The following is a 56,158-nucleotide window of genomic DNA, read 5'->3' as shown; positions in this document are numbered from 1 at the left end:
GCTGTGCAACGACCTCGACGTGGTCGGCGTGCAGTTCTACCTGATGGATTTCCTGGAGGGTGTCGTGCATCGCTCGGTCGGGCTGCCCGATGTGCCGCGTGACAAGCGCGGCGCCGTGTATGCGGCGGCCATCGACAGCCTCGTGGCGATCCATCGCACCGACCTCGACGCGCTCGGCCTGCGCGACTTCGGGCGGCCTGGCAACTATTTCGAGCGGCAATTGCATCGCTGGTCGCAGCAGTACCGAACGGCGATGCCCGAAGGCAGCAGCCCGATGGATGCGCTGACCGCCCGCCTGGAAGCCATGCTGCCGCACGGCGAGCATCCGGTGACGCTGTTGCATGGCGACTCGCGCATCGACAACCTCATGTTCGATGCGCACGGCGAGCGTGTGATCGCGGTGCTGGACTGGGAACTGTCGACGCTGGGCCATCCGTTGGCGGACCTGGGGCAGTTCTTGGCGGTACAAGAGTTGCCGGCGGACTACCTGCTGCCCGGACTGCGCGGAGTCGATCGCGTGGCCGAAGGTTTGCCGACCAAGTCACAGCTTGCGCGTCGTTACTTCGACGCGATGTGCATGGACCCGGCAACCGACCTGCGTTTCTTCATGGCCTTTGCGATGTTCCGCCAAGCGGCCATGTCGGCGGGCCTGCGGCGCCGAGCGGCACAAGGCACGGCGGTCGCGGAGAGTGCCCTGTACTTCGGCAACACCATGGATGTCTTCGCGCAAACCGGCCTCGACATCCTCGCATCGCCAGAACCACTCGCATGAACCCTCATCCCTTCAGTCTCGCCGGCAAGGTCGCGCTCGTCACGGGCTCCTCGCAGGGCATCGGCGCCGCCACGGCCCGCGTGCTGGCGCAGGCCGGCGCACATGTCATCGTCAGCAGCCGCAAGCTCGACGACTGCGAGCGCGTGGCCGAATCGCTGCGCAAAGAAGGCCTGTCCGCAGAGGCGCGCACCTGCCACATCGGCAAGCTGGACGACATCACTGCAATGGCCGAGTACCTGCAAGCGACGCACGGCGGGCTCGACATCCTCGTCAACAACGCGGTGCTGAGCCCGTGGCGGCGCATCGAGGACATCGACGCGGGGCTGTTCGCCAAGACGGTGGACGTCAACTTGCGCGGCTACTGGTTCCTCTCGGTCGAAGCGGTCAAGCTCATGAAGCCGCGTGGCGGCGGCAGCATCGTCAACATCTCGTCGCTGTCGGCCTGGCATCCGGAGAAGATGCTGGGTCTTTATGCGACGCTGAAGACCGCGCTGATCGGCATGAGCCGCGCCTTTGCGCTGGAGTATGGCGAGTTCGGCATTCGTGCCAACACCGTGCTGCCGGGCGTGATCGAGACCAAGCTGGCCGAGGCCTTCGATGCCGCCGCGACCGGGCGCATCCTCGACAAGACGCCGCTGCACCGCGTCGGCCAGCCCGAGGAGGTCGGCTATGCGGTGCTGTACCTGAGTTCGCCGGCCGGCGCTTTCGTGTCGGGCGCGAGCCTGGCCGTCGACGGCGGCATGTCCATTTCGATGATCTGAGGATTGAAACGCATGAAAGCCGCACGCATCCACCGCCACGGGCCGCCCGAGAGCCTGGTCTTCGAAGAGGTGCCTTCGCAGGTGCCGGGCAAGGGCGAGGTGCTGGTGTCGGTGCATGCCAGCGCCGTCAACTTCCCCGACACGCTGATCATCGAGAACAAGTACCAGTTCAAGCCCGAGTTGCCGTTCTCGCCGGGCGGCGAGGTCGCCGGCACGATCAAGGCGGTGGGCGAGGGCGTGACAGGCTTTGCGGCGGGCGATCGCGTGATCGCCGTGTGTGGCTGGGGCGGCTATGCGGAGGAGGTGTTGACCACGGTCGACAAGCTCGTGCGCCTGCCCGAGGGCATCGACATGGAAGCTGCCGCGGCGCTCGTCATCACCTACGGCACCTCGCACTACGCGCTGAAGGACCGCGCCGCCATCCAGCCCGGCGAGACGCTGCTGGTGCTGGGTGCGGCCGGCGGCACCGGCATCTCCGCGATCGAACTCGGCAAGCTCATGGGCGCACGCGTGATCGCCGCCGCCTCCACCGACGAGAAGCTCGCGCTGTGCCGTGCCAGCGGCGCCGACGAGACCATCAACTACGCGACGGAGGACCTGCGCGAGCGCGTCAAGGCGCTGACGGGCGGGCGCGGCGTGGACGTGGTGTATGACCCGGTCGGCGGGCACTATGCCGAGCCGGCGCTGCGCAGCATGGCCTGGCGCGGGCGCTACCTGGTCATCGGCTTCACCGCGGGCGAGATCCCGAAGCTGCCGCTCAACCTGGTGCTGCTCAAGGGTTGCAGCATCGTCGGCGTGTTCTATGGCGGCTTCTCGAAGGCCGAGCCGGCGCGCTATGACGCCTTCATGCAGGAGTTGGTCGGCTGGCTTGCGGACGGCAGCCTGCGCCCGACCATCACCGCGCGCTATCCGCTGGAGCGCGCGGCCGAGGCGCTGCGCGTGGTGGCCGACCGGCGCGCGACGGGCAAGATCATGTTGACCACGTCGCTCGGTCGGGGCGACTGATCAGGGATTTCCCGCCGCGCGCGCAGCGTCTCGGCGCAAGACGGCTGTCGCGTCCGCTCGCCACACTCCGATGCATCGCTGGCCGATCCCGGCCGGCAGCCGACCCAAGGAGTGAAGCAAGATGACGAAGAAGCATGCCACCAGCCCGTCGATGCGCTGGTGGATCGCCAGCGCATGCGCCGCGCTGCCCCTGCTGGCCCACGCGACGCAGGGCGTGACGAAGACCGAGGTGCTGGTCGGCACGATCCAGGACCTCTCCGGCCCGATCGCCAACTTCGGCAAGGAAACGCTCAACGGCATGAACATGCGCATCGAGGAGGCCAATGCCGCGGGCGGGGCCGGCGGGCGCAAGATCAAGCTGATCGTCGAGGACTCCAGTTACGACACCAAGAAGGCCGTGCTCGCCGCGCAGAAGCTGGTGCAGAACGACAAGATCTTCATCACCGTCGGGAACATCGGCACCTCGCTGGCGTTGACGACGATGCCGATCTTCACCAATGCCGGCGTGATCCATGCGTTCCCGCTGGCATCGGCACGCGGCCTGTACGACCCGCCGACGCCGCTGGCCTTCAGCTTCACTGTGCCCTACTACCAGCAGGGCAAGGTGATCGTGAAGGCGCTGACCCAGATGAAGGCCGACCGCAAGTGGTGCTCGCTGACGCAGGACGACGACCTGGGCTCGGAGCTGATGAAGGGCGTGGAGGCGCAGGCCGCGGAGATGAAGCTGAAGGTCATCGAGAAAACCAGCTACAAGCGCGGCGCGACCGACTTCTCCTCTCAGGTGGCGCGGCTCAAGAGCGCGGGTTGCGACACCGTCGTGCTGGGCACCACGCTGCGCGAGACCATCGGCACCATCAGCGAGGCGAAGAAGAGTGGCTTTGCGCCGGAGTTCATCGGCACCTCCGCCTCCTACTCGCACCTGGTGCCCAAACTGGGCGGCCCGACGATGGACGGCTTCCTGTCCTCCCACGCCAGCTCGCAGCCCTATGCCGACGATGCCTCCAAGGCCCTGCGCGACTGGTTCGCGGCCTACAAGACCAAGTACAACGAAGACCCGGGCCAGTACGCGGTGATGGGCTATGCCTCGATGGACTGGGTCATCAAGACGCTGGACAAGGTCGGCCCCGACCTGACCACCGATCGCTTCGTGCAGACGATGGAGACGTCGACCTTTCCACGTGACAAGCTGGGCTTCGACACGATGAGCTTCGCGAAGACCAAGCGGCTGGGCTCGGAGGCGGTGCGGATCTCGAAGATCGTGAATGGCAAGTGGGTGCCGGTGACCGACTACATGCAGCCGTGAGGGATGGAGATGCAGCGGCGGGCCGGCGCTCAGTGCGCCGGCTTGCCTTGCGCGCGGCCGCGTTCCGCGATCTCCCGACGCCTCGCCTCGATGTCGGCGCCGTGCAATTCGGCGGCCCATGCGCGCGAGCGTTCGCGCTCCAGCGCCAGTCCGTCGGCCAGCGTGCCGTCCAGGCCATCGTCGATCATCCGCTTGTACGCGACCAGCATCTCCGGCAGCACCGACAGCATGTCGCTCGCCAGCTTCAGCGCCGCGGGCAGCAGGTCTTCGGGTTCGACGACGCGGTTGACCAGCCCCCATGTCGCGGCTTGATGCGCGTCGAGGAAGTTGCCGGTCAGCGACAACTCCTTCGCGCGGCCTGGGCCGATCAGGCGCGACAAGCGTTGCGACAGTCCCCAGCCCGGCATCACGCCCACCCGAGCATGCGTGTCGGCGAAGCTGGCGCGTGTCGAGGCGATCATCAGGTCGCAGGCGAGCGCAAGTTCAAAGCCACCGGTGATGGCCGGGCCGTTGATCGCGCCGATCACCGGAGCTTGCAGGCGCAGCATGGCCTGCATGGGGTCTTCGTCGGCGGTGGGCGCCACGGCCGCACCGGGCTGCGCGGCGGCGCCGAGTTCCTTGAGGTCGAGCCCCGCGCAGAACGCGTTGCCGGCGCCGGTCAGCACGATGACTCTTGCGTCGCCGTCGGAGCGCAGGGCTTCGAAGGTCGATGTCAGTTCGCGGCGCAGTTCGCGCGACAGGGCGTTCATCGCGCGCGGACGATTGAGCGTGACCACGGCGCAGCCAGCCATGGGCCGGTCGACCGTGACGAGTGCGGGCGTGTCGTTCGTCATGGGGTTTGGTACCTCGGTGCGCGCTTTTCCAGGAAGGCGGCAACGCCTTCGCCGAAGTCCTCGCCTTGTGTGCAGAGCACCTGGTTGCGGTCTTCCAGCGCGATGACCGCTTCGAGCGAGTTGGCATCGATCGCGATGCCGAGTGCGTCCTTGGTCAGTTGCAGGCCCAGCGGCGTGGCGCGCAGCATCTCGCCGGCGAGCGCGGCGGCTTCGGCCTCCAGTTCCTCGGGTGTCCCGATGCGGCTGAGCAATCCCAGTGCCAGCGCGCGTTGCGCATCGAGGAAGCGCCCGGTCAGCATCAACTCCGCCGCCACCGATGCACCGACCATGCGGGGCAGGAAGTAGCTCACGCCGACGTCGCAACCGCTGAGCCCAAGCCGGATGAACGATGCGTTCATGCGCGCGTCGGCGGTGGCCAGGCGGATGTCGGAGGCCAGTGCCAGCGCAAAGCCGCCACCACTGGCCGAACCGTTGACGATGCTGATCACCGGCTGCGGGCAACGGCGCATCGCGATCATGATGTCGCGCACCTTGCGCTGGAACTCCAGCATCTCGCCCACGCTTTTCTTGCTCGCGCCTTCGGACTGGAATTCCTTGAGGTCGAGCCCGGCGCAGAAGGCTCGGCCCGCGCCGCGCAGGATCACCACGCGCACCGGCGAACTTGCCCGGAGCCCACCGAAGAAAGCGCCAAGCTCGGCAATCATCCGCGGGTTGAGCGCGTTGAGCCTCTCAGGCCGGTTCAGCGTGACCCACGCGATCGCGCCATCGGCATTGACTTCGAGGTGTTCGTATTGCATTCCTGGTCAGGCCTCACATTTGCGGGATGAGTTACGTCATGCGCATGGTGGCATGCAAGCGGCATGCAGGGATCGTCGAATCAGACGAATCCCGCGGTCCTTCGACGCCGTGATTCAATGCGGGTCCCTCCAAACCGAACAGGAGCGATGCATGGATGCGAAAAGGAAGCGTGTGTTGGTCATCGGCCTGGAACCCAGCCTGGTCAATTTCACCGCAATGCCGGACATGAATGCCGACAAGGTGCGCACCGGGCTGGCCGCCGACCAGGCCACGCTGAACGGCCTCGGCTACGACGCCCACCTGTGCCTCACGGACCTGGGCGAGACGGCGGGGCAGGTGGTGACCGATGCGCTGTCGGGCGAGCCCTTCGACTGCGTCGTGATCGGCGCGGGGGTGCGCACGCTGCCGGTGCACTTCCTTCTGTTCGAGCGGCTGGTCAACATCGTGCATGCGCATGCGCCCGCGGCGAAGATCTGCTTCAACACCAAGCCGAGCGATACGGCGGAGGCGGTGCGGCGCTGGGTGTAGGGCGTGGCGGAGAATCGAGGATCGCGTTGGCGAATGCCGGCGTTCCTCATTTCTCCCCGATTTGCCACGATGCCTGACACCCCTGATCTCGCCCGCCTGCGTGCCCTTCCCAAGGCCGAGGTCCATGCCCATCTCGAAGGCTGCTTCGAACCCGCCGTGCTCGAAGCCTGGGCCGCGCAGGCCGGTGTCGCGATGCCGCGTCCGGTCGAGCGCCTGTTCCAGTTCGAAGGCCTCGCCGACTTCCTGCATTTCCTCGACTGGGCCTGCGGCCTGGCTTCCACGCGCGACCGGCTGGCCGAACTGAGCTATGGCTATGCGAAGCGCCTGGCCGACAACGGCGCCGGCTATGCGGACGTGATCTTCAACCCGACGCACTGGAAGGCCTGGCACGGCCGACTGCCCGCGATGCTCGATGCGATGGATGCCGGCTTCGCAGCGGCGGAGCAGGATGGACTGCCGCCGGTGGGCCTGTGCGTGAGCCTGCTGCGCACGCAGACGGCGGATGAGGCGACGGAACTGGCCGATGCGCTGATCGCACTGAGGCATCCGCGCGTGGTGGCGTTGTCCATCGACGGCAACGAGGCGGCAGCCGGCCGCACCGGGCCGCGCTTTGCCGATGCCTTCCGCCGTGCGGGCGCAGCGGGACTGCGGCGCACCGTGCATGCCGGCGAATCGAGCGGCCCCGAAGGCGTTCGCGATGCCATCGAATTGCTCGGCGCGGATCGCATCGACCATGGCGTGCGCGCCATCGACGACCCGGCGCTGGTGGAACTGCTGGCCGAGCGGCGCATTCCGCTGGGCGTGTGCCCGACTTCGAACCTCGTGCTCGGCGTGTATCCGTCGATCGAGGCACATCCGGTGGATCGGTTGCGGCGGGCCGGTGTCGTGGTATCGCTCAACACGGACGATCCGGTGCTGCTCGGCGCGAGCCTGGTGGGGGAGTACGCGTTGTGCGGCGAGACCTTCGGTTGGTCGGAGGATGTGCTGCGCGATCTGGCGCGCGATTCGATCGCGGCGAGCTTTGCGAATGCGGATGTGAAAGCGCGCTTGCTGGCGGACCTGGCGCGCTGGTAGCGGTTCCTGTGCGGCGCGGGCCTTGCCATCAAGGGCGATACGTTCGCTCACGTCCAACCCCTCGCGCTGCTTCGATCAAGCCTGCGCGTGCAATCGCCGCATGCCCCGAATCCATCGCTCCCGGTCCATCGCCTTGCGCTCGATCTGCGCCTGCAGGAAGCCATGCGTGAGGATCAGGAAGCGCTCCTCCGCCAACGCCTGAACCACGATGCCGGCCACCGCATCGGCGTCGATCGCGCCTTGTGACATCAGCGCACGGCGCGTCTCGCTCTCGGCTTGCAGTAGCGGCGTGTCGACCGCGCCGGGGCAGAGACAGCTCACGCGGATGCCTCGGTCGCCGTATGTGATCGACAGCCATTCGGCGAAGGCCACCGCCGCATGCTTGCTGACCGCATAGGGCGCGTCGAACTGCGACAGCAGGCCGGCGGCCGACGCGGTCTGCAGCAGGTAGCCGCCGCCACGCGCCAGCATGCGCGGCAACAGGGCACGGGCGGCGTGGACGTGGGCCATGAGGTTGATGTCGAGCACATGTCGCCAGTCGGCGTCGGGCAACTCGGGGCCGCCGGGGATGGTGGTGCCGGCATTGCTGCAGAAGAGGTCGATCGGGCCGTGCGCGGCTTCGACTTCATCGACCAGTGCGGTGATCGCCGCCTCGCTCGACACGTCGACCATGGCGGCGACCGCGATGCTCGCGCCTTCACTACGAAGTCGGTTCACGAACTCGCGAGCCCGCGCGCCATCCCGGTCCGCCACAACCACGGTCCTGGCCCCTTCCGCGACGAAGCGCCGCGCCATCGCAGCGCCGATGCCGCTCGCGCCGCCGGTGATGACGACGACCTTGTCCTGCAGGTTCATGCCATCGATCGTAGGGCGGCGGTGCGGCCCGATCTTGCGCGCACTGGCTGATTGCACGTGACCGCAACGCAGCGCCTGCACGCAAGCCAGCCAAGGCCCGCGCCTCTAGCCTTGCGAGCCATGAAGGCTGCTGTTTTCCGCGGCGTCGACCGCTTGCTGTCGATCGAGGACATCCCCCTGCCGCAGGCCGGCGAAGGCGAGCTGGTGCTGCGCGTGTTCTGCTGCGGCGTCTGCGGCTCCGACCTGCATTCCACGCACCCTGGCCTGTTCACCGTCAAGGCGGGTACCGTGCTCGGCCACGAGTTCTCCGGCGAGATCGTCGAAAGCGGCGCCAGTGGCTGGAAGGTGGGCCAGCGCGTGACCGCCTTGCCCAACAACGCCTGCAGCACCTGCACGTCAGAGGGCCACAAGGAATGCAAGGAGGGCCTGGGCATGATCTGCCCGAACAACCGCCTGACCGGGTTCAGCCCGAACCGGCCCGGCGCGCTCGCCGAATACGTCAAGGTGCCCGCCGGCCAGGCGCTGCACCTGCCCGATGCGGTGGGCGAGCGCGAGGGCGCGATGATCGAGCCGCTGGCCGTGGGGCTGCATGCGGTGGAGGCGGGCAGGGTCGGCCTCGGCGATCGTGTGCTGGTGATCGGCGCCGGGCCGATCGGGCTCGCCGTCACGGCGTTCTCGCGCCAGGCCGGCGCCACGCACGTCGTGGTGAGCGAATACGCCCAGGGCCGGCGCGAGACGGCGGCACGCTTCGGTGCCACCGCGGCCATCGATCCTCGCTCGGAACCGATCGCCGAAGCCTTCTTCCGCAGCACCGGCACCCCGCCCGACGTGATCTTCGAATGCGTCGGCGCGCCGGGCCTGATCCAGCAGTGCGTCGACCTGTCCAAGCCGCGCGGCCGTGTCGTCGTGGTGGGCGTCTGCCCGACCGAGGACCGCGTGCTCCCGCAGCGCGCGATGGCCAAGGAACTGAGCCTGCAGTTCGTGATGGGCTACGGCAAGCCCGACTGGCGGCGCGTGCTGGACCTGCTCGATGCGGGCCGGGTCGATCCGGCGCCGATGGTCACCGACACCGTTACTTTGGACGAGTTGCCTGCCGCCTTCGAGGCGCTGCGCAAGCCCACCACGCAGATCAAGCTGCTGGTCCTGCCGGCGGGTCGGGTCTGACCCCAACGTGGACAGCGTGTGGACGCAAGAGACATGAACCCCCCTTTGCTAGCCTGCCTCAATGACTGATCCCGTGAATCTGGAGCGCCATGGCGACATCGCCGTCCTGCGCATCGCCAACCCGCCCGTCAACGCGATCTCGCCCGGCGTGGTGGCCGGCATGGTCGCGGCGCTCGATGCCTTCGAGGCCGACCGCAGCTACGCGGCCCTGCTGGTCCATTGCGAGGGCCGCACATTTGTCGCGGGTGGCGACATCTCCTCCTTCGACGCGGCCGACTTCACAGCCACCGTCTACAACGGCACCTTGATGCGGCTGGAGTCGCAAGACCGGCCGGTGGTCGCTGCCCTGCACGGCACGGTGCTTGGCGGCGGCCTGGAATTGGCCCTGGCCTGCCATTACCGCGTGGCCCTGCCAAGTACGCAGGTGGGCCTGCCGGAGGTCAAGCTCGGTCTGCTGCCCGGCTCGCTCGGCACACAACGCCTGCCTCGCGTGGCGGGCATCGAGCTCGCGCTGGACATGATCTCCACCGGCCGCAGCATCAAGGCGGCGGCCGCGCAGAGGGCCGGCATCGTCGACGAGGTGAAGGAGGGCGCGCCGCTCGATATCGGCTTGGCCTTTGCGCAGGCGCTGGTCGCACGCGGCGCCGGCGCCCGCCGCATCAGCGAGATCAAGGTGTCGCAGGTCGGCCTGCCAGCCGATTACTTCGAGCGCGCCCTCGACGAGGCGAAGCGCAAGAAGGCGTTCTACCCCTCCGCCCGCAACATCGTGCTGGCGGTGCAGGCGTCGACGCTGCCCTTCGTCGAGGGCGAGGCGGTGGAGGCGCGCCTGTTCGAGGAACTGCGCACCTCGCCAGAATCGAAGGCGCAGCGCCACCTGTTCTTCGCCGAGCGCCAGGCCGGCAAGATCCCCGGCCTGCCGAAGGACGTGCAACTGCGCTCGGTCGCATCGGTCGGCATCGTCGGCGCAGGCACGATGGGCGGCGGCATCGCGATGAACTTCGCCAATGCCGGCATTCCCACGGTGCTGGTCGAGACCACGCAGGCCGCGCTGGACCGGGGCCTGGGCATCGTGCGCGCCAACTACGAGGCCAGCGCGGCCAAGGGCCGCCTCACCAGCGAACAGGTCGCGCAGCGCATGGCCCTGCTGCGCGGCACGCTTGACTACGAAGCGTTGACAAGCTGCGACCTCGTCATCGAAGCCGTGTTCGAGAACATGGACCTGAAGAAGCAGGTCTGCGCCAGGCTCGGCGCCGTCTGCAAGCCCGGCGCCATCATCGCCACCAACACCTCCACGCTCGATGTCGACGTGCTCGCCGACGCCACCGGCCGCCCGGCCGACGTGGTCGGCATGCACTTCTTCAGCCCGGCCAACGTGATGCGCCTGCTGGAAGTGGTGCGCGGCGCAAAGACCGCGCCCGAGGTGCTGGCCACCGTCATGCAACTCGCCCGCAAGATCGGCAAGGTCGCGGTGGTGTCAGGCGTCTGCTATGGCTTCATCGGCAACCGCATGGCCGAGGTCTACATGCGCGAGGCCGAGTTCCTCATGATGGAAGGTGCGACGCCGGCCGAGATCGACGGCGCCGTCGAGGCGCTCGGCATGGCGATGGGCCCGTGCCGCATGCTCGACATGGCCGGCATCGACGTGGGCGCCAAGACGGTCATCGAATACGGCAAGGCGGGCGGCCTGCCGCCTGACGACAGCTACCGTGCGATGGTGCGTACGATGTTCGAGCTGGGCCGCTTCGGCCAGAAGACCGGCGCAGGCTACTACCGCTATGACGGCCGCAAGCCGCTCGGCGACCTCGAGACTGCGCGCCTCGCGAAGGAACTGGCCATCGCGCACGGCATCGCGCAGCGCATTGACATCAGCCAGCAGGAGATCGTCGAGCGCCTGCTGTACCCGCTCATCAACGAGGGGGCGAAGATCCTCGAGGAGGGCATTGCCTACCGACCCAGCGACATCGACATCGTGTGGACCGCTGGCTATGGCTTCCCCGACCACAAGGGCGGCCCGATGTTCATGGCCGACGCCATCGGGCTGCCCGTGATTGCCGAGCGGCTGAAGCACTACGGCCAGGTGCGCGGCAACGCGTTCGGCTACTGGACAGTCTCGCCACTGCTCGCCGACCTGGCGAAGCGCGGCGAGCGCATCTCCGACTGGCATCCCGCGTGATCCCTCTTCAAGAAACCGACATGCAAGACCTCACCCTCGTCCAGAGCCTGCAACGCCAGGCCGCGATCCGCCCCGACGCGCCGGCGTATCGCAACGGCGATCGCTGGCTCAGCTTCCGCGACGTCGACATCCACACCAACCGCATCGCCAATGCACTCGCCGCGATGGGCGTGGGTCGCGGTTCGCGCGTGGCCGTGCTGACCAAGCTGCACATCGAATGCATCCTCCTCACGCTGGCCGCGTGCAAGCTCGGCGCCGTGTGCATGCCGGTGAACTGGCGCCTCGCGCCGCACGAAGTCGAATACATCGTCAACAACGGCGAGGCGCCGTTCCTCATGGCCGATGCGGCCTTCATGCCGACGGTGCAGCAGGCCGCCAGGTTGCCGCTGGTGAGGCAGCTTGTTTGCACCGAAGTGCCGCACGGCGATGTTCCCTCGTTCGCGCAGTGGTACGCCGACGCCAGCCCCAACCTGACGCCCGTAGCGCTGGACACGCACGATGCCGCCTTGCAGCTCTATTCCTCCGGCACCACCGGCCTGCCCAAGGGCATCGTGCTCTCGCATGCCGGCCTGCTGTCGACCAGCCGCGTGGTCGAGCGCGAATGGAAGTTCGAGCAGTCGAGCATCCTCGGCAATCCGCTGCCGGTGTTCCACGTCGCGGGCATGACGATGCTGCTGATGCCGTTGCAGAACGGCGGCCTGACGACCGTGTTCGCGGACTTCGATCCGGAGCAGTACCTCAAGGCCTTCTCCGCGCACGGCATCACGCATTCCTTCGTCGTGCCGGCCATGCTGCTGTTCATGCTGCAAGTGCCGGGTGCCAAGGCCAACGACTATTCGGGCGTCAAGCTCATAGCCTACGGCGGCTCGCCGATCAGCGAGACCACGCTGAAGCAGGCCGTCGACCTGTTCGGCTGCGACTTCCTTCAGGTCTACGGGCTCACCGAGGTGTCGGGCCCCGCGACCTTTCTGCTCCCGGAAGACCATCGCTCCGGCGATGCGGAATTGCTGCGCTCGGCCGGTCGCCCCATCGGCGGCGGCAAGCTGCGCATCGTCGACCCGATCACGATGCAGGACCTGCCGGACGGCGAGGTCGGTGAGATCTGGATCGAGTCGGATCGCAACCTCAAGGAATACTGGCGCAACCCCGAAGCGACCGCGCAGGCTTACCCCGAGGGCCGCAATGGCAACGGTGGCTGGCTGCGCTCGGGCGACGGCGGCTACGTGAGGAACGGGTATCTCTACATCAACGACCGCATCAAGGACATGATCGTCTCGGGCGGCGAGAACATCTATCCGGCCGAGGTTGAGAACGTGCTGATGCGCCACCCGGCCGTGGCCGACGGGGCCGTCATTGGCGTGCCCGACGACACCTGGGGCGAGGCAGTCAAGGCCTGCGTGGTGCTGCGCCCCGGCGTCGAGGTCGAGCCGCGCGACATCATCGACTTCATGCGCGCCAACCTCGCGCACTACAAGTGCCCGAAGAGCGTCGACGTCGTCGACGAACTGCCGCGCAACCCGAGCGGAAAGATCCTGAAGCGCATCCTGCGCGCGCCCTATTGGCAAGGCCGGCAGCGGGCAGTCGCTTGATACACCCCAATCCCAAGGAGACAACCCAATGATGCTGACGAAGAGACTGATGGCGAGCGCCGCGATGGCACTCGCCGCATACCTGGCACTGCCCGCCGTTGCGCAGGACAACAAGCCGATCAAGATCGCGCTGATCGCGAGCAAGACCGGCCCGTCGGAGGCCTACGCGCGCGACACCGAGCGCGGCTTCCGCCTGGGCATGGAATACCTCACCGGCGGCACCATGACGTTGATCGGCCGCAAGGTCGACATCGTGGTCAAGGATGACCAGATGAAGCCGGAGCTGTCGAAGGCCATGCTGACAGAGGCGCTGTCAGACGACAAGGCCGACATCGCCATCGGCACCTCCTGGTCGGGTGGCGCACTGGCCATGGCACCGGTGGCGGAGGAGTACGGCAAGCTGCTGATGATCGAGCCGGCCATTGCCGATTCACTGACCGGCTCCGCCTGGAACAAGAACCTGTTCCGCGCCAGCCGCAACTCCTTCCAGGACGCACTGGCCAGCGCGGCCAGCCTGAAGGACGGCGACAACATCGCCTTCCTCGCGCCCGACTACGTCTACGGCCGCGATGGCGTGAAAGCCTTCAAGGAAGCGCTCGCACTGACCAAGAGCAAGGCCAAGGTCGTGCAGGAGGAATTCATCCCGCTTGCCACCACCGACTTCACCGCGCCCATGCAACGCATCTTCGACGGCATGAAGAACGTCACCGGCAAGAAGTACCTGGTCGTGATCTGGGGCGCGCCGAACCCGATCCGCAAGATCTCCGAGCTGAACCCGGGCCGCTACGGCATCGAGTTTCTCTCCATCGGCGGCGCCAACCTCGAGAACACCAAGCCGTGGAAGGGCCTGGACGTCACCGGCGGCACCTTCTACTACTACGGCTTCCCGAAGAACGCGATGAACGACTGGCTCGTGGCCGAGCACCAGAAGCGCTACAACATGCCGCCCGACCTGTTCACCGCCGGCGGCTTCGTCACCGCCGCGGCGATCGTGGCCGGCGTGAAGAAGGCCAACTCGGTCGCCACGCCCAAGCTCATCGCCGCGATGGAAGGCATGGAGTTCGACACGCCCAAGGGCAAGATGACCTTCCGCAAGGAAGACCACCAGGCTATGCAGTCGCAGTACCAGTTCAAGATGAAGAAGAACCCCGCGAGCGAATGGGATCTGCTGGAACTGGTGCGAGAGATTCCGGCGTCGGAGATGCCGGTGCCTGTGACGGTCAAGCAGTGAAGCGATGAGCGCAGCGCCGGGCCGCCCCAAGCAAGCTCGCGCCCCCTCGGGGGGCAGCGAGGACACGACAGAGCCGAGCGTGGGGGCCACATGACCGATGCGCTGTCGAGCACCGGCCTGGGCATCCGCTTCGGCGGCCACGCGGCCGTCGATGGCGTGACGGCCGCGTTCGGCGCGGGCACGCTCACCGCCATCGTCGGCCCCAACGGCGCGGGCAAGACGACTTACTTCAACCTGCTCTCCGGCCAGCTGCGCGCGAGTGCCGGTGCGGTGCACTTGAAGGGCGAGGACATCACGCGCCTGAGCGCCGCTCAGCGCACCAGCCGCGGCATCGGCCGCGCCTTCCAGCTCACCAACCTGTTCCCGCGCCTGACCGTCGCCGAGAACGTGCGCCTGGCCGTGCAGAGCCGCCACAGCGCCGGCTTCAACATGCTCGCGATGTGGCGGGGCCGGCGCGACCTGATCGAGCAGGCCGAGCATTATTTGCAAGAGGTCGGCCTCGCGCACCGCCGCGCCGACGTGTCCTCCAAGCTGCCACATGGCGACAAGCGCAAGCTGGAGGTCGCGATCCTCATGGCGCTGGAGCCGGAGATCCTGATGTTCGACGAGCCGACCGCCGGCATGAGCGTCGACGAGGTGCCGGTGATCCTTGAACTCATCCGCAAGCTCAAGGCGCGCGGCGACAAGACCATCCTGCTGGTGGAGCACAAGATGGACGTGATCCATTCGCTGGCCGACCGCATCGTGGTGCTGCACAACGGCCGCCTGGTGGCCGACGGAATGCCAGCCGAGGTGATGGCGTCGGCCATTGTGCAGGAGGCGTATCTCGGCGTGAAGCGGCCGGCCCCGAAGCGCGCGGAGGCCGCACATGCCTGAGGCACCAGACAACAACGCGCCGCTGCTCACGCTGCAAGGCGTGCACACGCACATCGGCGAGTACCACATCCTGCAAGGCGTCGACCTCGTCGTGCCACGCGCCGGGCTCACCGTGCTGCTGGGCCGCAATGGCGCCGGCAAGAGCACCACGCTGCGCACGATCATGGGTCTTTGGCATGCGAGCGCCGGCGCACTGCGCTTCGACGGGCACGACATCACGAAGGAACAGACGCCCGACATCTCGCGCCGCGGCATCGCCTTCGTGCCGGAAGACATGGGCATCTTCTCGGGCCTGACGGTGCAGGAGAACTTGCGCCTCGCGGCCATCGGTGGGCGCTTCGACGACAAGCGGCTGGACTGGATCTTCGGCCTGTTCCCCGCGCTCAAGCGCTTCTGGCTGCGGCCGGGCGGCACGCTCTCGGGCGGGCAGAAGCAGATGGTCGCGATTGCGCGGGCCATCATCGAGCCGCGCAAGCTGCTGCTCATCGACGAGCCGACCAAGGGGCTCGCGCCCGCCATCGTCGACAACCTGTCGCAGGCCTTCCTCGAACTGAAGGCGCACGACACCACGATCCTGCTGGTCGAGCAGAACTTTCATTTCGTGCGCGCGCTCGGCGACCACGTGGCCGTGATGGACGACGGGCGCATCGTGCATGCGGGCAGCATGCAGGCGCTGTCGAATGACGAGGCGATGCAGGCGCGCCTGCTGGGCCTGCATGCCGGCGCGGTTCACTGAGGAACGACATGGCCGCTACAGAAACCATCCCCGTGAACGCCGTATTGCCCGACCCCGCGCCCACCGAGCCCGCCATGCTCGAAGCCCTGCCGGGCCGCAAGCGCGACCTGGTGCCGGGTATCCTCATCCTCGCTTTCATCGCGCTCGCACTGCCGGTGGTCGGCAGCGTGCCGACCTGGATCACGCTCACCATCGCCGCGCTCGCGATGGGCATGATGCTGTTCATCATGGCCAGCGGGCTCACGCTGGTGTTCGGCCTGATGGACGTGATGAACCTCGGCCATGCCGCCTTCGTCGCGGTCGGCGCCTACACCGCGACGCTGATGGTCGCGCCGCTCAAGGGCCTGCTGGAATCGAACCAGGTGGCGGCGAGCCTCATCGCCATCGTCGCGATCATCGCAGTCGCGATGGCGGTCACGGCCGCGCTCGGCTGGGTCTACGAGCGGCTCTTCGTCAAGCCGGTGTATGGCGACCACCTGAAGCAGATCCTCATCACCATCGGCGCGATGATCATCATCGAGCAACTGGTGCTGGTGCTGTTCGGCGCCAACCAGATGCTGCTGCCGCTGCCGGAGACGGTGCGTGGTTCCTTCGTGGTCGGCGACGTGGCCATCGAGCGCTACCGGCTGGTGGCCGTCGCGATCGGGCTGGTGGTCTACATCGGGCTCACCTTGCTGCTGAACCGCACGCGCGTCGGCTTGCTGATCCGCGCCGGCGTGGAGAACCGCTCGATGGTCGAGGCACTGGGCTATCGCGTGCGCGGCATCTTCGTCGCGGTGTTCGTCGGCGGCTCCGCGTTGGCGGGATTGGGCGGCGTGATGTGGGGCTTCTACCGCGAGCAGTTCACCGTGGCCATCGGCGCCGAGGTGCTGGTGCAGATGCTCATCATCGTGATCATCGGCGGCCTCGGCTCGGTGACCGGCTGCTTCGCCGGCGGGATGCTGATCGCGCTGAGCACCAACTACGTGAGCTTCGTGCTGCCGGACCTGGCGCTGGTGTCGAACATCCTGGTGATGATGGCGGTGCTGCTGTGGCGGCCCCAGGGCCTGTACCCCGTGAACAAGCACTGACGCGGAGCACGCCATGCTGACAACAATCCTCTCCGGCGACTATCCGCGCAGCCGCATCCTGACGGGGCTGCTGGTGCTGATCCTGCTGTACCTCGCGACCGCGCCCTTCCTGTTCTCCGGCGCGCGCTCGCTCAACGTGGCGGCCACCATCTGCGTGTTCGTCGTGCTGGTGGCCTCCTTCGACCTGCTGCTGGGCTACTGCGGCGTGGTGTCCTTCGCGCATGCGATGTTCTACGGTATCGGCGCGTACGGCGTGGCCATCGCCATGTTCAAGCTCGGGCCGACCTGGGGCGCGATGGCCATCGGCAGCGTGGCTGCCCTGTGCCTGTCCGTGCTGCTGTCCTTCCTCATCGCGCTGGTGTCGCTGCGCGTGAAGGCGATCTTCTACACGATGATGACGCTGGCCGTGGCCTCGGCCTTCGGTGCGCTGGTGATGCGCCTCGGCAGCTTCACCGGCGGCGACGACGGCCGCACCTTCAAGCTGCCGGCGCTGTTGACGCCGGCCTTCAGCCCCTTCGAGAACGACGTGTTCGGCACCACCATCAACGGCAAGGTGCTGACCTACTACCTGATTCTGGTGTCGTCGGTGCTGCTCTTCCTGCTGATGCTGCGCGTGGTCAACTCGCGCTTCGGCCGCGTGCTCGAGGCGATCCGCGAGAACGAGTTCCGCGCCGAGGCGATCGGCTACCGCACGCTGTTCTATCGCGTGGCCATCAACTGCCTGTCGGCCGCGCTCGCGACTTGCGCCGGCATCCTGATGGCGCTGTGGCTGCGCTATGTCGGCCCGCAGACGACGGTGGGTTTCAACGTGATGCTCAACATCCTGCTGATGGCGGTGATCGGCGGGCTGGGCACGGTGTATGGGTCGGTGGTGGGCGTGGCGCTGTATGTGGTGGCCGAGAACTACCTGCAGAGCTTGATGGGCGGTGTCAGCGGCTCGCTGGAGTCGGTGCCGCTGCTGGCCAAGCTGTTCCATCCGGATCGGTGGCTGCTGTGGTTCGGCGCGGTGTTCGTGCTGTCGGTGTATTTCTTCCCGAGCGGCATCGTGGGCAAGTTGCGCTCGACCCACAAGGATGCGTTGTGAGCGAATCCGTTCTTCTGCACACAGAAGGCCATGTGCTGGTCGTCACGATCAACCGGCCGCAGGTGCGCAACGCGATCAATATGGCCGTGGCGCAGGGCATCGCGGCGGCGATGGACGAACTCGATGGCAATCCGGCATTGCACGTCGGCATCATCACGGGCGCCGGCGGCAACTTCTGCGCGGGCATGGACCTCAAGGCTTTTGCTTTCGCGGGCATCGAGCCGACCATCGAGGGCAGGGGCTTCGCTGGACTGTGCGAGGCGCCGCCGAAGAAGCCGCTGATAGCCGCGGTCGAGGGGCATGCCGTGGCGGGTGGTTTCGAGATCGTGCTTTCGTGCGACCTTGTCGTAGCGAGCCGTACCGCAAACTTCGGGTTGCCCGAGGTCAAGCGGGGACTTGTCGCGGCGGCTGGCGGCTTGATGCGCCTCCCGCATCGCATCCCGATGAGCCTCGCGATGGAAATGGCGTTGCTGGGCGACTCGATCCCGGCGACGCAGGCGCAGGCGTGGGGCCTGGTCAACCGCCTAGTTGAGCCCGGCAATGCGTTGCAGGAGGCCTTGGCGCTGGCCTTGCGCATCGACGCCAACGCCCCGCTTGCCGTGGCGACGAGCAAGCAGATATTGCGGGACTCGCGCACCTGGGCGGACGGCGAAATGTTCGAGCGTCAACGTTGCGCGACGCGGAAGATCGCCGATTCGTCGGATGCTCAGGAAGGTGCAGCGGCGTTTGCTGAGAAGCGCGTGGCGGTATGGATAGGGCGCTGAAGATGGCGCCTCGGTTCTTCATCGCGTGGGGCCGCTTGGTCGCGCACAACGGACTTTGGGATAGGACCGCCCATGGCCGATTTGTCCCGGGCGGCGGAGGCTCAGCCTTAGGCCGGGGCAAGCGGTTCACAGTTGAGCCTTTCAGTTCGCTTGGTGCAGGAGTATGTCAAGCCACTCTGACTGCTCCGCAATCAACGTCCTGCAGGCGTCCGTTTCCTGGCGTAGAAACGAAAGGTCTGCGCTCCCTCGAAATTCGGCCTCGAGTTCGTCCAGCCATGCCATGGTCTGCTGCCGTCCGGCCCCCACCACTGCAAGCTTCAGCATCAAGCGCGACATCGTCTTGCTACCCGCTGCTGCCTCCGTGGACTTTGCTGCATCGGCAGCCATGCTCGCGACGATCGAGCACCTTGCGGCCTGCTTCGCAGTCTGCGGAGACGGTGGGGTCGGATCGGCAGCGGCAGGCATCGCGAGAAGAGCTGAGCAGCATGCGAGAACTGTCAATCGCCGGGTAAGTTTGATCACTTTCTATCCCTCAAGCTGGAAGGCGGACACGAATGTCGGGTTGTGTCCGATTGCGGAGTTCGTATCGAACTACGAAGAGTAGCCAGGACAACCACGCTCTCCTGCCCCGAGGACTGACATCGTGAAGGTTCCGTGGAACTTGGCTCGCAGGACCTCCATAGCGTCAATAACTCGCTGTGTTGCCATCGCGCCGCAAGCCGTAAGTGCCACCGAAGTCGGGTGCTTTGCTAGAACCGCGGCAACGGCTTCGTTTGCTGTCGAGAACCCCACACCGTCAACCACAAACACCTTCGGCAGTATGAGCATCTCAACACGCCTTACTTGATCGACAGGTGTTGAACAGCCAGCCAGCATCAATGTCGCGAAGAGGAGGGCGTAGAGCTTATTTGGATGACCGATCATGTTCGATTGATGCGCCGAGCACGAGCTCCCGCTTTGGCCGCATTCTGACCCACGGCAACGGAGCTCAACGCAGGACCAAGGTGCCGTCGACCAGGTCGAACGCTTCGCCGTTCACCGCGGTAATCGTCCCCTCAAAAAGCAGGTCGAGCTTGTGCTCTGGGTCCCAGTGGGGGTTGACGTATACGCTGGCGACGAGTTCGGGGTCCACCACGAGGGCGACTGAATCCACCTCGCTCATGACCTGGGCTCTGGTCAGACCTGCAGGAACATCCCAAAAGTCGAGCCACTGATTGGCTTCGGCGTACCGATAGTGCGCATAGATGAGGTCCAGGATGTGCTCGGCGTGCTGCTTCGCATACTCAGCGAGCCTCGATGCCAGTTCAAGCATTTCCGCGCTGGGTCGCCCGCCCGATGGCATCTGGAGTTCAACGGCCATATCGCCCACAGCGGTGTGAACAACCGGATTCGATAACCAAGGGCTCATGGAGAAAGGGTGGTTTGGAGCGAAATTCTGAGCGAGGTCTGAAGGTCTGGTCATGACCGAATCCTGCCGTCTTCGAACTCAAGCGAGTGAAAACCCCGACATCCGCGGCAAGGTCCGCTCCCCCGACTTCTGCAAGTGCTTGCGCGTGCGCGCCTCCGCCTTCACCGGGTCCCCTTCGAGAATCGCCTCGGTGATCCCGCGGTACTCCGCCACCATCGAGCGCAAATCAGCCGTCGTGAGGAAGTTGTAGAACTGCGCGCGGAACAGGTGCGCGCGGGCCTGCGGCAGCACGCGGCTCAGTTCGCTGCTGTCGGCGATCTCGAACATCACGCGGTAGTAGTTGGCGCGGCCGTCGAGCACGCGGTCGAGCGCCTCGGGCGTGTTGGCCGAGATCAGCGTCTGCGCCGCCGCCTCGAAGCGCTTGGCGTTGTTGCCGATGCGGATGTTGGTGGCCGCGAGGCGCGCGGCCAGGCCGGTCAGCACTTCCAGCACGCCGAGCAGGCTGGCCGCATCCTCGCGGCTCAGTGAACGGATCACGGCGCCGCGGTGCGGTGTCAGGTCGACCACGCCGCTCGATGCCAGGATGCGCAGGGCTTCCCGCACCGTGCTGCGGCTCACGCCGAGGTCGCGCGTGAGGTCGGCCTCGACCAGGCGCTGGCCGACCGTGAAGCGGCGCGTGAGGATGCCCTTGCTGATCGCGTCGGCCACGCGGTCGGGCGTGCTGCGCGGCTTGGCGGGCGCCTCGGCGGCTGCGGCCTTCTTTGCGGCGGCAGCGGTCTTCCTGGCAGGGGCTTGGGTGGCAACGGTCATTCGGGTGAGGCGCGTGTGGCTTGGGCGGTCCGGATTCTAGAAGAGGGCGTTGCGCCGTCGAGGCTCGAATCGCGGCGCGGTCCTTGGGGAAAGCCAGTGAATGTTCGTCTTGATTGTCTGGCAATCGTGGCTGACAATCAACCCGGAATCAATGGGATGAAACCCTCACCGTCCCGTCAAGAAGAGAGACACATGAGCCCTTCCACCGACCCGCCAGCCGCATTGCCGCCGCTGCAAGCGCGCACGCTCGGCGCGGTGCTCGAAGGCCATCTGCGCACCGCGCCCGACAAGCCCGCCGTGCGCGACGTCGAGCGCGGCATGAGCTACGCCGCGCTGTACGAGGAGTCGCTGGCCTTCGCCGCTGGCTTCGCGCGCCTCGGCGTCGGTCCGCAGCAGTTCGCGTTGCTGATGCTCGACAACCACCTCGACTTCGTCATCGCCTGGTGGGCGCTGTCGCTCACGGCCCGCGTCGAGGTGCCGGTGAACACGGCCTACAAGGGTTCGATCCTGGTCCATGTCATCAACAACTGCGGCGCGAAGGTGATCGTCATCGAGGCGCACTACCTGCCGCTGTTGCTCGACGTGGCCGATCGCTTGCAGCACCTGGAGCACGTCGTGGTGCGCGGCGCCATGGGCAGCATGCCGGCGGTCGGCCGGCTGCGCTTCATGCCCTGGGACGATCTGCGCGGCCCGCGCGAGGCACCGGCGCAGCTCAACCCCTGGGACCTGATCGGCATCATGTACACCTCGGGCACCACCGGCCCGTCGAAGGGCGTGCGGGTCACGCATGCGCATGCCTACGGCTATTCGGCGCCGCAGGTTCTGGGGCTGGCCGACGCGAACGACGTCTCGCTCTGCACGCTGCCGCTGTTCCACATCGGCGGGCAATGGGCGGCCATCTACAACAACCTCATCGCGGGTGGCAGCAACGTCGTGCTGCCGCGCTTCTCGGCCACCACCTTCTGGGACGACGTGCGTCGCCATGGCTGCACCTACACGATGCTGCTCGGCGCGATGGCCAACTTCCTGTACCGCCAGCCGCCACGCGCCGACGATGCCAGCCACCCGTTGCGGCGCGTGATGATGGTGCCGGTGATGGCGGAGGTCGATGCGTTCCGCACGCGCTTCGGCATCGAGGCGGTGTGCACGGCCTACGGGCTCACCGAAGGCTCGACCGTGCTGCGCGCACCGGTCGGCCGCGCCGAGCCGGGCAAGGTCGGCTGGCCGCGGCCGGACTTCGACGTGCGCCTCGTCGATGCGCACGACCAGCCCGTGCTCGATGGCGAACTCGGCGAGCTGGTCATCCGCACGCATGAGCCCTGGATGGTGATGGACGGCTACCACGACATGCCCGAGGCCACGGTCAACGCCTGGCGCAACCAGTGGCTGCACACCGGCGATGCGTTCCGGCGCGAGCCCGACGGGCAGTTCGTCTTCCTCGACCGCATCAAGGACGCGATGCGCCGGCGTGGCGAGAACGTGTCGAGCTTCGAGGTCGAGAAGGAAATCAACGAGCATCCGGCGGTGCTGGAATGCGCCGTCATCGCCGTGGCCAGCGATGCGAGCGAAGACGACATCAAGGCCTGCGTGGTGCTGCGCGAAGGCGAGTCCGTCGAGCCGGCCGCATTGCTCGCCTTCCTCGACGACCGCCTGCCGTACTTCATGGTGCCGCGCTACGTCGAGTACCTCGCGGAGTTGCCGAAGACGCCGACCGCCAAAGTCCGCAAGCAGGCGCTGCGCGAAGCAGGCGTGACCGCCGGCACCTACGACCGCACCGCCGATCCGGCCGCGCCCGCAAGGAAGAAATGAGCGACGACTCCACTCTCGGCGCCACGCGCCTGGCCTATGCGCAGTTCACCGCCAAGCGCGACAGCCTGGTCGATGCGGCGCGTCCTGCGGCCATCGCGCGGCAGCATGCGCTCGGCAAGCTGTCGGCGCGCGAACGCATCGCACTGCTGGTCGACCATGGCAGCTTCCATGAAGTCGGCGGCCTGGTCGAGCCGAAGCGCGACACCTTCGACACCGAATCGCTGCAAGCCCCCTCCGACGGCGTGCTCACCGGCTACGCCAGCATCGACGGCCGGCCGGTGTGCCTGTGCGCCTTCGACTTCACCGTGCTCGGCGGCTCCAACGGCCGCATCGGCGAGACAAAAGTCGAACGCATGGCGACGCATGCGCTGGAGCATGGCTGCCCGATGCTGTTGCTGCTCGATGGCGGCGGCCACCGCATCCAGGAGGGGCTGGACAGCCGTCACTTCGCGCAGGGCTCGCGCTACTTCCAGATCGCGGTCGCGCTGTCGGGATGGGTGCCGACCGTGGCGGTCATCATGGGGCCCGGCTTCGCGGGGCCGTCCAACTTCGCGGCCTTGTGCGACTTCGTGGTGATGGTGCGCGGCACTTCGACCATGGGCATTGCCGGTCCGGCCCTGGTCGCGGCGGCCACGGGTGAGGTGACCGACAAGGACACGCTGGGCGGCGCGGCAGTGCAGGCGGACCTCAATGGCCTCGCCGATATCGCGGCCGACGACGATGCCGAGGCCCTCGCGTACGTCCGCCGCTACCTTGCTTACCTGCCATCCAATGCCGGGCTGCTGCCTGCGTTTGCTACCCCGCGCGAGCCTGCCCACGAATTCGAACAGCGCCTGCTCGACGCGATGCCCGACAACCCGCGCAAGCCCTACGACATCTGCGACGTGATCCGCGGCGTGGTCGATGAAGACTCGCTGTTCCAGATCAAGCCGAGCTTCGCACCCAACCTTGTGACCGGCTTCGCGCTCATCCACGGCCGCGCGGTCGGCATCGTGGCCAACCAGCCCTTGCACCTCGCCGGTACGCTCGATGCAAAGGCCTGCGAGAAGGGCGCGCATTTCGTCTCGATCTGCGACGGCTTCGGGCTGCCGCTGGTCTACCTCGTCGACCTGCCGGGCTTCCTGGTCGGCAGCCAGGCCGAGGACACGGCCCTCGCGCGGCGCAGTGCCAGGCTGCTGTTCGAACTCGGGCAGGCCACGGTGCCGCGCGTGTCGATCGTGCTGCGCAAGGGCTATGGCCTCGGCTACATCGCGATGTGCGGTGGCCGCAGCTTCGATGCCGACCTCTGCGTGGCCTGGCCCACGGCAGAGATCTGCGCGATGTCGATCGAAGGCGCCGTCGATGTCGCGTACCAGAAGCAGGTGAGGGCGGCGGCCGACCCTGCGGCCAAGCGCGCTGAACTCATCGGCCGCTTCCGCGAACAGTTGGGCGCGCTGCATGCGGCCGAGCATTTCGGCATCGACGACGTGATCGATCCGCGCGATACGCGCTCGGTGATCCTCGCCACGCTCGAGCGCTGCGCGCCGCGCAAGAAGCACCGCGCCTGGCCCGACAAGCCGCACGGCATCTCGCCCATTTGAGCGCGGACCCATTCACGAACCCTTGATTCCGTAGACCTGCCTGACATGACCGCACCCATCCTCCTCGACCACCGCGACGGCGTCGCCTTCCTCACCCTGAACCGCCCCGAGCGCGCCAACGTGCTCGACTTCGAAATGGCCGATGCCCTCATCGCGGTCGTCGATGCGGTCGCCAACGACGCCAGCGTGCGCGCGGTGTTGTTGCAGGCACGCGGCCGACAGTTTTGCGCGGGCGGCGACATCGGCGGCTTCGTGGACGCGCGCGATCGCCTGTCCGAAATGCTCGACCAGCACATCCCGCCGATTCACCGCGCGATCCACCGCCTCGCGACCCTGCCGGTGCCGGTGGTCAGCGCATTGAACGGCCCCATCGGTGGCGGCGGCATCGGCCTGGCGCTCTGCGCCGACATCGTGCTCGCGGCCGAGTCGATGAAGCTGCGCGGCGGCTATTCCGCGATCGGCCTCACGCCCGACGTGGGCGGTTCATGGTTCCTAGCACGCCGTGTCGGCGCCGCGCGCGCGAAGGAAATCTTCTTCACCAACACGCCCCTGTCGGCGCAGCAATGCCTGCAACTCGGCGTGGTGTCGCAGGTTCATCCCGACGCAGAACTGGAGGCGAAGGCGCATGCCCTGGTGCTGTCACTGGCGCGCGGCGCGTCTGGCTCGCTCGGGCGCATCAAGGATCTTGTCGACGGCGCATCGCAACGCTCGCTGGAAGAGCACCTGGCGCTGGAGCGTCGCTACATGGTCGAGTCCGGCGCCACGGCCGATGCCGCGGAGGGCGTGACCGCCTTCATCGAAAAGCGCGCTCCCGTGTTCGCTCCGAAGCCGCGCTGAAACACGCTGTCACCTGTCGGACAAACCCTGATGGATTGTCCGACAATATCTTCGTACCATCCGATGCATGCAGAACGTGCAAGCCCTCGCGGACTGGATGCGACAACACATCGACGGATGCCGCGCGCCGCTCACGCTGGAGCGCTTCAAGGGCGGCCAGTCGAACCCCACGTACCTCGTCACCGATGCCGCCGGCGCGCGCTATGTGCTGCGCAAGAAGCCTGACGGCGAACTGCTGCCGTCGGCCCATGCGGTGGACCGCGAATTCCGCGTCATCGACGCACTGCGCAACACGCCAGTGCCCGTCGCGCGCGCCAGGGGCTATTGCGAGGACGCCTCGGTCATCGGCACGCCGTTCTACGTCATGGATTTCGTCGAAGGCCGCATCTTCTGGGACCCGGCCCTGCCCGGACTCGCGAAGGTGGAGCGCAGCGCGATCTACGACGGCATGAATCAGGCGGTCGCCTCGTTGCACAAGGTCGACTACCAAGCGGCAGGACTCGGTGACTACGGCCGCAGCGGCAACTTCTTCGACCGTCAGATTGCCCGCTGGACGCGCCAGTACCAGGCCAATGCCGCGGCAGACCCGATCCCCGCCATGGACCGCCTCATCGAGTGGCTCCCTGCCCATGTACCGCCCGACGACCAGACCACCATCTTCCACGGCGACCTGCGCATCGACAACATGATCTTCCACCCGACCGAGCCGCGCGTGCTCGCGCTGCTGGACTGGGAGCTGTCGACGCTGGGCCATCCGCTGGCCGACTTCGCCTACCACGCGCTGCCGTGGCGGCTCACGTCCGCGCAGTTCCGCGGCATGGCCGGCATCGACTACGCCGCGCTGGGCATTCCCGACGAGGCCGCGTACCTGAAGGCGTACTGCCAACGCGTCGGCCGCGCGACGATCGACCCGGCGCATTGGGAGTTCTATCTCGCCTACAGCATGTTCAGGCTGGCGGCCATCCTCCACGGCATCTCGCAACGCGCGCGCGACGGCACGGCATCGAGCGCGGAGGCGGCCGAGACCGGTGCCCGCGCGCGGCCGATCGCCGAGGCCGCATGGCGGCAGGTCGAGGCCCACTTCCCGCTCGCGCAACGCTGAGCGCCCTCACAGAAAGGTTCGCGTGTACGAGTTCTCCCCCAAGGTCCAGGATCTGCAGAAGCGCCTCGGCGCCTTCATGGACGAGCACATCTATCCCAACGAGGCCCGCTACTACAAGGAGGCCGAGGAGCAGGGCCCATGGAAGGTCGCGCCCATCCTCGACGAGCTGAAGCCGAAGGCGCGCGAAGCCGGCCTGTGGAACCTGTTCCTGCCCGAGTCCGAGCATGGCGCCGGCCTCAGCAACTTCGAATACGCGCCGCTCTGCGAGATCATGGGCCGCTCGCACCTCGCGCCCGAGGTCTTCAACTGCTCCGCGCCCGACACCGGCAACATGGAAGTGCTCGCGCGCTACGGCACGCCGGAACATCAAGAGCGTTGGCTCAAGCCCTTGCTGGCCGGCGAGATCCGGTCCTGCTTTGCCATGACCGAGCCGGCTGTGGCCTCCAGCGACGCCACCAACATCGAATCCAGCATCGTGCGCGACGGCGACGAGTACGTCATCAACGGCCACAAGTGGTACACGACCAACGCCACCGACCCGCGCTGCAAGATCGCGATCTTCATGGGCAAGTCGGACCCCGACAACGCCGACCGCCACAAGCAGCAGTCGATGATCCTCGTGCCGATGGACACACCCGGCGTCACCGTCGTGCGCCCGATCGCGGTGTTCGGCTTCTACGGCGTGCCCGACCGTGCTTCCGAGGTCACCTTCAAGGATGTGCGCGTTCCGGCGTCGAACATGCTGCTGGGCGAGGGCAGGGGCTTCGAGATCGCGCAAGGGCGCCTCGGCCCGGGCCGCATCCACCACTGCATGCGCCTGGTCGGCCTGGCCGAGAAGATGCTGGAGCTGATGTGCAAGCGCACCCAGTCGCGCACGGCCTTCGGCAAGCCGATCTCGCAGCAGGGCGTGACACTGGAACGCATCGCGCAGTCGCGCATCCTCATCGAGCAGGCGCGTCTGCTGACGCTGAATGCGGCGCACCGCATGGACACCGTCGGCAACAAGGTCGCCAAGGCCGACATCGCCATGATCAAGGTGGCCGCGCCGCAGATGGCCTGCCAGGTGATCGACTGGACCATCCAGGCCTTTGGCGGCGGCGGCACCAACAACGACGTCGGCATCGCGTCGGCCTACGCCACGGCGCGCCTGCTGCGCCTGGCCGACGGGCCGGATGAGGTGCATCGCAACCAGATCGGCAAGCTGGAACTGGCCAAGTACCGTTGAGCCCACCGCCACACGACGACAACCCAAGGAGACAAGAACCATGCATCCGAATGAGCAGATTCGAATCGACCTCGCCCCGCGCCGGCCCGAGCGCGTGATGTGGCTCAATGCGGACCGCGTGCTGTACGTGGGCCTGCTGGGCGAGCCTTCGGTGCGCACCTTCGGATGCGTCTCGGTCTATGTGTCTTTGACGCAGCCACACCGCATCAGCGTGAACGGTGGCGAATGGGAGACGACGGAACTGTCGGTGGTGCCGGCCGGCATGCCTCACAGCATCGTGGCGGGCGAGCGCATGATCTACAACATCCTCATTGAATCCGACGCGGTCGACATGCAGGCCTTGCCCGCGTGGATTCGCGACGGTCGCGGTGCGGTGGACGATGCGTCCACGCTTGCAACTTTGCGCGATGCGCTCGATCGCTTCAAGGCCGCGCCACGCCGCCAGTTCGACCGCACCGAGGATTTCGACCGCCACTTCTTCGGCCTTGAATTGCCCACGCGCCCCATCGACCGCCGCATCCGCGCGGTGCTCGACCGCATCAAGCGCGACCCCAACAGCCACACCTCGGCCGAGGACTGCGCCGTCGCCTGTCACCTGTCGGTTTCGCGCTTCCTGCATCTATTCCGTGCCGAGGTCGGCGCGCCGTTCCGCAGCTTCCGCACCTGGCAGCGCGCGCGCAGCGTCTTGTACTTCGTGACCCAGAGCGCCAACCTGGCCAACATCGCGCTGGACGTGGGCTACCCCGATTCAACGCACTTCAGCCACTCGGTGCGGCAGGTCTACGGGCTCACGCCCAAGTCGATCTTTGCGGGGTGCCGCAAGCTGGCGCTGTATGGCTATGGGGCGGGTGCGGCGCAGGGGTATGGGATGGCGCGGGCTTTGGCTTGAGGGGGCTGCGCGCTTTGTGGAGACACGAGCCTCGCGTCCAAGTCTGTCAGCCCGTTGTGATGTCTCTATCCTCGATCGTGACGACGCGTGTCGTCGAGCTTTCATCGACCGATGGAACCCACATCACGCCCTCTTGCACCAGCGCAGCCTGGAGCTTGAACACACCCGCGGATGCTGGCGCGATGGCGGTCATCGAGAACGTGGCCATGTGGCCTGGGTAGAGGGTGAAGGGGAGCGGGGTTCTGTCGCCATCCCAGACGACGGCTGCGCCGTTCTCGTCCATCCAGTGATAGGCAATGCGCGTGGGCGCGGGGCTTGGCTGGAAAAGACTTGTGAAGACAGGTTGCGAAGCTCGACCGTGAGCGAGATGCCTGCGCCGACGGCCGCCCTGTCGGGGCACGCCAGGATCGAGATCGCGCACGTCGCGTCACGCAACACAACCTCCAGCGCTTCGGCAGGCACAGGTGCCTGCACAATCCCGTCGAAGGCGAACAGCACCATTCCGCGTGCGGACGGGTAGTAGTCGACCAAACGCAGGCCATGCTCGGCTTGAACCCTGAAGAGGTTGTCCGCATCGCGACAGGCATCATGAAATAGCACGAACCTCGCGGAGACCTCTCTGAGGATCTGGGAGGCGGCGCGGCGCCGTGCGACGCTTCCGATGGGCGAGTCGATGAAAACCAGGTCGACCTGCTTCGGCATGTCTTGTAGCGCGGCCTTGAGGCCCTCGGCGTCGAAACCGCTTTCGTTCGAGAACGGCACGTGAAACGCCTTGCACCCCGCCGCCAGCGCCCGGTCCAGCCAAGGCCCCTGGTTGGCCTCCAGCGCGACGGCATCGATGTCATTGCGGCGCAGCAGGAGCGAGGTCTCGCCGGCGCCCGTCTCGAGGGCGGTCCTGATATTTGCGTGATGCAACAAGCGCTCGAGGTAGTTGTACTCGTCGCCGGTCAGGTACGCGCCGCCGCACTTCAGGCCCGACCACAGCGTGTTGGTGTTGGGGCGGGAGTACGCGAGGGACAGCATGCTCGACGCGTCGGAGAGATAGCTCTCCTTTCCGCAAAAGTCGCGCTGCTGCCAGTCGCCATCGGCCACTTGCAGCAGTTCGTGGCGAAATCGTTGGTACACCTGCATGACGAAGTCGTCCGCCAACGGCGCCTGGAACTGCTTGCCCAGGGCTGCCTGGAATCGGGTGAACTCATGCCTGGGTGAACTCACGCCTTCGCTGCTGACCTCGCAGAGCAAGGAGGAAACATCTACCGGCAAGGTGCAGAGCAGATCGTCGATGTCCCTGACCCCGGCGAAGTGAACCAGCGAAAGCGGCTCTCCGGAGGTCCTGTTGATCAGTGCATTGCCCATTCGAGCGACCTGCAACACGCCGTCTTGCCGGAAGCCTTGCCAGTTGTATCGACGCTCGTCGAGCAGGGCGACCGGGATCTTCTCGCGGTTGAGGTGCGCGCAGAGGAAGTGATTGTCGTAAAGCATGCCCGGGAAGATGTGGCGCTCCCAGCTGGCATCCGAAAGGCTCAGCGCCCTCATGTGCTCAAAGAAGTCCCTGAGCGCGAGGGGCAGGTGCAGGACGCCTGAATTGACGTACGCCTCATTGACCAGCGAAGGGTCGCCCGGCCATGGGTGCCGCTTGTCTTCGATGAAGGTGCAGGCCGACAGGTCATCGGCGCAGCCGGCGAAGCGGCCCGGTACCGACAATCCGCCGAGATCCCCCAATGCAATGATGTCGGCGTCAAGGTAGACGCAATCCCCGTAGTCGGCCAGCGCGCGGGCGTAAGCGGTGAATTTCGCGCGCTTGACGCCGAGCGACCGAATCTCGCTCAGTGTCTGGAAGGAACAACCTTTCGAATTGCGCAATGCAGCAAAGGCATCGGCGGAGTCGCAGTACACGGTGAGATCGAAATCCGTGCTCGATTTCTGGAGGGAGAGCACCAGGCGCCGAACGTACGGGAGGAAGTCGGCTGTGGCAATCGCGATGACCTTCATGGTTCAGCAGGGATGAAACAACGGGCCATGCTACGGCATGCCGGCGCGACGCAACACGCGGCCGCACGGGCGCCAAAGAAAAAGCCCCTGACCATGACAGTCAGGGGCTTTCAATTGGTGCCGGAGAGATGAATCGAACACCCGACCTTCTCATTACGAATGAGCTGCTCTACCGACTGAGCTACACCGGCTAGCCTTCCATTATAGCGTGTCGTGGTACCGAGTCACGCGCTCGACTTCATTTTTTGAGCCCAGAACAACAGCGACGCGTTCATGAAGCTTCCCCGGCTCCAGATCGAGGATGCGCTGGCGGCCGTTGGTGGCCATGCCGCCGGCCTGCTCGACCAGCCAGCTCATCGGGTTGGCCTCGTACATCAGGCGCAGCTTGCCGGCCTTCTCGGGCTCGCGCTTGTCCCAGGGGTACATGAAGATGCCGCCGCGCATCAGGATGCGGTGCACGTCGGTCACCATGCTGGCGATCCAGCGCATGTTGAAGTCCTTGCCGCGCGGGCCTTCCTTGCCTTCCAGGCACTCGTCGATGTAGCGCGTCACCGGCGGCGCCCAGTGGCGCTTGTTGCTCATGTTGATCGCGAATTCCTTCGTGTCCGGCGGGATCGTCAGGTTCTCCTGCGTCAGGATGAAGGAGCCCTGCTCGCGGTCCAGCGTGAACATCGCGACGCCGTCGCCCACGGTCAGCACCAGCGTGGTCTGCGGGCCGTAGATGCAGTAGCCGGCTGCCACCTGCTTGTTGCCCGCCTGGAGGAAGTCGGACTCCTGCACGCCGGCCTGGCCTTCGGGCTTCTTCAGCACGCTGAAGATGGTGCCGATGCTGACGTTCACGTCGATGTTCGACGAGCCGTCGAGCGGATCGAACAGCAGCAGGTATTCGCCCTGCGGATAGCGATTCGGCACCAGGTGAATGGTGTCCATTTCCTCGCTGGCCATGGCCGCCAGGTGGCCGCCCCATTCGTTGGCCTCGATCAGCACCTCGTTGGCGATGATGTCCAGCTTCTTCTGGACCTCACCCTGCACGTTCTCGGTGTCCGCCGTGCCGAGCACGCCGCCGAGCGCGCCCTTGTTGACGGCCTGGCTGATGCTCTTGCAGGCGCGGGCGACCACTTCGAGCAGCAGGCGCAGTTGGGAGGGGATCTTGCCGTCGACGCGTTGCTGCTCGACGAGGTAGCGGGTCAGTGAAATGTTCTGTGGCATGGATGTCCTGTGTTGCGATCAGCCGGCCAGGGCGCGGCTGACAACCTCTTGGGTGTCCTTGGAAAGGTCGGGCCGCGCGGCAACGCGCGCGATGGCTTCGCGGGCGGCACTGCGGTACGGTTCCGCGAGCTTGCTCCAGCGGTCCAGCGCTCGGGCCAGGCGTGCGGCGACTTGCGGGTTGATCGGGTCGAGCTCGATCACGCGGTCGCTCCACCAGACGTAGCCGGCGGCGTCGGCGCGGTGGAAGGCGCCGGGGTTGGCGCTGCAGTAGCTGAAGATCACGCTGCGTGCGCGGTTCGGGTTCTTGAGCGAGAAGTCCGGATGCTTCATCAACTGCTTGACCAGCGGCAGCACGTCGCCGCCGCGGTCTGGCGCGCCGGCCTGCAGCGAGAACCACTTGTCGATGACCAGTGCCTCGTCCTTGAAGAGCGCGTGAAAGCGCGCCAGTGCCTGTTGCGCCAGCGGATGGCTGGACGACACCAGCGCATACAGCGCATTGAAGCGGTCGGTCATGTTGCCCGCGTCCTTGAAGCGCTGCAGCGTCTTGCCGGGCCACACGGTGTCGCCCGATGCACGGGCGGCCAGGCACAGGTTGTCCAGCGCCAGGCCGGACAGCGCGCGGCGGCCGGAAGACAGCGGATCGGGGCTGTAGGCGCCGGTGTCCTGGTTCTGCTCGTAGGCCCATTCCCAGTCGCTGAACAGGGCGGTGGCGAGTTGTGCGCGCATCGCTTCATGCACGGCATGCACGCGCTGCGGGTCGACCACGTCGAGCTGCTCGGAGATGTAGGTTTCCGAAGGCAGCGTGAGCACCAGTTCCTTGAAGGCCGAATCCAGCTTCGGGTCGCGCAGCACGCCGCGCATGGCGTTGATGTAGGCCTCGTCCAGGCCCGCTGCATCGGCGGCCGGGCCGGTGATGGCTGCGAGCGCACGGCGCATGGCCAGGCGCTGGCCCGCCTCCCAGCGGTTGAACGGATCCGGGTCGTTGGCCAGCAGGATGAGCAACTCGCCATCGGTGTAGTCGAAGTCCAGCACCACCGGTGCGCTGAAGCCGCGCAGGATCGAGGGCACCGGCTGGCTGTCGATGTTGTTGAAGGTGATGCTTTCGTGCGCTTGCGTGAGCACCATCGTGTGCGACTGCGCGGTGGAAGCGTCTTCGTCGCCCTGCAGGTGCAGCGGCAGTTCACGGCCGTCCTGGGCGAGCAGGCCCAGCGAGATCGGGATCACGAAGGGTTCCTTGACCGCCTGGCCGGGCGTGGGCGGACAGCTCTGCGAAAAGTCCAGCGTGTAGGTGCGCGCGGCGGCGTCGTAGCGGCCACGCGCCGTCACGCGCGGCGTGCCGGCTTGCGAATACCAGCGCTTGAACTGCGGCAGCAGGGCGGCCAGCTCGGACTCGGGGTTGGCATCGGCGATGGCCTGCGCGAAGTCGTCGCAGGTCACGGCATCGCCGTCATGGCGTTCGAAGTAGAGCGTGATGCCCTTCTCGAAGCCCTTGCGGCCGACCAGCGTCTGCATCATGCGCACCACCTCGGCACCCTTCTCGTAGATGGTGACGGTGTAGAAGTTGCTGATCTCGATGTAGCTGTCGGGCCGCACCGGGTGGGCCATAGGGCCCGCGTCCTCGGGGAACTGGGCGGTGCGCAGCACGCGCACGTCCTCGATGCGCTTGACGGCGCGGGCCGAGGCATCGGCACAGAGGTCTTGCGAGAACTCCTGGTCGCGGAAGACGGTCAGGCCTTCCTTCAGCGAGAGCTGGAACCAGTCGCGGCAGGTGACGCGGTCACCCGACCAGTTGTGGAAGTACTCGTGCCCGACCACGCTTTCGATGTTGCTGTAGTCGGCATCGGTGGCCGTGGCCTGGTTCGCCAGAACGTACTTCGTGTTGAAGATGTTCAGGCCCTTGTTCTCCATCGCGCCCGCGTTGAAGTCGCTGGTGGCGACGATCATGAAGCGGTCCAGATCCAGCGGCAGGCCGAATCGGGCTTCGTCCCAGGCGACCGAATGGATCAGCGAGTTCATCGCATGCTCGGTCTTGTCGAGGTCGCCGGCGCGCACGTAGACCTGCAACAGGTGCTCCTTGCCGTTGCGTGCCTTGATGCGCTGCTCACGCGCGACCAGCTTGCCGGCCACGAGGGCGAACAGGTAGCTGGGCTTCTTGAACGGGTCGACCCACTTCGCGAAGTGGCGACCTTCGGGCAAGTCGCCGTGGTCGACCAGGTTGCCGTTGGACAGCAGCACCGGGTAGAGCGACTTGTTGGCGCGCAGCGTGACCTGGTAGCTCGCCATCACGTCCGGACGGTCGAGGAAGTAGGTGATGCGGCGGAAGCCCTCGGCCTCGCACTGCGTGAAGAAAGTGTCCTCGCTCACGAACAAGCCCATGAGCTTGGTGTTCTTGCTCGGGCAGCAGGTGGTGAAGAGTTCCAGCTCGAAATTGTCGGGCAGGGTGTCGATCACCAGTTGGTCGCCTTCCATGCGGAAGGACGCGCCCTGGCCGTCGACGAGCACGCGGGCCAGGTTCAGTTCGCCGCCGTCCAGGCGCAGGGGCTGGGCCGGAACGTCCATGTTGCGGCGCATCCGCATGCGGTTGAGCACGCGGGTCTTGGCTGGGTCCAGGTCGAAGGTGAGGTCGACCGTGTCGATCCACCACGCCGGCGCGGCGTAGTCTTCGCGACGAACCGCCACGGGTTGTGCATCACGCAGTTGCATCGAGTGTCTCCAGAAAATTTGAATGAGCGAGTTCTTCGTAGTCCTTGACGGCCGCGATCACGTGCGGGCCGGCCAGCTCTTGGGCTGTGTGGGTGCTGCAGACGGCCACGGCGCGCATGCCGCCGCGACGCGCGGCCTCGATGCCGAAGGGCGCATCTTCGAAAACGATGCAGCGGGCCGGATCGGCTCCGATGCGGCGCGCGGCCTCCAGGAAGATGGCCGGCGTCGGCTTGCCGGTCAATCCTTCGTCGCCGCCGACGATGGCCAGCGGCAGTGGGTCCATCTTCAGGCGCGACATGGCGAACTCGATGTTGTGCTTGTCGCCGGCGGTGCCGACGGCGATCTTCAGGCCGCGCGCGACGGCGGCCTTGGCAAAGGCGGTGAAGCCCGCGACCTCCGTGAAGTTGTCATGGAACAGGTCGCGGTAGATCGTTTCCTTCTCATGCACCAGCGCCTCGCATTCGGCATCGCTCAGCACGCGGTCGTCGAACAGCACGCGCATGCATTCGACGCCGGTGCGGCCGGTGGTGCGCGCAAGCAGGTCGCTCACGTCGATGGTGAGCTTGTGGTTGCGCGCGAACACCACCCACGACTTCGCATGCCAGGGCATGGAGTCGATCATGGTGCCGTCCATGTCGAAGATCAGGGCTTCGACCTTCATCAGACGCCTTGCTTCAGGGACGCTTCGATGAAGGCGTCGAGGTCGCCGTCCAGCACCTTCTGCGTGGCCGAGATTTCGACGTTGGTGCGCAGGTCCTTGATGCGGCTGTTGTCCAGCACGTAGCTGCGGATCTGGTGGCCCCAGCCCACGTCGGTCTTGGAGTCTTCCAGCTTCTGCTGTTCTTCCTGGCGCTTGCGCATCTCGTGGTCGTACAGGCGCGAGCGCAGGCGCTTCCAGGCCACGTCGCGGTTGCTGTGCTGGCTGCGGCCGTCCTGGCACTGCACCACGATGCCGGTCGGGATGTGCGTCAGGCGCACGGCCGAGTCGGTCTTGTTGATGTGCTGGCCGCCGGCGCCGCTGGCGCGGAAGGTGTCGGTGCGCACGTCGGACGGGTTGATCTCGATCTCGATCGAGTCGTCGATTTCCGGGTACACGAAGATGCTGGCGAAGCTGGTGTGGCGGCCGCCCGAGGAATCGAAGGGCGACTTGCGCACCAGGCGGTGCACGCCGGTTTCGGTGCGCAGCAGGCCGAAGGCATAGTCGCCCTCGATCTTGATGGTCGCGCCCTTGATACCGGCCGTGTCGCCGGGCGACTCGTCCTCGATGGTGGTCTTGAAGCCCTTGCGCTCGGCGTACTTCAGGTACTGGCGCAGCAGCATGCTGGCCCAGTCGCAGGCCTCCGTGCCGCCGGCGCCGGCCTGGATGTCCAGGAAGGCGTTGAGCGGGTCGGCCGGGTTGTTGAACATGCGGCGGAATTCGAGCTGCTTGATCAGCTCTTCCAGTTTGGCCGCGTCGTCCGAGATGGCCTGCAGGCCGTCGAGGTCGCCATCGGCCTTCGACATTTCATACAGCTCGGTGTTGTCGGCGAGCTCGCTCGTGAGCTTGGTGATGGTGTCCACCACGTCGTCGAGCGACTTCTTCTCGCGACCCAGCTCCTGGGCCTTCTTCGGGTCGTTCCAGACCGTCGGGTCTTCCAGCGATGCGTTGACCGTCCTCAGTCGTTCAGCTTTGGCATCGTAGTCAAAGATACCCCCGTAACTCGACCGTGCGGGCGCTCAGGTCCGCCAGGTTGGTGCCGATGAGGTTGATTTGTTCTGCGTCCATGATGTGTCCTGCTCGTGTGTTCGGTGGCCCGGCGTGACCGGGAGGCAACCGGCTATTTTCTCACGCTGGAATGACCGTCCAGACTAAAGGGCGCAAGCGAGCCGCACATGAAACCAGGGCAAGCAACGAGATGCCTGTTCGGGAGCACCCGCGGATCCGGCTTTGCCGGGCCGCTGGGTGCGCCCCCTCGAGGGGGTGCGCCGCAGGCGCTGCGGGGGTGGGCCTAGAACCTGCGGTTGTACATGAAGCTGACGCCAGCGGTGCCCAGCGTGGCCAGTTCGAACGCATCGTTGGGCGTGAAGCGCCAGCCGATGGACGGAATGAGGCCCGGCGACCAGCCGTTGTGGTTGTACGGCACCTTGTCCTTGTACTTGCCCTTGTAGCCGTACAGGATGCCGGCGGTCAGCTTGACGTAGAGCTTGGGCTGGTCGAACAGGTTTTCCCAGATGTGGCCGTAGTAGGCGTACGCCGAAGGCTGGCCGAAGGAGTTGGTGAAGGCGGCAAAGCCCCAGATCTGGCCGTCGGCCTGCAGGCGCGCCAGCCCGACCAGCCAGACGTTCTTGTGTTCCGGATCGCTGTTGAAGTGGTAGCTGTACGGCGAGAAGGTGAATTCCCACTTGGCACCGTCCTTGAGTGTCGGGAAGGCGCTGGAAGCGGTGGGCGCAGCAGCGGGAGCGGCGGCGGGCGCAGCGGCAGGCGTCGCGGCGGAAGCATCCTGGGCCCACGCGGACGGCGCGGCCAGGCAGCCAAGGGCGAGCGCGATTCCCCCCAGTCTTTTCGATTTGTTGTGCATTGGCATCCTCGGTCGATATTTTCGAAACCGGAGATTGTCGGCCAATGCGCCGGGGCGCTTTCCGCGGGACTACCCGCCCAGCGGAACGCGCGGCAGCACCACGGTGAAGCAGGCGCCCTCGCCGGGTGCGCTGTCGACCCTGATCCGTCCCCCGTGGGCCCGCACGATCTGCTGCGCGATGTACAGGCCGAGGCCCAGGCCGGGCGCCTGATTGCGGCCCGCCTCGGCGCGTTCGAACTGGCCGAAGATGCGCTCCTGGTCGCCCGGCGCAATACCGATGCCGTTGTCGCATACCCGGACATGCGCGTCCCCTTCGAATTGCGCCACCGTCACGCCGATCGGCTTGCCGGCGCCGTAGCGCATGGCGTTGGTCAGCAGGTTGGTCAGCACCTGTTCGATGCGGAATTCGTCCCATGCGCCTTCGACCGGAGCGGGCGCGTCCAGGGTGATGCTGCAGCCCGCGGCCTCGGCCTGCTGCGCCAGGCTCTCGACGACACGACGCGCGAGGACGGAGGCGTCGACATGCTTCGGCGCCATCGACAGGCTGCCGCTGCGCAAGCGCGACACGTCGAGCATGTCGTCGATCAGCCGCACCATGTTCTGGATCTGGCGCTGGTCGCGCTCGATCATGGCCGGCAGGCGCTCGACCTGGAAGGGCGCGCTGTTGCCGCGCGAGAGGTGCAGCTTGCGCACCTGCGTCTCCAGGTAGAGCGTGTTGAGCGGCGTGCGCAACTCGTGCGAGACCATCGACATGAAGTCGTCGCGCATGCGCACGGCGCGCTCCAGTTCGCATTGCGCGGTCTGCAGTTGCTTCACCAACTGCTCGGTCTGCCGATGCGACGCGGCCAGCGCGTCCATCTCACGCCGCAGCGCCTTGCGGTGGCGATACAGGTCGACGAAGACGCTGACCTTGCTCTGCACCACATGGCCGTCGAGGGGCTTCTGCAGGAAGTCGACCGCGCCGCTCTCATAGCCCTTGAAGGCGTAGTTGAGCTCGCTGCCGGCGGCGCTCACGAAGATGATCGGGATGTGGCGCGTGCGCTCGGTGCCGCGCATCAGCTCGGCCAGCTCGAAGCCGTTCATGCCGGGCATCTGCACGTCGAGGATCGCCAGCGCGAACTCGTGCTCCAGCATCAGCGCCAATGCGGCATCGGCGGAGGTCGCCTGGAACACCGTGCGCCCCTCGCCGCGGACCAGGGCGTCGAGCGCCAGCAGGTTCTCGGGCAAGTCGTCGACGAGCAACAGCTTGCTTTCGTGTTCAAGAGGCATGGGCGGAATCCAGTTTCAGCAGCAGGTCGCGCAGTTGGCGCAGAGGAAGCACGTGGTCGGGCCGGTGCCGCGCGAGCGCGGCACGGGGCATGGTGGGCACCTGGGCCTCGTCGGGGTCCTGCACGGCGGTGAGGCCGCCGGCGCGATGGATCAGCGCGAGGCCGTCGGCGCCGTCCTCGTTGGCGCCGGTCAGCAGCAGGCCGGCGAGGGCAGGGCCATAGGCATCGGCGGCCGAGCCCATCAGCACGTCGATGGAAGGACGAGACCAGTGCAGCGGCGGCTCGCAGCTCAGCGAGAAGCAGCGCTCCCGCTCGATGGAGAGGTGATAGCCGGGCGCCGCGAAGTACAGCGTGCCGGATGCAACGGGCGCCTTGTCGCGCGCCTCGCGGACGTCGATGGGCACGCGCGGGCGGAACACTTCCGGCAGGCGGCTTTCATGGCTTTCGGGCAGGTGCAGCAGCGCCACCAGCGGAATGCGCCAGCCGGCGGGCAGGTCGGCCAGCAGCAGCATCAGCGCGTCGACGCCGCCGGCCGAGGCACCGATCACGATGGCTTCGAAGCTGCGGCCGCTCATTGCGCCTTCCTGTAGATGCGCTCGACCGGCGACAGCGGGCTGAAGCGTTCGGCATACGCGGAGAAGTCGATGCTCTCCTTGCTGCCCAAGCCGAGGAAGCCGCGATGGCACAGCGACTCGTGGAACAGGCCGAGCGCGCGGTCCTGCAGCTGCCGGTTGAAGTAGATCAGCACGTTGCGGCAGGACACCAGTTGCGTCTCCGCGAACACGCTGTCGGTGGCCAGGCTGTGGTCGGCAAAGATCACGTTGGCGCGCAGGCTCGGGTCGAAGCGGGCCGCGTCGTAGGCCGCGGTGTAGTAGTCGGAGAAGGCGCACTGGCCGCCGGCGCGCTGGTAGTTGGCGGTGAAGCCGCGCACTGCCTCGAGCGGGAAGATGCCCTGGCGCGCCTTGTCGAGCGAGGTGGGGTTGATATCGGTCGCGTAGATCAGCGCGCGCTCCAGCAGGCCTTCCTCGCGCAGCAGGATGGCCAGCGAATAGACCTCCTCGCCGGTGCTGCATCCGGCCACCCACACCTTGATCGACGCATAAGTCTGCAGGACAGGCACCACCTGCCGGCGCAGCGCGAGGAAGTAGCCCGGGTCGCGGAACATCTCGCTGACCGGGATGGTGAGGTACTGCAACAGTTGTGCGAACAGGGCCGGGTCGCGCAGCACCTTCTCCTGGAGCGCCGAGATGGTCGGCAGGTCGAGTTGGTCCAGCGCATAGAGCACGCGGCGCTTCTGCGAGGCGCCGGTGTAGTCGCGGAAGTCGTGGTTGTATTTGAGGTAGATCGCCTCCATCAACAGCCGCAGCTCGATGGCGGTGTTGTCGGGTGGCTGCGCCTTCGGGGACGCCGCTGGCTGCGTCACAGGCGCTCCATCTTGGGCATCCACACGCGCAGGAGCGAGAAGAGGCGGTCCAGGTCGACCGGCTTGGCCAGGTAGTCGCTCGCGCCCGCGGCGATGCATTGCTCCTGGTCGTCCTTCATCGCCTTGGCGGTGACGGCGATGACGGGCAGCTTCTGGAAGCGCGTGTCGCGACGCAGGCGGCGCGTGGCTTCGAGGCCGTCCATCTCCGGCATCATCACGTCCATCAGAACGAGGTCGATGTCGGGTACGCGGTCGAGCTTGTCGAGTGCCTCCACGCCGTTGCGACCGATCTCGACCACGGCGCCGCGTTGCTCCAGCGCACTGGTCAGCGCGAAGATGTTGCGCACGTCGTCGTCCACCAGCAGGATGCGGCGGCCCTCGAAGACGCGGTCGCGTCCGCGCGCGGTCTTCAGCATGGTCTGGCGCTCGCTCGACAGCTTCGACTCGACCTTGTGCAGGAACAGCGTGACCTCGTCGAGCAGCCGCTCCGGGGAACGCGCGCCCTTGATGATGATGGAGCGCGAATAGCGCAGCAGTTCGGCTTCCTCGTCGCGCGTCAGGTTGCGGCCGGTGTAGACGATGACCGGTGGGAACGAGACGATCTCTTCGGAGGCCATGCGCTGCAGCAACTCGCTGCCCTGCAGGTCGGGCAGCTTGAGGTCGGTGATCATGCAGTCGAAGACGCGCTGGCGCAGCAACACCAGCGCTTCCTCGCCGGTGGCCACGGCGGTGATGGCCACGTCCTCGTCGGCGATAAGGCGGATCACACTGTCGCGCTGCAGGTCGTCGTCTTCCACCACCAGCACCTGCTTGACCTTCTGGGCGAGCTTCTCCTCGAGCTTGAGGAACACGTTCTTCAGCTGGTCGCGCGTGGTGGGCTTGAGCGCGTAGCCGATCGCGCCCATGTGCAACGCGGCCTCGGCCTGGTCGTGCGCCGACACCACGTGCACCGGGATGTGACGTGTGCGCGGGTCGTCCTTGAGGTGCTGCAGGACCTGCAGGCCGGGGCTGTCGGGCAGGCGCATGTCGAGCAGGATCGCGTCGGGCACGAACTGCGTGGCGAGTTCGAAGCCGTCCACCGCACCGTGCGCGACCAGGCAGCGATAGCCCAGTTCGTGCGCCAGGTCGTAGAGGATGTGGGCGAACTGCGGCTCGTCCTCGATGACGAGCACGCGGCGCGACGGGTCGGGCGGCAGTTCGCGGTCGTCGGTGAATTGCGGGATCTCGGGCGCGGGCACGGTGGGCGATGACACCGGCTTGGCGGGCGGGATCTGGAGTGCCCGAGATGGCGTGGCCCGCGAGACGGGCACGGGCTCGGCCTTGCGGCCCGAAGTGGCCAGCGGCTTGGCGACATCGGCCGGCAGTTCCAGCGTGAAGGTGCTGCCTTCACCGGGCACGCTCTCGACGTTCAACGTCCCCCCGAGCAGCCGCGTGAGGTCGCGCGAAATCGACAGCCCCAGGCCGGTGCCGCCATAGCGTCGGCTGGTGGTGCCGTCGGCCTGGCGGAAGGCCTCGAAGATCACCTCCTGCTGGTCGGGCGCAATGCCGATGCCCGAATCGGTGACTGCAAAGCGCACGCCGCCCTCAACGCCCGGCATCACGTGCAGCCGCACCGCGCCACGGTCGGTGAACTTGACGGCGTTCGACATCAGGTTCTTCAGGATCTGCTCCACGCGCTGGCGGTCGCTCACCAGGCTGGCGGGCGCGTCGGGCGCCACGTCGAGCTTGAAGTCCAGGTGCTTGTTCTGCGCCAGCGGCGTGAAGGTCATCGTCAGGCCCTGGGCCAGGCTCGCGAGCGTGATGCGTTCCGGCACCACGTCGAGCTTGCCGGCCTCGACCTTGGCAATGTCGAGGATGTCGTTGATCAGCACCAGCAGGTCGTTGCCCGATGAATAGATCGACTCGGCGAACTTCACCTGCTCCAGCGTCAGGTTGCCCTGCGGGTTGTCGCCGAGCAGTTTGGCCAGGATCAGCGCACTGTTGAGCGGCGTGCGCAACTCGTGCGACATGTTGGCGAGGAACTCCGACTTGTAGCGGCTGGCGCGTTGCAGTTCCTCGGCACGGTCTTCCAGGTCCAGCTGCACGCGCTTGAGGGCGGCATTGCGCTGGTCCAGGGCCTCGGTGCGTTCGGAGAGCTGGCTGTTGGTCTGCTCCAGCTCGGCCTGCTGGTTCTCCAGCGTGGCCTGCGACTGGCGCAACACGCGGGACTGTTCTTCCAGCTCTTCGTTGGCGGTGCGCAGTTCCTCCTGCTGCACCTGAAGTTCCTCGTTGAGCTGCTGCGTCTCGGCCAGCGCGTCCTGCAATTGCTCGCGATAGCGGGCCGCGGCGACTGCGCTGCCGATGTTGCCGGCCACCGCGTCGAGCAGCGAGGAGGCGCGCTCGTTCGGCCGGTTCATGAGCCCGAGTTCGATCACGCCGTTGACCTGGCCTTCGTTGGTCACGGGCAGCAGGAACGCGGCGCGCGGCGCGGTCTCGCCGAGGCCGGAGTTGACCTTGAGGTAGTCGGCCGTGACCGGCTCCACGAGCATCGTGCGCTTCTCCGTCGCGGCCTGGCCGAGCAGGGATTGCGTCGGCGCGAAGACCTGCGGGCTGGCCTCCGCCTCGGCGGAGAACCCGTAGCTCGCGACGCGGCGCAGTTGGCCATGCGGCTCCCGCACATACAGGGCGCCGACGCCGCTGCCGAGGTGGCGCCCGAAGAAGGCGAGCGCCTTGCGGCCCAGCTCCTGCGCGCTGAGTTGGCCGACCAGCTCCGCCGCCAGTTCGGACTGCGCACTGCGCAGCCAGGCCTGCTGGTTCAGCACATCCGCATGTGCGCTCTGCTCGGCCAGGGCCGCCTCGTAGCTGCCCGACAACTGCGTGAGCTGGCGGCGACCGAAGTAGGCCAGCAGGCCGGTCAGCAACAAGCTGAACAACACGTACGAGCCGACCACCAGCATGCTGGTGTTGTTGGCGGTGTTGTTGCGCTGGAAGCGCAGGGTCTGCTCGGTGTCGAGGAAGCCCGTGTACTCGTCGCGCATGATCTCGCTGAGGGCCCGGCCGCGCCCGGCCACGACGGCCTTGCGGTAGTCCTCGTCTTGCCGGCGTGCGGCGATCAGTTCACTGGCATAGGCGAGCCAGCTTTTCTGCGCCGCCATGATCCGGTCGATGCGCTGTACCTGCTGCTGGTTGTCCGCGACCATGGTACGCAGGGCTGACAGCCGGCCTTCGATGCGCGACTGCGCTGCCTCGTAGGGCTCCAGGAAGCGGTTGTCCCCGCTGATCAGGAAGCCGCGCATGCTGGACTCCATGTCCACCGACAGGCGCTGCGCCTCGGTTGCGTTGCGCGTGACCTGGTCGGTGTGCTCCACCCAGGCGATCACGGACAGCAGATAGAAGATGAGCCCCGCGAAGATCACCGCCCCCACGAGGCCCGCGATCAGAGGCAACTTGACGTTGCGGCTCAGCACGCGCTGGAAGGCCTGGTTGTCGATGAGGGTGGAGCGATTCATGGGCAAGGCGGGTTGGGCAAAACCGGACGAGTCTGCCCGAGCGCGCCCGCTCGCCGTGTCGGAGAAGGCCGCGCATTGCGGAGCGATTCGGGAGGGGAAAAACCCGACCCCGTGCGGGATGGCGGGCGTTGTGGTTCGTTCCCTTTGGTGAGAGCGCCCGGCATGCGGTGCGTGCCGGACGACCCTACTGCAGCGGCCCCTTCGGGGCTTCCTTGCGGTGCTCGCCTTTGCCGGGGTCCACATGAACTCGCCTTAGGCTCAAACAGCATGTGGCCCTGATCCGGCAAAAGCTCCGCTCCTCAGCGCCGCAGAAGGGATCGACCGTCCCGCACCGCATACCGGGCTTGGGGTGATCGGACGCAGCGTCCTTTGGGAAGGGCTGCCCTCACCCCGGCCCTCTCCCAGAGGGAGAGGGAGCAAAGCCAAAGCTCGTCCACGGCGGTGGGTGGTGTGCGGTGCGCGTCGGGCGCCGCCTCTGTGCCGCCGAAGCGCGCAGCGTCTGGCGGATCAGGGCCACATGCTGTTTGAGCGAAGCGAGTTCATGTGGACCCCGCCAGACGCGAGCACTGCAGGGGAGCCGCGAAGCGGCCGGCACAGTGAAGGCGCACGGCGCGTACCGCACGCCGCCCACCGCCGCGCCCCCTGCCACTGAAACGCCGCGCCGTGCGGCGGATGTCGTCAGCCCGCCAGGAACTCGCCGATCAGCGAGGCCACCCGCTCGGGCTGGTCGTGGTGCAGCATGTGCCCCGCATCCGCCACCATCGCCACGCGCGCATCGGGCACGGACTTGAGCCGCTCGTGATAGTCGTTGAGCGTGTAGCGGTCCTTCCACCAGCCGCCGAGACTGTTGCCGTCGGCAATGACTGCGAGCACCGGCGCCGTGATGCGGCGGTACATCGCGAGCACTTCATCGAGCCGGTAGTTCTGCGCGCTGGTGATCTTGTGGCCCGGCTCGCCGCGGATCTGCCACTGCGGGCGGCCGTCGGGCAGGGTGGTCTCGCGTGCCCATTGGCTGGCCAGCCAGTGCGCCTTGTCGGTCGTGAGGCGCGGGTTGGTCTTCATGAGCCGACGTGCCACGCCGGAGAGCGAGGTGTAGGGATGCAGGTCCAGCTCGCCCCGATGCATGCGCTTGATCTCGTCCATCCACTTGCCGTAGCGCGCCGGTGCATCGTCGGCCTTCGCGGCCGGCATGCCGAAGCCTTCGAGATTGACCACGCGCCGCACGCGCTGCGGCCGCACGCCGGCGTACTGCATGAGCACGTTGCCGCCCATGCTGTGACCCACGATGTCGACCGGGGACTCGCCCGCGTAGTGGTCGAGCAACCAGTCGAGATCGGCCATGTAGTCGGCGATCCAGTAGTTGTCGATGCCGGGCGCCTCGGTGAGGCCGAAGCCGCGCCAGTCGGGCGCGATCACATGGCGCTCGTCGTCGAGTGCGTCGACCACGAACTGATACGACGCGGCCACGTCCATCCAGCCATGCAGCAGCACCAGCGGCGCCTGCCCCGGCTTGGGTTCGCCCCAATGCAACACGTGATATTGGAGCCCGCGCACGGGGACGAATTCGCTGCGGGCAGGACGGCGGGGCTGGTACATGCGGCCGATCATAAGCAGCGCCCAAGGGATAAGCCGGAGCCGCGCGCGACACGGCGACGCTAGAGTGACACCCGTCCCATCCGTCACCTGGAGTCACGCATGCAACGCACCCCCATCCTTCACCTGCTTGCCGCCAGCCTGCTGCTGTGCTGGAGCGCGGCACAGGCCGGCACGGTGACGGTGGTCACGTCCTTTCCCAAGGAACTCACCGACGCCTACAAGAAGGGCTTCGAGGCGGCCAACGCGGGCATCAAGCTCGAAGTGCTGAACAAGAACACGACCGCGGCCATCGCCTACATCAAGGAACTCTCACCGGGCCAGCGGCCGGATGTGATGTGGGCCTCGGCGCCCGATGCCTTCGAGGTGCTGGCGCGCGACAAGCTGCTGACCGCCGCGCCCGAGGTGAAGAACCCGCATGTGCCGGCGAAGATCGGCAACTACCCCATCAATGACCCGCAAGGCCTCTACTACGGCCAGGCGCTGGCCGGCTACGGGATGATGTGGAACACGCGCTACCTGCAGGCCAACAAGCTGCCCGCGCCCAAGGAGTGGAGCGACCTGGCCCGGCCCGAATACTTCGGTCACGTCGCGATCTCCTCGCCCTCCCGGTCGGGCACCACGCACCTGACCGTGGAGACCATGCTGCAAGGCGAAGGCTGGGACAAGGGCTGGACGCAACTGCTCGAGATCATGGGCAACTGCGCCGCCATCACCGACCGCAGCTTCGGCGTGCCCGACGGCGTGAACAGCGGGCAGTACGGCATCGGCATGGTGATCGACTTCTTCGGCCTGGCGGGCAAGTACTCCGGGTTCCCGGTCGAGTTCGCGTACCCGAGCGTGACGGCCGTCGTGCCCGCCAACATCGGCCTGGTGACGGGCGGCAAGAACGTGGACGAGGCGAAGAAGTTCATCGCCTACACCTTGTCGAAGGAAGGGCAGCAACTGTTGTTCGATCCGAAGATCAGCCGCCTGCCGGTCCTCCCCTACGCCGACCTCAAGGTGCCGGCCGGCTACCCCGACGTGCAGGCCGTGGCCAAGCGGGCCAAGGTGCAGTTCGATTCCGACCTGTCCGAGTCGCGCTACCAGGTGGTGGTGAGCCTGTTCGACCAGATGGTGACCTTCCGGCTCAAGGAACTGCAGGCCGCCACCAAGGCGATCCACGACGCGGAGCAGAAGCTCAAGGCCAAGCCCAATCCGCAGGCCGCCGATTTGCTGAAGCAGGCGCGTGGCTTTGCGTACTCGCCGCTGGTCGGGCAGGACAACGTGAAGAACGAGCAGTTCCTCGAACTGTTCCGCAAGAACCGGCGCGACGTGGCGGTGTCGAAGCAACTGACCGGCCAGGAAGAACTCTGGGCCTCGAAGGCCAAGGCCAACTACGCCAAGGCCACTGAACTGGCCAACCAGGCCGCGGCGCTGACCCGGTGAGCGCAGCCGTCGCGGCGGTGCCGCGTTCCCGCAAGGCGGGTGCAGGGTGGGGCGCATGGGCGGTAGCCGCGGCCATCGTTTCCTTCCTCGTCCTGTTCCTGCTGATCCCGGTCGGGCTGGTCATCTACACGGCCTTCGTCGATGAAACAGGCGGCCTCACGCTCGGCCACTTCGGCACTTTCTTCGGCCAGAGCGTGTTTCGCGAGTCCTTCTTCAACAGCCTTTGGGTCTCCCTGGCCAGCGTGTTCTTCGCATCGCTGATCGCGGTGCCGCTGGCCTATCTCACGGTGCGCTTCGAGTTCCGCGGCGCGCTGCTGATCCAGACACTGGGTGTGCTGCCGCTGGTCATGCCGCCCTTCGTGGGCGCGGTGGCGCTGCAACTGATCTTCGGGCGCAACGGCTCCGTGAACCTGCTGCTGGACGACTGGCTGGGCTTCAAGGTGCCGATCATGGACGGCCTGGTCGGCGTGACCTTCGTCGAGAGCATCCATTACTTCCCGTTCATCCTGCTCAACCTCGTTGCGGCGATGCGCAACATCGACGCCGCGATGGAGGAGTCCGCATTGAACCTCGGCGCGCGCGGCTTCAGGCTGTTCCGCCGCATCATCTTTCCGCTGGCGATGCCGGGCTACCTCGCCGGCGCGGCGCTGGTGTTCGTGAAGGTGTTCGACGACCTCGGCACGCCGCTGGTGATGGGCGTGACCAACATGCTGGCGCCGCAGGCGTACCTGCGCATCACCTCGGTCGGCATCGACGATCCGCTGGGCTACGTGACCAGCGTGCTGATGATCGGCTTCTCGATCCTTGCGCTGTGGATGGCCGGCCACGTGACCCGCAACAGGGACTACGCCACGCTGCAGAAGGGCGGTGGTTCCCTGCAGCGTCGACGCCTCGCGGGATGGGAGCGGGTGCTGGCCTACGGCTGGATCGCGGCCGTGCTGTTCGTCGTGCTGGCGCCGCACCTCGGCATCCTGCTGATGTCCTTTGCCAAGGTGTGGAGCTTCTCGGTGCTGCCGGACGCGTACACCTTCGACCACTACGTCAACGTGCTCGAGAACTCGCGCCAGATGATCGGCAACACGATGTTGTACTGCCTGCTGGCCGCGGGGCTCGATGTGGTGATCGGCACGGCCATCGCGTGGCTGATCCTGCGCACGACCTTGCCGGCGCGGCGCTGGCTTGATCACCTGGCCTCGATGGCGCTGGCCATCCCGGGCCTGGTGCTGGCCATCGGCTACCTGCGGCTGTTCAAGGGCGTGAACCTGCCGTTCACCGATGCGCCCGTCGTCACGAGCTGGGTGCTGATCATGCTGGCCTATGCGGTGCGGCGCTTGCCCTATGCGCTGCGTGCCTGCATGGCTGCACTGCAGCAGGTGCACATCTCGCTCGAAGAGGCGGCGCAGGGCCTGGGCGCGACACGCTGGCGCATGGTGCGCCGCGTGATGGTGCCGCTGATGGCGGGCGGGATCCTGGCGGGCTTCGTCACGAGCTTCATCACGGCGGCGGTGGAGCTGTCGGCAACCATCGTGCTGAGTTCGTCGGAAAGCCAGGCGCCGATGAGCTACGGCATCTACCTCTACATGCAGAGCGTGTCGGGCCGCGGGCCCGGCGCGGCGCTGGCGGTGTTGGCGGTGGTGGTGGTCGCGCTCGGCACCTGGGCCTCGCATCGCTTTGCCCAAAGCACGCAAACGCCTGGGAGGGCGGCGACATGAACAAGGTCTCGCTGGAAGCGCGCCACATCAGCCTGAGCTACGGCACGACCGAAGTGCTGCGCGACATCAACCTGAAGATCGAGCCCGGCGAGTTCTTCGCGCTGCTCGGGCCGTCGGGCTCGGGCAAGTCGACCCTGCTGCGCCTGATCGCGGGCTTCAGCCAGCACCAGCGCGGCGAGTTGCTGGTCGACGGGCAGGACATCACGCGCATACCGCCGCATGCGCGCAACATCGGCATGGTGTTCCAGAGCTATGCGCTGTGGCCGCACATGACGGTGTGGGACAACGTGGCCTTCGGGCTGGTGGAGCGGCGCGAGACGCGTGATGCGATCCGGCGCAAGGTCGGCGCGGCGCTGGAACTGGTGGGGCTCGGCGACTACGGCAAGCGCCGGCCCGGGCAACTCTCCGGCGGCCAGCAGCAGCGCGTGGCGCTGGCCCGTACGATCGTCATCGAGCCGCGGCTGCTGCTGCTCGACGAGCCGCTCTCCAACCTCGACAAGAACCTGCGCGTCCAGATGCGCGACGAGCTGAAGCACCTGCAGCGCAAGCTCGGCCTCACGACGATCTTCGTCACGCACGACCAGGAGGAGGCCATGACCACGGCCGACCGCATGGCCGTGCTCGACAAAGGGGTGCTGCAGCAGACCGGGCCGGCGACGAGCCTGTTCGACTTTCCGGTGAATCGCTTCGTGGCTGGCTTCGTCGGAACGGCGAACCTGCTGGCAGGCCGCGTCGCGGGGCAGGAGGGCGGTGTGCTGCGCTTTGATGCGGAGGGTATCGGCGAGTTGCGGCTTCCGTGGCCTGACGATGGACCGCTCGCGGCAGGGCCGGCGGCGATGGCATTCCGGCCGCACCAGGTGCACCTCCAGGCGGCCGGCACCGCGGCCATCGACAGCGCCCGCGTGTGGCTCGAAGGCGTGGTTGAGAGCACCGAATTCCTGGGCGAGGTGTCTCGCTACAAGCTGCGTGTGGGGCGGACGCTGGTGGTGGCGGATCAGGTGCACTACGCCGGCGAGCCGGTGCTGGCGCCCGGTGCCGCCGTGCAATGCGGCATCGACCCGCGCCAAGTCAGGTTTCTGGCGGCCTGAACGCGCGGGCATGTTCGCGGCGGTAGCATCCCGCGCATGCAAAAAACCGAACTGCGAAAAGTCCCCCTCGGCCAGAGCGGCCTTCACGTCACTCCGATCTGCCTCGGCACGATGACCTTCGGCGAGCAGGTCGACGAAGCGACCTCCCACCAGATCCTGGACCGCTCCCTGGAACGCGGCGTCGACTTCATCGACACGGCCGAGATCTACGCCGTGCCGACGCGCAAGGAAACCTGCGGCGCCACCGAGACCATCATCGGCAACTGGTTCGCCGCCAACCCCGGCGTGCGCCAGAAGGTCACGCTGGCCACCAAGGTCGCCGGTCCGTCGCGCGGCATGCCGTGGGTGCGCGAGGGCAAGGGCATGACGCCGGCCGACATCGTGGCTTCCTGCGACGCCAGCCTCAAGCGCCTGAAGACCGATGTGATCGACCTCTACCAGATCCATTGGCCCGAGCGCCATGTGCCGCAGTTCGGCAACATCTACTTCGACCCGGCCAAGGAAACCTCGGCCACGCCCATCCGCGAACAACTCGAAGCGCTGGCGGGCCTGGTCAAGGCCGGCAAGGTGCGCCACATCGGCCTGTCCAACGAAACGCCCTGGGGCGTGCACGAGTTCGTGCGCCTGGCCGAGCAGCACGGCCTGCCGCGCGTGGCCTCGGTGCAGAACGCCTTCAACCTGGTCAACCGTGCGCACGAGAACGGCATGGACGAGGCGATGCATCGGCTCGATGTGTCGCTGCTTGTGTATTCCCCGCTGGCCTTCGGCCTGCTCACCGGCAAGTACGACCAGAGCGGAATCGACGGGCCGGATGCGCCCAAGGGTGCGCGCATCGCCAGCTTCGAGTCCGTGCGGAAGCAGCGCTGGGGCCGGCCCGATGCGTTGAAGGCCGCGCGCCGCTACAACCAATTGGCGCGCGACCACGGCCTGACGCCCACGCGCATGGCGCTCGCCTACTGCTACACCAAGTGGCATGTGACGAGCACGATCATCGGCGTGACCACGGTGGCGCAACTCGACGAGGACATCGACGCCTTCGGCACCATCCTGCCGGCGGAAGTGCTCGCCGAGATCGACAAGATCCGCTGGGAGATTCGCGACCCTGCGATGTGACCGACCGATGGCGAAGAAAGCCCACGTCAGCGAAACCCCCGCCACGCAACTGTTGCGTGCGAACAAGGTCGCCTTCACCGAGCATCCCTACGAGTACCTCGAGCACGGCGGCGCCCAGCACAGCGCCGCCGTCCTGGGCCTCGACCCGTTCACCGTCGTCAAGACGCTGGTGATGCAGGACCAGGACGCCAAGCCGCTGCTGGTGCTGATGCACGGCAACCGCACCGTGTCGACCAAGAACCTGGCGCGGCAGATCGGCGCCAAGTCGGTCGAGCCCTGCAAGCCCGAGGTGGCGAACCGGCACAGCGGCTACCTGGTCGGCGGCACCTCGCCCTTCGGCACGAAGCGCGCCATGCGGGTCTACATCGAGTCGACCATCCTCGAACTGCCGAGGATCGCCATCAACGGCGGCCGGCGCGGCTACCTGGTCGGCCTCGACCCGCAGGTGTGCGTCAGCCTGCTGGACGCGAAGCCGGTGCAGTGCGCGCTGGCAGAATGAGCGACCTTTTTCCCGGTCGGAGCCCACGTTGAATTTTCATTGGCCGTCTGTCGTTGCCATCATTGCTTCCTACCTGATCGGCTCGCTGTCCTTCGCGGTGATCGTGAGCAAGGCCATGGGCATGGCCGATCCGCGCAGCTATGGCAGCGGAAACCCCGGTGCGACCAACGTGCTGCGTTCGGGCAACAAGGCCGCGGCCCTGGCCACGCTGCTGCTCGACGCCATCAAGGGCTGGCTGCCGGTCTTCCTGATCCAGCGCTTCGGCACGGCCTGGGGGATGGACATGGGCATCGCCGCGCTGGCCGGCTTGGCCGCATTCCTCGGCCACCTGTACCCAGTCTTCTTCGGCTTCAAGGGCGGCAAGGGCGTGGCGACGGCGGCCGGCGTGCTGCTGGGCCTTGACTGGGTGCTGGGGCTCGCTACCGGCGGCACCTGGCTCATCGTGGCGCTGTTCTTCCGCTATTCGTCGCTGGCCTCGCTGGCGGCTGCGCTGTTCGCGCCGGCCTACTACCTGCTCGGCGGCGGCATCGTCTGGAAGCTCGACGCCACGGCATTCGTCGCGATGGTCGGCATGAGCCTGCTGCTGGCCTGGCGCCATCGCGAAAACATCCAGCGGCTCCTGGCCGGCACGGAGTCCAAACTGGGCTCCAAAAAGAAAAAGGAATGACAGACCATGGCTGAACTCCAGCGTTTCCACGTCGGCCCGCGCCTGAGCGAAACGGCCGTCCACAATGGCACCGTCTACCTCGCCGGCCAGGTGCCCGATGACGTCACCGCCGACATGCGCGGCCAGACGCAACAAGTGCTCGGCATGATCGACCGCCTGCTGGCCGAAGCCGGCAGCGACAAGTCGCGCATGCTGATGGTGCAGATCTTCCTGCCCGACATTTCGGACATCACGGTGATGAACGAGGTGTGGGATGCGTGGGTCGCGCCCGGTCACACGCCGCCGCGTGCTACGGTGCAGGCCAAGCTGGCCAACCCTGGCTACAAGATCGAAGTGGTGGTCACCGCCGCGCAGCGCTGATCAAAAACGCTTTTCCAGGACCATCTGGTCCGCGTCGCGACGCATCGAGAAGTGGTTGATGAAGCTGTTGCCCAGCAGCACATAGGGCATCGGCTGCGGTGACACCACGGCGTCGATGTCGTAGACCTCGACGTCGCCCACGCGCACCGAACCCAGCTTGACTCGGTAGCCCTGGATCACGCCGTTCGCCGTGCTCATCTGCACGGCGGTGCCCTTCTGGTAGTCGAGCCCGATGCGCATCGCGTCGGCGGAGGAAAGGGACACGCTGGTCGCCCCGGTGTCGAGCATGAAGCTCACCGGCCGCCCGTTGATCGTGCCGCCGCTCATGAAGTGCCCGCGGCTGTCGCCCGTCAGCACGATGCGCTTGCCGTCCGGCTTGCCGCCGGAAGAGCCCACGCTCACGGGCGTGTCCATGCGCAGCGCGAGTCGCTTGCCGCTGACTTCGACCTGCGCCTGGTCCGACTGCACCGACACGACGCGCACACCCTGCCAGGTCTCGCCGACCGCCACCGTCTTCGGCGCGCCGCCGTTGACGATGAGGATGGCGCGGCTGCCGATGGTGCCGGTGAGCATCACCGAATCGGCATGCGCCAAGGTGCTGGCAAGCAGCAGCAGGGCGCCGGCCACATTGCGGAGCTTGTTGCGCATCACTTGCGCTGGTTGTCGAACTTCAGCGGCATCTCGGGCAAGTCGCGCCGAACCAGTTGCTGCACGGCCTGCAGGTCGTCGATCTTGGCGCCGGTCACGCGCAGCGCATCGCCCTGGATCGACGCCTGCACCTTGAGCTTGCTGTCCTTGACCAGGCGCTGGATCTTCTTGGCGTCCTCGCTCTCGATGCCGCTCTTGACCTTGATGACCAGCTTGACCTTGTCGCCGCCGATCTTCTGCACGTCGCCCTTGTCCAGGAAGTTGAGGTTCACGTCCTGCTTCGTGAGCTTGTTGCGCAGCACTTCCTCAATCTGCTGGAGTTGGAAGTCGGCATCACCGACCAGCGTGATGTCCTTTTCCTTCAGCTCGATCGAGGCCGAAGTGCCCTTGAAATCGAAGCGCGTGCCGATTTCCTTCGCGGTGTTCTCGACCCCGTTCTTGATCTTGGGCATGTCGGGTTCGCAGACGATATCGAATGAAGGCATGGGGTCTCCTGGGCACAGCTGAATGCGACAATTCTCCCATGATCGTTGAGCACAATGTCCCGCTGCAGCCCTACAACAGCTTCGGCATCGTGGCGCGCGCGCAGCACCTGGCGCGCATCGCCTCGGACGCCGACGTGCTGGCGCTGCTGGCCGACGCCGACTGGCGCGACGCGCCCAAATTCGTGCTCGGCGGGGGCAGCAACATCGTGCTGACCGGCGACGTCAAGCCGCTGGTGCTGAAGGTCGAGATCAAGGGCCTGCGCCTGGTCGAGGACACGCCGCGCGCCTGGATCGTCGAAGCCGGCGCCGGGGAAACCTGGCACGACACGGTCGAGTGGACGGTGGACAACGGCTTTCCGGGGCTGGAGAACCTGGCGCTGATTCCCGGCACGGTCGGCGGTTCGCCGGTGCAGAACATCGGCGCCTACGGGGTCGAATTGCAGGACCGCTTCGAATCGCTCGACGCCATCGCGCTGGACACCGGCCGCGCCTTCTCGCTCGATGCGGCGCAGTGCGCCTTCGGCTACCGCGATTCGGTGTTCAAGCACGTGGCGAGCGGTAGCAACAGTTTCGGCCTCGCGGGCCGGGCACTGATCACCCGGGTGCGATTCCGCCTGCCCAAGCCCTGGAAGGCCGTCATGGGCTACCTCGACCTGGAGCGCAAGATGGCCGAGACCGGCAACTTCACGCCCAATGCGCGCGAGGTGTTCGACTGGGTCTGCGCCATCCGCCGCGCCAAGCTGCCCGACTGGCGACAACTGGGCAACGCCGGCAGCTTCTTCAAGAACCCGACCGTCACCGCCGAACAGTGCGCCGACATCATCGCCCGCGACCCGAAGATCGTGCACTACCCGATGGCCGACGGCAGCATCAAGCTGGCCGCCGGCTGGCTCATCGATGCGTGCGGGTGGAAAGGCAAATCGGTCGGCAATGCCGGCGTCTACGAGAAGCAGGCGCTGGTGCTGGTCAATCGAGGCGGCCGGACGCATCCGGTCACCGGCGGAGAAGTGATGACGCTGGCCAAGGCCATCCAGACCAGCGTCTACGAGCGATTCGGCATCCTGCTCGAGCCCGAGCCGGTGGTCGTGTAGCCAACAACTAGAAGTCAATTGCAGGGAGTGTGAAATGAAGAAGAAGGCATTTGCGGTGGCCGCTGCGGTCGTCGTGGTGGGTGGATACCTGGGCGCGACGGCCTTCACGGGCAACAAGATCGCGGCCGCGTACGAGGCGCGTGCGGAGAAGCTGGAGAAACAATTTCCGTTCCTGCACGTGGTGGACCGCAAAACCGAGAAGGGCATGTTCTCCTCGACCTACAGCGCCAAGCTGCGCATCGGCTGCGTGCCGGACGCGGGCGGCGAGGCCGCGAAACAAGGCAAGACGCTGGACATCGGCTTCCGGGACCAAGTGCGCACCGGTCCGTTGCCGGGCTTCAGCACCTTCGGCGCGGCGGTGATCGAGTCGGAAGTGATCCTTCCCGACGAGGCGCCCGAGGGCCTGCGCAAATACCTCGCCGGCATGAAGCCGCAAGACATCCGCACAGTCGTCAGCTATGGCGGCGACTACAGCAGCCAGGTGCGTCTGCCGGGCGGCGAGGTCGCGCTGCCGCAGGGGACGCTCACCTGGCCCGACGTTCACCTGCGTGCCGCCGGCAAGCTCGACGGCGGCGCCTTCACCTTCGACGGCAGCCTGCCCGAACTGGCCTTTGCCGGTGCCACCAAGGACGAAAAATCCGCCCTCGACTTCAAGCTCGCGAAGCTGCGCTGGCAGGGCACCTCGCTGCCGGCGGACAGCTTCTGGCTGCGCCCCGGCACCAGCACCGTCGAGATCGAACGCCTGGAAGTGCTGGCCAACGCCGGCAAGAAGCCGGTTTCGGCGCAGATCGGCAAGTTCAAGTACCTCACCGAAGTGAAGGCCGACAAGGAACTGCTCGATGCCAAGGCCGCCTTCACGGCCGATGCCACGCTGCGCATCGGCGAAGACGCCAAGCCGATCCAGCTCGACAACTTCGAGTTCCAGGAATCGGTGAAACACTTGCACGGACCGACTTTGCAGAAGGTGCTGGAAACGTCGATGGGGCAGTTGTCGGCGAGCTGCGAGGGCGGAGAGCTGTCGGCGGACGAAGCAGCCGCGCCCATCGCCGAGATGATGCAAGCGATGACGCAACTGTTGCTCCACGCGCCCGAGGTATCGATCGACAAGCTGGCCGTGACCTACGAAGGCCAGCGCGGCGAGTTGTCCTTCTCGGCCAGCGCACCCGGCCTGACCGCAGAGGACATCGAAAACCCGGTGGCCATCCAGGCCAGGTTGCAGACCAACATGCTCATGAAGGCGAATGCCAAGCTGCCGGTGGCCTGGGTGCAGTTGCTCGGCGAGCGCGGCGGAGAAGCGGCCGGCGCACCGCAACGCGTGGCGCAGGCCCAATCGCTGGTCGACTTGGCCGTGGGCAAGGGTTTTGCCGTGCGCGAGGGTGATTTCCTGACGAGCACCGCCGTCTTGGAAAAGGGCGCGTTGTTGGTCAACGGCAAGCCGATGACCGGGGGCAAGTGACGCAAGGCCGACGATGAGCGTACTGCCGACACTCAACTTCCGCCGCCGCATCAACCTGCTGGTGTGGGCAAGAAGGTTGTCCTTGCTCGGGGGCCTGATTGCGGCCTTCGCCCTGTTTGCAAGCGGTCGATTTCCTTGGGCGGTGGCAATGCTCGTCGTCACGGCCCTGCTGAACGGCGCGCTCAAGTCCTGGCAATTGAGCGTTCGCCGCCAGTTCATCCGCGAGGCGGAGTTCCCGCCGTTCATCGTCCGCAAGCTGATGGCGGCCTTTCCGCAGTTGCGGCGAGGCGACGGCGACCTCGTCCTGCGCGGCCTGCGCCAGTTCTTCATGGCACACCTGCGTTCGGGGCGCCAGTTCGTCGCCATGCCATCGAAGGTGGTGGACGAGGCCTGGCACGAGTACATCCTGCACACCCGGGGCTACCAGCTTTGGTGCGAGGCGGCCTTCGGCGGCATGCTGCACCACACGCCGGCCGAGGTGCTCGGCAAGGATGCGCGGCGCAATGACGGCCTGCGCCGCACCTGGTACTGGGCCTGCAAGGAGGAGAGCATCGACCCGCGCAAGCCCTCCCGGCTGCCCCTGCTGTTCGCGCTGGATGCCAAGTTCGACGTGGAAGGCGGCTTCAAGTACACGCCCGACTGCAATGCCATCGACCGTGCCGCCGGCTCGGACGCCTATTGCGGGACCAGCTTCAGCGATTCCGATGGCGGCTCCGGTGATGCGGGTAACTTCGGTGGCAGCGAGTCGTCTTCATCGGACGGTGGCGGCGGCGATGGCGGGGGCGACGGCGGCTCCGGTTGTGGCGGAGGCTGCGGCGGCGGAGGCGATTGAGCTCGCGTCAGGCGCAAAAAAGCCACCCGAAGGTGGCTCAGTGAATGGATCTTGTGGGTTGGATCAGCCGAAGTGGCAGATGTAGCTGTAGGGCTCGCCCGTCACCCGGATCTGGAACGAGGAATCGCCCGGCACGCTGAACTTCTCGCCCACGCCGGCCTTCTTCCACTCGGTGCTGCCACTCAGCAGGTATTCGCAGGCGCCGCCGGTGCCTTCCATGATTTCCGGCGCGCCGGTGTTGAAGGTCAGTGTCGAGGGCAGGATCACGC

Annotated in this window: 52 protein-coding genes and 1 tRNA gene (2 of these 53 cut by a window edge); 31 read left to right on the top strand and 22 right to left on the bottom strand. The window is 66.6% G+C overall.

Going from position 1 to position 56,158, the window contains the following annotated elements; translation table 11 throughout:
* The 4 genes from WKW79_RS22650 to WKW79_RS22635 form a co-directional block, all read left to right on the top strand.
* Window positions 1-772 carry the 3' portion of a phosphotransferase family protein gene (locus WKW79_RS22650; protein ID WP_340337457.1) on the top strand. 299 nt of this gene lie to the left of the window's left edge, so the window shows 772 of its 1,071 coding nt (coding positions 300-1,071); its start codon lies beyond the left edge, outside the window; the stop codon is at window positions 770-772.
* On the top strand, window positions 769-1,533 hold the full coding sequence (locus WKW79_RS22645) for a glucose 1-dehydrogenase (RefSeq protein ID WP_340337456.1): 765 nt from the start codon (window positions 769-771) through the stop codon (window positions 1,531-1,533). Before WKW79_RS22650 ends, WKW79_RS22645 begins: the two co-directional genes overlap by 4 nt.
* Window positions 1,534-1,545: 12 nt before the next feature.
* The gene (locus WKW79_RS22640) at window positions 1,546-2,538 is read left to right on the top strand and encodes an NADPH:quinone oxidoreductase family protein (RefSeq protein ID WP_340337455.1); all 993 of its coding nucleotides are present in this window, start codon (window positions 1,546-1,548) and stop codon (window positions 2,536-2,538) included.
* A 121-nt stretch (window positions 2,539-2,659) separates the two neighbouring features.
* A complete protein-coding gene (locus WKW79_RS22635) occupies window positions 2,660-3,841 on the top strand; it encodes an ABC transporter substrate-binding protein (RefSeq protein ID WP_340337454.1) in 1,182 nt (393 codons plus the stop codon).
* A gap of 29 nt (window positions 3,842-3,870) precedes the next feature.
* Here WKW79_RS22635 and WKW79_RS22630 read toward each other — a convergent pair whose 3' ends face one another.
* Together WKW79_RS22630 and WKW79_RS22625 are read right to left on the bottom strand one after the other, a co-directional pair.
* The gene (locus WKW79_RS22630; protein WP_340337453.1) at window positions 3,871-4,674 is read right to left on the bottom strand and encodes an enoyl-CoA hydratase; all 804 of its coding nucleotides are present in this window, start codon (window positions 4,672-4,674) and stop codon (window positions 3,871-3,873) included.
* Entirely contained in the window at window positions 4,671-5,471 is an 801-nt protein-coding gene (locus tag WKW79_RS22625; protein ID WP_340337452.1) for an enoyl-CoA hydratase/isomerase family protein, read from the bottom strand. The genes WKW79_RS22630 and WKW79_RS22625 overlap by 4 nt, the downstream gene beginning before the upstream one ends.
* A gap of 151 nt (window positions 5,472-5,622) precedes the next feature.
* Between WKW79_RS22625 and WKW79_RS22620 the strand changes: the two genes are divergently transcribed.
* Both WKW79_RS22620 and add read left to right on the top strand, forming a co-directional pair.
* Complete coding sequence (locus WKW79_RS22620; RefSeq protein ID WP_340337451.1) at window positions 5,623-6,000, top strand: hypothetical protein; 378 nt, start codon at window positions 5,623-5,625, stop codon at window positions 5,998-6,000.
* A 69-nt stretch (window positions 6,001-6,069) separates the two neighbouring features.
* Window positions 6,070-7,074: an adenosine deaminase gene (gene add, locus WKW79_RS22615; protein WP_340337450.1), complete on the top strand. Its 1,005-nt coding sequence runs from the start codon at window positions 6,070-6,072 to the stop codon at window positions 7,072-7,074.
* Window positions 7,075-7,149: 75 nt separating this feature from the next.
* On the opposite strand, the gene WKW79_RS22610 is transcribed toward add, so the two are convergent.
* On the bottom strand, window positions 7,150-7,929 hold the full coding sequence (locus tag WKW79_RS22610; RefSeq protein ID WP_340337449.1) for an SDR family NAD(P)-dependent oxidoreductase: 780 nt from the start codon (window positions 7,927-7,929) through the stop codon (window positions 7,150-7,152).
* 120 nt (window positions 7,930-8,049) lie between these two features.
* Here WKW79_RS22610 and WKW79_RS22605 point away from each other — a divergent pair, with 120 nt between their 5' ends.
* The 9 genes from WKW79_RS22605 (at window position 8,050) to WKW79_RS22565 (ending at window position 18,616) form a co-directional block, all read left to right on the top strand.
* A complete protein-coding gene (locus WKW79_RS22605) occupies window positions 8,050-9,093 on the top strand; it encodes a zinc-binding dehydrogenase (protein ID WP_340337448.1) in 1,044 nt (347 codons plus the stop codon).
* Between the two features lie 61 nt (window positions 9,094-9,154).
* Window positions 9,155-11,266, top strand: coding sequence for a 3-hydroxyacyl-CoA dehydrogenase NAD-binding domain-containing protein (locus WKW79_RS22600; RefSeq protein WP_340337447.1), 2,112 nt, complete (start codon window positions 9,155-9,157; stop codon window positions 11,264-11,266).
* A gap of 20 nt (window positions 11,267-11,286) precedes the next feature.
* Window positions 11,287-12,855 carry a long-chain-fatty-acid--CoA ligase gene (locus WKW79_RS22595; protein ID WP_340337446.1) on the top strand — a complete coding sequence of 523 codons (1,569 nt, stop codon included), beginning with the start codon at window positions 11,287-11,289 and terminating at the stop codon, window positions 12,853-12,855.
* Window positions 12,856-12,886: 31 nt separating this feature from the next.
* Entirely contained in the window at window positions 12,887-14,086 is a 1,200-nt protein-coding gene (locus WKW79_RS22590; protein WP_340337445.1) for a substrate-binding domain-containing protein, read from the top strand.
* A 90-nt stretch (window positions 14,087-14,176) separates the two neighbouring features.
* Window positions 14,177-14,962: an ABC transporter ATP-binding protein gene (locus tag WKW79_RS22585; protein WP_340337444.1), complete on the top strand. Its 786-nt coding sequence runs from the start codon at window positions 14,177-14,179 to the stop codon at window positions 14,960-14,962.
* Complete coding sequence (locus tag WKW79_RS22580; RefSeq protein ID WP_340337443.1) at window positions 14,955-15,698, top strand: ABC transporter ATP-binding protein; 744 nt, start codon at window positions 14,955-14,957, stop codon at window positions 15,696-15,698. The genes WKW79_RS22585 and WKW79_RS22580 overlap by 8 nt, the downstream gene beginning before the upstream one ends.
* 8 nt (window positions 15,699-15,706) lie before the next feature.
* Window positions 15,707-16,768: a branched-chain amino acid ABC transporter permease gene (locus tag WKW79_RS22575; RefSeq protein ID WP_340337442.1), complete on the top strand. Its 1,062-nt coding sequence runs from the start codon at window positions 15,707-15,709 to the stop codon at window positions 16,766-16,768.
* Window positions 16,769-16,781: 13 nt separating this feature from the next.
* The gene (locus WKW79_RS22570) at window positions 16,782-17,852 is read left to right on the top strand and encodes a branched-chain amino acid ABC transporter permease (protein ID WP_340337441.1); all 1,071 of its coding nucleotides are present in this window, start codon (window positions 16,782-16,784) and stop codon (window positions 17,850-17,852) included.
* Window positions 17,849-18,616, top strand: coding sequence for a crotonase/enoyl-CoA hydratase family protein (locus tag WKW79_RS22565; RefSeq protein ID WP_340337506.1), 768 nt, complete (start codon window positions 17,849-17,851; stop codon window positions 18,614-18,616). Before WKW79_RS22570 ends, WKW79_RS22565 begins: the two co-directional genes overlap by 4 nt.
* Window positions 18,617-18,757: 141 nt before the next feature.
* On the opposite strand, the gene WKW79_RS22560 is transcribed toward WKW79_RS22565, so the two are convergent.
* From WKW79_RS22560 to WKW79_RS22550, 3 genes are all read right to left on the bottom strand, one after another.
* Entirely contained in the window at window positions 18,758-19,138 is a 381-nt protein-coding gene (locus tag WKW79_RS22560) for a hypothetical protein (protein WP_340337440.1), read from the bottom strand.
* Window positions 19,139-19,604: 466 nt separating this feature from the next.
* Entirely contained in the window at window positions 19,605-20,078 is a 474-nt protein-coding gene (locus WKW79_RS22555; RefSeq protein WP_340337439.1) for a hypothetical protein, read from the bottom strand.
* Between the two features lie 24 nt (window positions 20,079-20,102).
* A complete protein-coding gene (locus tag WKW79_RS22550; protein ID WP_340337438.1) occupies window positions 20,103-20,834 on the bottom strand; it encodes a GntR family transcriptional regulator in 732 nt (243 codons plus the stop codon).
* A 192-nt stretch (window positions 20,835-21,026) separates the two neighbouring features.
* On the opposite strand from WKW79_RS22550, the gene WKW79_RS22545 reads away from it, so the two are divergent.
* The 6 genes from WKW79_RS22545 (at window position 21,027) to WKW79_RS22520 (ending at window position 28,276) form a co-directional block, all read left to right on the top strand.
* Window positions 21,027-22,643 (top strand): AMP-binding protein, encoded by a 1,617-nt coding sequence (locus WKW79_RS22545; protein ID WP_340337437.1) that lies wholly within the window; start codon window positions 21,027-21,029, stop codon window positions 22,641-22,643.
* A complete protein-coding gene (locus tag WKW79_RS22540) occupies window positions 22,640-24,223 on the top strand; it encodes an acyl-CoA carboxylase subunit beta (RefSeq protein ID WP_340337436.1) in 1,584 nt (527 codons plus the stop codon). Before WKW79_RS22545 ends, WKW79_RS22540 begins: the two co-directional genes overlap by 4 nt.
* Window positions 24,224-24,268: 45 nt before the next feature.
* Window positions 24,269-25,060 carry an enoyl-CoA hydratase-related protein gene (locus tag WKW79_RS22535; protein ID WP_340337435.1) on the top strand — a complete coding sequence of 264 codons (792 nt, stop codon included), beginning with the start codon at window positions 24,269-24,271 and terminating at the stop codon, window positions 25,058-25,060.
* Window positions 25,061-25,127: 67 nt separating this feature from the next.
* Window positions 25,128-26,162 (top strand): phosphotransferase, encoded by a 1,035-nt coding sequence (locus WKW79_RS22530; RefSeq protein ID WP_340337434.1) that lies wholly within the window; start codon window positions 25,128-25,130, stop codon window positions 26,160-26,162.
* Window positions 26,163-26,238: 76 nt separating this feature from the next.
* Window positions 26,239-27,387, top strand: a complete 1,149-nt coding sequence (locus tag WKW79_RS22525; protein ID WP_422823944.1) for an acyl-CoA dehydrogenase family protein — start codon at window positions 26,239-26,241, stop codon at window positions 27,385-27,387.
* Between the two features lie 40 nt (window positions 27,388-27,427).
* Window positions 27,428-28,276: a helix-turn-helix domain-containing protein gene (locus WKW79_RS22520; protein WP_340337432.1), complete on the top strand. Its 849-nt coding sequence runs from the start codon at window positions 27,428-27,430 to the stop codon at window positions 28,274-28,276.
* Between the two features lie 46 nt (window positions 28,277-28,322).
* On the opposite strand, the gene WKW79_RS22515 is transcribed toward WKW79_RS22520, so the two are convergent.
* From WKW79_RS22515 to WKW79_RS22455, 13 genes are all read right to left on the bottom strand, one after another.
* Window positions 28,323-28,469 carry a hypothetical protein gene (locus WKW79_RS22515; protein WP_340337431.1) on the bottom strand — a complete coding sequence of 49 codons (147 nt, stop codon included), beginning with the start codon at window positions 28,467-28,469 and terminating at the stop codon, window positions 28,323-28,325.
* On the bottom strand, window positions 28,466-30,268 hold the full coding sequence (locus WKW79_RS22510) for a hypothetical protein (RefSeq protein WP_340337430.1): 1,803 nt from the start codon (window positions 30,266-30,268) through the stop codon (window positions 28,466-28,468). Before WKW79_RS22510 ends, WKW79_RS22515 begins: the two co-directional genes overlap by 4 nt.
* A 115-nt stretch (window positions 30,269-30,383) precedes the next feature.
* Window positions 30,384-30,459: transfer RNA gene (locus WKW79_RS22505), tRNA-Thr, on the bottom strand.
* Window positions 30,460-30,469: 10 nt separating this feature from the next.
* Window positions 30,470-31,477 carry a class 1 fructose-bisphosphatase gene (locus WKW79_RS22500; protein ID WP_340337429.1) on the bottom strand — a complete coding sequence of 336 codons (1,008 nt, stop codon included), beginning with the start codon at window positions 31,475-31,477 and terminating at the stop codon, window positions 30,470-30,472.
* Between the two features lie 18 nt (window positions 31,478-31,495).
* Entirely contained in the window at window positions 31,496-34,180 is a 2,685-nt protein-coding gene (gene pepN, locus WKW79_RS22495; RefSeq protein ID WP_340337428.1) for an aminopeptidase N, read from the bottom strand.
* Complete coding sequence (locus WKW79_RS22490) at window positions 34,167-34,841, bottom strand: HAD family hydrolase (protein ID WP_340337427.1); 675 nt, start codon at window positions 34,839-34,841, stop codon at window positions 34,167-34,169. Before WKW79_RS22490 ends, pepN begins: the two co-directional genes overlap by 14 nt.
* Window positions 34,841-35,945 (bottom strand): peptide chain release factor 2 gene (prfB, locus tag WKW79_RS22485; protein ID WP_340337426.1). Its coding sequence is split into 2 segments (ribosomal slippage): window positions 34,841-35,863 and window positions 35,865-35,945, totalling 1,104 coding nucleotides; the frame shifts between segments, so codons are not numbered across the junction. The genes WKW79_RS22490 and prfB overlap by 1 nt, the downstream gene beginning before the upstream one ends.
* Before the next feature lie 223 nt (window positions 35,946-36,168).
* Entirely contained in the window at window positions 36,169-36,738 is a 570-nt protein-coding gene (locus WKW79_RS22480) for an ABC transporter ATP-binding protein (protein ID WP_340337425.1), read from the bottom strand.
* 69 nt (window positions 36,739-36,807) lie between these two features.
* Window positions 36,808-38,007: a hybrid sensor histidine kinase/response regulator gene (locus WKW79_RS22475; protein ID WP_340337424.1), complete on the bottom strand. Its 1,200-nt coding sequence runs from the start codon at window positions 38,005-38,007 to the stop codon at window positions 36,808-36,810.
* A complete protein-coding gene (locus tag WKW79_RS22470) occupies window positions 37,997-38,581 on the bottom strand; it encodes a chemotaxis protein CheB (RefSeq protein ID WP_340337423.1) in 585 nt (194 codons plus the stop codon). The genes WKW79_RS22475 and WKW79_RS22470 overlap by 11 nt, the downstream gene beginning before the upstream one ends.
* The gene (locus tag WKW79_RS22465) at window positions 38,578-39,360 is read right to left on the bottom strand and encodes a CheR family methyltransferase (RefSeq protein ID WP_340337505.1); all 783 of its coding nucleotides are present in this window, start codon (window positions 39,358-39,360) and stop codon (window positions 38,578-38,580) included. The genes WKW79_RS22470 and WKW79_RS22465 overlap by 4 nt, the downstream gene beginning before the upstream one ends.
* 65 nt (window positions 39,361-39,425) lie before the next feature.
* Window positions 39,426-42,917, bottom strand: coding sequence for a response regulator (locus WKW79_RS22460; protein WP_340337422.1), 3,492 nt, complete (start codon window positions 42,915-42,917; stop codon window positions 39,426-39,428).
* Window positions 42,918-43,595: 678 nt separating this feature from the next.
* On the bottom strand, window positions 43,596-44,513 hold the full coding sequence (locus WKW79_RS22455) for an alpha/beta fold hydrolase (protein WP_340337421.1): 918 nt from the start codon (window positions 44,511-44,513) through the stop codon (window positions 43,596-43,598).
* A gap of 99 nt (window positions 44,514-44,612) precedes the next feature.
* Between WKW79_RS22455 and WKW79_RS22450 the strand changes: the two genes are divergently transcribed.
* The 7 genes from WKW79_RS22450 to WKW79_RS22420 are packed head-to-tail and all read left to right on the top strand — an operon-like array spanning window position 44,613 to window position 51,377.
* On the top strand, window positions 44,613-45,938 hold the full coding sequence (locus tag WKW79_RS22450) for an ABC transporter substrate-binding protein (RefSeq protein WP_340337420.1): 1,326 nt from the start codon (window positions 44,613-44,615) through the stop codon (window positions 45,936-45,938).
* Window positions 45,939-45,955: 17 nt separating this feature from the next.
* A complete protein-coding gene (locus WKW79_RS22445; RefSeq protein ID WP_340337504.1) occupies window positions 45,956-47,650 on the top strand; it encodes an ABC transporter permease in 1,695 nt (564 codons plus the stop codon).
* Window positions 47,647-48,738 (top strand): ABC transporter ATP-binding protein, encoded by a 1,092-nt coding sequence (locus WKW79_RS22440; protein ID WP_340337419.1) that lies wholly within the window; start codon window positions 47,647-47,649, stop codon window positions 48,736-48,738. Before WKW79_RS22445 ends, WKW79_RS22440 begins: the two co-directional genes overlap by 4 nt.
* Before the next feature lie 51 nt (window positions 48,739-48,789).
* Entirely contained in the window at window positions 48,790-49,851 is a 1,062-nt protein-coding gene (locus WKW79_RS22435) for an aldo/keto reductase (protein WP_340337503.1), read from the top strand.
* A 7-nt stretch (window positions 49,852-49,858) separates the two neighbouring features.
* Window positions 49,859-50,350: an aminoacyl-tRNA deacylase gene (locus tag WKW79_RS22430; RefSeq protein WP_340337418.1), complete on the top strand. Its 492-nt coding sequence runs from the start codon at window positions 49,859-49,861 to the stop codon at window positions 50,348-50,350.
* A gap of 28 nt (window positions 50,351-50,378) precedes the next feature.
* Window positions 50,379-51,017: a glycerol-3-phosphate 1-O-acyltransferase PlsY gene (plsY, locus tag WKW79_RS22425; protein WP_340337417.1), complete on the top strand. Its 639-nt coding sequence runs from the start codon at window positions 50,379-50,381 to the stop codon at window positions 51,015-51,017.
* Between the two features lie 6 nt (window positions 51,018-51,023).
* Window positions 51,024-51,377, top strand: a complete 354-nt coding sequence (locus WKW79_RS22420; RefSeq protein WP_340337416.1) for a RidA family protein — start codon at window positions 51,024-51,026, stop codon at window positions 51,375-51,377.
* Here the strand turns inward: WKW79_RS22420 and WKW79_RS22415 are convergent, their stop codons facing one another.
* Together WKW79_RS22415 and WKW79_RS22410 are read right to left on the bottom strand one after the other, a co-directional pair.
* Window positions 51,378-52,025: a retropepsin-like aspartic protease family protein gene (locus tag WKW79_RS22415; RefSeq protein ID WP_340337415.1), complete on the bottom strand. Its 648-nt coding sequence runs from the start codon at window positions 52,023-52,025 to the stop codon at window positions 51,378-51,380.
* Window positions 52,025-52,510, bottom strand: coding sequence for a YajQ family cyclic di-GMP-binding protein (locus tag WKW79_RS22410; RefSeq protein ID WP_340337414.1), 486 nt, complete (start codon window positions 52,508-52,510; stop codon window positions 52,025-52,027). Before WKW79_RS22410 ends, WKW79_RS22415 begins: the two co-directional genes overlap by 1 nt.
* A 38-nt stretch (window positions 52,511-52,548) precedes the next feature.
* Here WKW79_RS22410 and murB point away from each other — a divergent pair, with 38 nt between their 5' ends.
* Genes murB through WKW79_RS22395 form a run of 3 tightly spaced genes read left to right on the top strand, consistent with a single transcriptional unit; the run spans window position 52,549 to window position 55,889 of the window.
* Window positions 52,549-53,601, top strand: coding sequence for a UDP-N-acetylmuramate dehydrogenase (gene murB, locus WKW79_RS22405; RefSeq protein ID WP_340337413.1), 1,053 nt, complete (start codon window positions 52,549-52,551; stop codon window positions 53,599-53,601).
* A 34-nt stretch (window positions 53,602-53,635) separates the two neighbouring features.
* A complete protein-coding gene (locus WKW79_RS22400; RefSeq protein ID WP_340337412.1) occupies window positions 53,636-55,057 on the top strand; it encodes a YdgA family protein in 1,422 nt (473 codons plus the stop codon).
* A 13-nt stretch (window positions 55,058-55,070) separates the two neighbouring features.
* Window positions 55,071-55,889, top strand: coding sequence for a glycine-rich domain-containing protein (locus WKW79_RS22395; protein ID WP_340337411.1), 819 nt, complete (start codon window positions 55,071-55,073; stop codon window positions 55,887-55,889).
* Window positions 55,890-55,952: 63 nt separating this feature from the next.
* Here the strand turns inward: WKW79_RS22395 and ppnP are convergent, their stop codons facing one another.
* On the bottom strand, window positions 55,953-56,158 hold the 3' portion of the coding sequence (gene ppnP / locus WKW79_RS22390; RefSeq protein ID WP_340337410.1) for a pyrimidine/purine nucleoside phosphorylase. It continues 112 nt past the right edge of the window; the window shows 206 of its 318 coding nt (coding positions 113-318); its start codon lies off the right edge, out of view — the gene reads right to left on this strand; it ends in the stop codon at window positions 55,953-55,955.

The organism is Variovorax robiniae (assembly GCF_037889955.1).
GTDB lineage: Bacteria > Pseudomonadota > Gammaproteobacteria > Burkholderiales > Burkholderiaceae_C > Variovorax > Variovorax robiniae.
The sequence above is the reverse complement of the archived record's forward strand: the minus strand, read 5'-3'. Positions and strand labels throughout refer to the sequence as shown.

Bases quoted from the DNA above. Each gene is read 5' to 3' on its own strand.
- WKW79_RS22645 (WP_340337456.1), top strand. From the start codon at position 769: ATGAACCCTCATCCCTTCAGTCTCGCCGGCAAGGTCGCGCTCGTCACG.
- WKW79_RS22640 (WP_340337455.1), top strand. From the start codon at position 1,546: ATGAAAGCCGCACGCATCCACCGCCACGGGCCGCCCGAGAGCCTGGTC.
- WKW79_RS22635 (WP_340337454.1), top strand. From the start codon at position 2,660: ATGACGAAGAAGCATGCCACCAGCCCGTCGATGCGCTGGTGGATCGCC.
- WKW79_RS22630 (WP_340337453.1), bottom strand. From the start codon at position 4,674: ATGACGAACGACACGCCCGCACTCGTCACGGTCGACCGGCCCATGGCT.
- WKW79_RS22625 (WP_340337452.1), bottom strand. From the start codon at position 5,471: ATGCAATACGAACACCTCGAAGTCAATGCCGATGGCGCGATCGCGTGG.
- WKW79_RS22620 (WP_340337451.1), top strand. From the start codon at position 5,623: ATGGATGCGAAAAGGAAGCGTGTGTTGGTCATCGGCCTGGAACCCAGC.
- add (WP_340337450.1), top strand. From the start codon at position 6,070: ATGCCTGACACCCCTGATCTCGCCCGCCTGCGTGCCCTTCCCAAGGCC.
- WKW79_RS22610 (WP_340337449.1), bottom strand. From the start codon at position 7,929: ATGAACCTGCAGGACAAGGTCGTCGTCATCACCGGCGGCGCGAGCGGC.
- WKW79_RS22605 (WP_340337448.1), top strand. From the start codon at position 8,050: ATGAAGGCTGCTGTTTTCCGCGGCGTCGACCGCTTGCTGTCGATCGAG.
- WKW79_RS22600 (WP_340337447.1), top strand. From the start codon at position 9,155: ATGACTGATCCCGTGAATCTGGAGCGCCATGGCGACATCGCCGTCCTG.
- WKW79_RS22595 (WP_340337446.1), top strand. From the start codon at position 11,287: ATGCAAGACCTCACCCTCGTCCAGAGCCTGCAACGCCAGGCCGCGATC.
- WKW79_RS22590 (WP_340337445.1), top strand. From the start codon at position 12,887: ATGCTGACGAAGAGACTGATGGCGAGCGCCGCGATGGCACTCGCCGCA.
- WKW79_RS22585 (WP_340337444.1), top strand. From the start codon at position 14,177: ATGACCGATGCGCTGTCGAGCACCGGCCTGGGCATCCGCTTCGGCGGC.
- WKW79_RS22580 (WP_340337443.1), top strand. From the start codon at position 14,955: ATGCCTGAGGCACCAGACAACAACGCGCCGCTGCTCACGCTGCAAGGC.
- WKW79_RS22575 (WP_340337442.1), top strand. From the start codon at position 15,707: ATGGCCGCTACAGAAACCATCCCCGTGAACGCCGTATTGCCCGACCCC.
- WKW79_RS22570 (WP_340337441.1), top strand. From the start codon at position 16,782: ATGCTGACAACAATCCTCTCCGGCGACTATCCGCGCAGCCGCATCCTG.
- WKW79_RS22555 (WP_340337439.1), bottom strand. From the start codon at position 20,078: ATGACCAGACCTTCAGACCTCGCTCAGAATTTCGCTCCAAACCACCCT.
- WKW79_RS22550 (WP_340337438.1), bottom strand. From the start codon at position 20,834: ATGACCGTTGCCACCCAAGCCCCTGCCAGGAAGACCGCTGCCGCCGCA.
- WKW79_RS22545 (WP_340337437.1), top strand. From the start codon at position 21,027: ATGAGCCCTTCCACCGACCCGCCAGCCGCATTGCCGCCGCTGCAAGCG.
- WKW79_RS22540 (WP_340337436.1), top strand. From the start codon at position 22,640: ATGAGCGACGACTCCACTCTCGGCGCCACGCGCCTGGCCTATGCGCAG.
- WKW79_RS22535 (WP_340337435.1), top strand. From the start codon at position 24,269: ATGACCGCACCCATCCTCCTCGACCACCGCGACGGCGTCGCCTTCCTC.
- WKW79_RS22530 (WP_340337434.1), top strand. From the start codon at position 25,128: ATGCAGAACGTGCAAGCCCTCGCGGACTGGATGCGACAACACATCGAC.
- WKW79_RS22525 (WP_422823944.1), top strand. From the start codon at position 26,239: ATGGACGAGCACATCTATCCCAACGAGGCCCGCTACTACAAGGAGGCC.
- WKW79_RS22520 (WP_340337432.1), top strand. From the start codon at position 27,428: ATGCATCCGAATGAGCAGATTCGAATCGACCTCGCCCCGCGCCGGCCC.
- WKW79_RS22515 (WP_340337431.1), bottom strand. From the start codon at position 28,469: ATGACCGCCATCGCGCCAGCATCCGCGGGTGTGTTCAAGCTCCAGGCT.
- WKW79_RS22510 (WP_340337430.1), bottom strand. From the start codon at position 30,268: ATGAAGGTCATCGCGATTGCCACAGCCGACTTCCTCCCGTACGTTCGG.
- WKW79_RS22500 (WP_340337429.1), bottom strand. From the start codon at position 31,477: ATGCCACAGAACATTTCACTGACCCGCTACCTCGTCGAGCAGCAACGC.
- pepN (WP_340337428.1), bottom strand. From the start codon at position 34,180: ATGCAACTGCGTGATGCACAACCCGTGGCGGTTCGTCGCGAAGACTAC.
- WKW79_RS22490 (WP_340337427.1), bottom strand. From the start codon at position 34,841: ATGAAGGTCGAAGCCCTGATCTTCGACATGGACGGCACCATGATCGAC.
- WKW79_RS22480 (WP_340337425.1), bottom strand. From the start codon at position 36,738: ATGCACAACAAATCGAAAAGACTGGGGGGAATCGCGCTCGCCCTTGGC.
- WKW79_RS22475 (WP_340337424.1), bottom strand. From the start codon at position 38,007: ATGCCTCTTGAACACGAAAGCAAGCTGTTGCTCGTCGACGACTTGCCC.
- WKW79_RS22470 (WP_340337423.1), bottom strand. From the start codon at position 38,581: ATGAGCGGCCGCAGCTTCGAAGCCATCGTGATCGGTGCCTCGGCCGGC.
- WKW79_RS22465 (WP_340337505.1), bottom strand. From the start codon at position 39,360: ATGGAGGCGATCTACCTCAAATACAACCACGACTTCCGCGACTACACC.
- WKW79_RS22460 (WP_340337422.1), bottom strand. From the start codon at position 42,917: ATGAATCGCTCCACCCTCATCGACAACCAGGCCTTCCAGCGCGTGCTG.
- WKW79_RS22455 (WP_340337421.1), bottom strand. From the start codon at position 44,513: ATGTACCAGCCCCGCCGTCCTGCCCGCAGCGAATTCGTCCCCGTGCGC.
- WKW79_RS22450 (WP_340337420.1), top strand. From the start codon at position 44,613: ATGCAACGCACCCCCATCCTTCACCTGCTTGCCGCCAGCCTGCTGCTG.
- WKW79_RS22440 (WP_340337419.1), top strand. From the start codon at position 47,647: ATGAACAAGGTCTCGCTGGAAGCGCGCCACATCAGCCTGAGCTACGGC.
- WKW79_RS22430 (WP_340337418.1), top strand. From the start codon at position 49,859: ATGGCGAAGAAAGCCCACGTCAGCGAAACCCCCGCCACGCAACTGTTG.
- WKW79_RS22420 (WP_340337416.1), top strand. From the start codon at position 51,024: ATGGCTGAACTCCAGCGTTTCCACGTCGGCCCGCGCCTGAGCGAAACG.
- WKW79_RS22415 (WP_340337415.1), bottom strand. From the start codon at position 52,025: ATGCGCAACAAGCTCCGCAATGTGGCCGGCGCCCTGCTGCTGCTTGCC.
- WKW79_RS22410 (WP_340337414.1), bottom strand. From the start codon at position 52,510: ATGCCTTCATTCGATATCGTCTGCGAACCCGACATGCCCAAGATCAAG.
- murB (WP_340337413.1), top strand. From the start codon at position 52,549: ATGATCGTTGAGCACAATGTCCCGCTGCAGCCCTACAACAGCTTCGGC.
- WKW79_RS22400 (WP_340337412.1), top strand. From the start codon at position 53,636: ATGAAGAAGAAGGCATTTGCGGTGGCCGCTGCGGTCGTCGTGGTGGGT.
- WKW79_RS22395 (WP_340337411.1), top strand. From the start codon at position 55,071: ATGAGCGTACTGCCGACACTCAACTTCCGCCGCCGCATCAACCTGCTG.